The 56255-nt window shown below is 71.1% G+C and carries 55 protein-coding genes and 1 pseudogene (1 of these 56 cut by a window edge); 22 read left to right on the top strand and 34 right to left on the bottom strand.

Annotated elements, in window-relative coordinates; genetic code table 11:
* From aroB to AC1MEY_RS07465, 9 genes and pseudogenes are all read right to left on the bottom strand, one after another.
* On the bottom strand, window positions 1-731 hold the 5' portion of the coding sequence (gene aroB / locus AC1MEY_RS07505; RefSeq protein ID WP_480230051.1) for a 3-dehydroquinate synthase. The gene continues 352 nt to the left of window position 1, outside the view; the window shows 731 of its 1083 coding nt (coding positions 1-731); the start codon lies at window positions 729-731; its stop codon lies off the left edge, out of view.
* Window positions 732-797: 66 nt separating this feature from the next.
* Window positions 798-1356, bottom strand: a pseudogene (locus AC1MEY_RS07500) (shikimate kinase).
* A complete protein-coding gene (gene aroC, locus AC1MEY_RS07495; RefSeq protein ID WP_480230050.1) occupies window positions 1356-2579 on the bottom strand; it encodes a chorismate synthase in 1224 nt (407 codons plus the stop codon). Before aroC ends, AC1MEY_RS07500 begins: the two are co-directional and overlap by 1 nt.
* A gap of 61 nt (window positions 2580-2640) precedes the next feature.
* Window positions 2641-3054, bottom strand: a complete 414-nt coding sequence (locus AC1MEY_RS07490) for an A24 family peptidase (protein ID WP_480230049.1) — start codon at window positions 3052-3054, stop codon at window positions 2641-2643.
* A 10-nt stretch (window positions 3055-3064) separates the two neighbouring features.
* Window positions 3065-3850: a shikimate dehydrogenase gene (locus tag AC1MEY_RS07485; RefSeq protein WP_480230048.1), complete on the bottom strand. Its 786-nt coding sequence runs from the start codon at window positions 3848-3850 to the stop codon at window positions 3065-3067.
* 9 nt (window positions 3851-3859) lie between these two features.
* Window positions 3860-5137 carry an endolytic transglycosylase MltG gene (locus tag AC1MEY_RS07480; RefSeq protein WP_480230047.1) on the bottom strand — a complete coding sequence of 426 codons (1278 nt, stop codon included), beginning with the start codon at window positions 5135-5137 and terminating at the stop codon, window positions 3860-3862.
* Window positions 5130-5648 carry a Holliday junction resolvase RuvX gene (ruvX, locus tag AC1MEY_RS07475; protein ID WP_480230046.1) on the bottom strand — a complete coding sequence of 173 codons (519 nt, stop codon included), beginning with the start codon at window positions 5646-5648 and terminating at the stop codon, window positions 5130-5132. The genes AC1MEY_RS07480 and ruvX overlap by 8 nt, the downstream gene beginning before the upstream one ends.
* Window positions 5649-5653: 5 nt before the next feature.
* Window positions 5654-8350 carry an alanine--tRNA ligase gene (gene alaS / locus AC1MEY_RS07470; RefSeq protein ID WP_480230045.1) on the bottom strand — a complete coding sequence of 899 codons (2697 nt, stop codon included), beginning with the start codon at window positions 8348-8350 and terminating at the stop codon, window positions 5654-5656.
* A gap of 152 nt (window positions 8351-8502) precedes the next feature.
* Complete coding sequence (locus AC1MEY_RS07465; protein ID WP_480230044.1) at window positions 8503-8904, bottom strand: secondary thiamine-phosphate synthase enzyme YjbQ; 402 nt, start codon at window positions 8902-8904, stop codon at window positions 8503-8505.
* A 102-nt stretch (window positions 8905-9006) separates the two neighbouring features.
* Between AC1MEY_RS07465 and AC1MEY_RS07460 the strand changes: the two genes are divergently transcribed.
* Window positions 9007-9297, top strand: a complete 291-nt coding sequence (locus AC1MEY_RS07460) for a GlsB/YeaQ/YmgE family stress response membrane protein (RefSeq protein WP_163798544.1) — start codon at window positions 9007-9009, stop codon at window positions 9295-9297.
* A 92-nt stretch (window positions 9298-9389) separates the two neighbouring features.
* Here the strand turns inward: AC1MEY_RS07460 and AC1MEY_RS07455 are convergent, their stop codons facing one another.
* The 8 genes from AC1MEY_RS07455 to AC1MEY_RS07420 all read right to left on the bottom strand — a co-directional run bounded on the left by AC1MEY_RS07455 (window position 9390) and on the right by AC1MEY_RS07420 (window position 21052).
* Window positions 9390-10712 carry a replication-associated recombination protein A gene (locus tag AC1MEY_RS07455; protein ID WP_480230043.1) on the bottom strand — a complete coding sequence of 441 codons (1323 nt, stop codon included), beginning with the start codon at window positions 10710-10712 and terminating at the stop codon, window positions 9390-9392.
* A 32-nt stretch (window positions 10713-10744) separates the two neighbouring features.
* The gene (locus AC1MEY_RS07450; RefSeq protein ID WP_480230042.1) at window positions 10745-11590 is read right to left on the bottom strand and encodes a DUF3097 domain-containing protein; all 846 of its coding nucleotides are present in this window, start codon (window positions 11588-11590) and stop codon (window positions 10745-10747) included.
* Between the two features lie 74 nt (window positions 11591-11664).
* On the bottom strand, window positions 11665-11979 hold the full coding sequence (locus AC1MEY_RS07445) for a DUF4333 domain-containing protein (protein ID WP_480230041.1): 315 nt from the start codon (window positions 11977-11979) through the stop codon (window positions 11665-11667).
* Between the two features lie 42 nt (window positions 11980-12021).
* Window positions 12022-13044 carry a zinc-binding metallopeptidase family protein gene (locus tag AC1MEY_RS07440; RefSeq protein WP_480230040.1) on the bottom strand — a complete coding sequence of 341 codons (1023 nt, stop codon included), beginning with the start codon at window positions 13042-13044 and terminating at the stop codon, window positions 12022-12024.
* Window positions 13037-13966 (bottom strand): transglutaminase family protein, encoded by a 930-nt coding sequence (locus AC1MEY_RS07435; RefSeq protein WP_480230039.1) that lies wholly within the window; start codon window positions 13964-13966, stop codon window positions 13037-13039. Before AC1MEY_RS07435 ends, AC1MEY_RS07440 begins: the two co-directional genes overlap by 8 nt.
* Before the next feature lie 34 nt (window positions 13967-14000).
* A complete protein-coding gene (locus tag AC1MEY_RS07430; RefSeq protein WP_480230038.1) occupies window positions 14001-16694 on the bottom strand; it encodes a circularly permuted type 2 ATP-grasp protein in 2694 nt (897 codons plus the stop codon).
* A complete protein-coding gene (locus tag AC1MEY_RS07425; RefSeq protein ID WP_480231352.1) occupies window positions 16694-20062 on the bottom strand; it encodes a transglutaminase family protein in 3369 nt (1122 codons plus the stop codon). The genes AC1MEY_RS07430 and AC1MEY_RS07425 overlap by 1 nt, the downstream gene beginning before the upstream one ends.
* Window positions 20063-20122: 60 nt before the next feature.
* On the bottom strand, window positions 20123-21052 hold the full coding sequence (locus AC1MEY_RS07420) for a DUF389 domain-containing protein (RefSeq protein WP_480230037.1): 930 nt from the start codon (window positions 21050-21052) through the stop codon (window positions 20123-20125).
* A 93-nt stretch (window positions 21053-21145) separates the two neighbouring features.
* Between AC1MEY_RS07420 and AC1MEY_RS07415 the strand changes: the two genes are divergently transcribed.
* Window positions 21146-21703, top strand: a complete 558-nt coding sequence (locus AC1MEY_RS07415; RefSeq protein WP_480230036.1) for a type 1 glutamine amidotransferase domain-containing protein — start codon at window positions 21146-21148, stop codon at window positions 21701-21703.
* Here the strand turns inward: AC1MEY_RS07415 and AC1MEY_RS07410 are convergent.
* Window positions 21666-22322 carry an SDR family NAD(P)-dependent oxidoreductase gene (locus tag AC1MEY_RS07410; RefSeq protein ID WP_480230035.1) on the bottom strand — a complete coding sequence of 219 codons (657 nt, stop codon included), beginning with the start codon at window positions 22320-22322 and terminating at the stop codon, window positions 21666-21668. The two genes, AC1MEY_RS07415 and AC1MEY_RS07410, sit on opposite strands and share 38 nt — an antisense overlap.
* The gene (locus AC1MEY_RS07405; protein ID WP_480230034.1) at window positions 22319-22660 is read right to left on the bottom strand and encodes an SDR family NAD(P)-dependent oxidoreductase; all 342 of its coding nucleotides are present in this window, start codon (window positions 22658-22660) and stop codon (window positions 22319-22321) included. Before AC1MEY_RS07405 ends, AC1MEY_RS07410 begins: the two co-directional genes overlap by 4 nt.
* Window positions 22661-22902: 242 nt before the next feature.
* On the opposite strand from AC1MEY_RS07405, the gene AC1MEY_RS07400 reads away from it, so the two are divergent.
* The 8 genes from AC1MEY_RS07400 (at window position 22903) to AC1MEY_RS07365 (ending at window position 31097) form a co-directional block, all read left to right on the top strand.
* Window positions 22903-23745, top strand: coding sequence for a DeoR/GlpR family DNA-binding transcription regulator (locus tag AC1MEY_RS07400; protein WP_480230033.1), 843 nt, complete (start codon window positions 22903-22905; stop codon window positions 23743-23745).
* Window positions 23742-25226 (top strand): FGGY-family carbohydrate kinase, encoded by a 1485-nt coding sequence (locus AC1MEY_RS07395; protein ID WP_480230032.1) that lies wholly within the window; start codon window positions 23742-23744, stop codon window positions 25224-25226. The genes AC1MEY_RS07400 and AC1MEY_RS07395 overlap by 4 nt, the downstream gene beginning before the upstream one ends.
* A 131-nt stretch (window positions 25227-25357) precedes the next feature.
* Window positions 25358-26596, top strand: coding sequence for an ABC transporter substrate-binding protein (locus AC1MEY_RS07390; RefSeq protein ID WP_480231351.1), 1239 nt, complete (start codon window positions 25358-25360; stop codon window positions 26594-26596).
* Window positions 26597-26648: 52 nt separating this feature from the next.
* Window positions 26649-27515 carry a carbohydrate ABC transporter permease gene (locus AC1MEY_RS07385; RefSeq protein ID WP_480230031.1) on the top strand — a complete coding sequence of 289 codons (867 nt, stop codon included), beginning with the start codon at window positions 26649-26651 and terminating at the stop codon, window positions 27513-27515.
* A gap of 23 nt (window positions 27516-27538) precedes the next feature.
* On the top strand, window positions 27539-28354 hold the full coding sequence (locus AC1MEY_RS07380) for a carbohydrate ABC transporter permease (protein WP_480231350.1): 816 nt from the start codon (window positions 27539-27541) through the stop codon (window positions 28352-28354).
* Window positions 28355-28374: 20 nt separating this feature from the next.
* Window positions 28375-29463 carry an ABC transporter ATP-binding protein gene (locus AC1MEY_RS07375; protein ID WP_480230030.1) on the top strand — a complete coding sequence of 363 codons (1089 nt, stop codon included), beginning with the start codon at window positions 28375-28377 and terminating at the stop codon, window positions 29461-29463.
* Window positions 29460-30233 (top strand): SDR family NAD(P)-dependent oxidoreductase, encoded by a 774-nt coding sequence (locus tag AC1MEY_RS07370; protein ID WP_480230029.1) that lies wholly within the window; start codon window positions 29460-29462, stop codon window positions 30231-30233. The genes AC1MEY_RS07375 and AC1MEY_RS07370 overlap by 4 nt, the downstream gene beginning before the upstream one ends.
* 42 nt (window positions 30234-30275) lie before the next feature.
* Entirely contained in the window at window positions 30276-31097 is an 822-nt protein-coding gene (locus AC1MEY_RS07365; RefSeq protein ID WP_480230028.1) for a BtpA family protein, read from the top strand.
* A 1-nt stretch (window position 31098) separates the two neighbouring features.
* On the opposite strand, the gene AC1MEY_RS07360 is transcribed toward AC1MEY_RS07365, so the two are convergent.
* Window positions 31099-31578 (bottom strand): winged helix-turn-helix transcriptional regulator, encoded by a 480-nt coding sequence (locus AC1MEY_RS07360; protein WP_480230027.1) that lies wholly within the window; start codon window positions 31576-31578, stop codon window positions 31099-31101.
* A 99-nt stretch (window positions 31579-31677) separates the two neighbouring features.
* Between AC1MEY_RS07360 and AC1MEY_RS07355 the strand changes: the two genes are divergently transcribed.
* A complete protein-coding gene (locus AC1MEY_RS07355) occupies window positions 31678-32865 on the top strand; it encodes a thiolase family protein (protein ID WP_480230026.1) in 1188 nt (395 codons plus the stop codon).
* A 61-nt stretch (window positions 32866-32926) separates the two neighbouring features.
* Here the strand turns inward: AC1MEY_RS07355 and AC1MEY_RS07350 are convergent, their stop codons facing one another.
* From AC1MEY_RS07350 to aspS, 3 genes are all read right to left on the bottom strand, one after another.
* Window positions 32927-33292 carry a hypothetical protein gene (locus AC1MEY_RS07350; RefSeq protein WP_480230025.1) on the bottom strand — a complete coding sequence of 122 codons (366 nt, stop codon included), beginning with the start codon at window positions 33290-33292 and terminating at the stop codon, window positions 32927-32929.
* A 147-nt stretch (window positions 33293-33439) separates the two neighbouring features.
* Window positions 33440-33892 carry a nitroreductase family deazaflavin-dependent oxidoreductase gene (locus tag AC1MEY_RS07345; RefSeq protein ID WP_480230024.1) on the bottom strand — a complete coding sequence of 151 codons (453 nt, stop codon included), beginning with the start codon at window positions 33890-33892 and terminating at the stop codon, window positions 33440-33442.
* Between the two features lie 37 nt (window positions 33893-33929).
* On the bottom strand, window positions 33930-35705 hold the full coding sequence (gene aspS / locus AC1MEY_RS07340) for an aspartate--tRNA ligase (protein ID WP_480230023.1): 1776 nt from the start codon (window positions 35703-35705) through the stop codon (window positions 33930-33932).
* An 84-nt stretch (window positions 35706-35789) separates the two neighbouring features.
* Between aspS and AC1MEY_RS07335 the strand changes: the two genes are divergently transcribed.
* Window positions 35790-36704, top strand: coding sequence for an oxidoreductase (locus AC1MEY_RS07335; protein ID WP_480230022.1), 915 nt, complete (start codon window positions 35790-35792; stop codon window positions 36702-36704).
* A 9-nt stretch (window positions 36705-36713) separates the two neighbouring features.
* On the opposite strand, the gene AC1MEY_RS07330 is transcribed toward AC1MEY_RS07335, so the two are convergent.
* Window positions 36714-38210 (bottom strand): carboxylesterase/lipase family protein, encoded by a 1497-nt coding sequence (locus AC1MEY_RS07330; RefSeq protein WP_480230021.1) that lies wholly within the window; start codon window positions 38208-38210, stop codon window positions 36714-36716.
* Between the two features lie 95 nt (window positions 38211-38305).
* Between AC1MEY_RS07330 and ypfJ the strand changes: the two genes are divergently transcribed.
* From ypfJ to AC1MEY_RS07305, 5 genes are read left to right on the top strand one after another with little or no spacing between them, the layout of a single operon-like run.
* On the top strand, window positions 38306-39214 hold the full coding sequence (ypfJ, locus tag AC1MEY_RS07325) for a KPN_02809 family neutral zinc metallopeptidase (RefSeq protein WP_480230020.1): 909 nt from the start codon (window positions 38306-38308) through the stop codon (window positions 39212-39214).
* The gene (locus AC1MEY_RS07320) at window positions 39211-39759 is read left to right on the top strand and encodes a DinB family protein (RefSeq protein ID WP_480230019.1); all 549 of its coding nucleotides are present in this window, start codon (window positions 39211-39213) and stop codon (window positions 39757-39759) included. The genes ypfJ and AC1MEY_RS07320 overlap by 4 nt, the downstream gene beginning before the upstream one ends.
* 32 nt (window positions 39760-39791) lie before the next feature.
* Window positions 39792-40391 (top strand): TetR/AcrR family transcriptional regulator, encoded by a 600-nt coding sequence (locus tag AC1MEY_RS07315; protein ID WP_480230018.1) that lies wholly within the window; start codon window positions 39792-39794, stop codon window positions 40389-40391.
* Window positions 40384-41961, top strand: coding sequence for a flavin-containing monooxygenase (locus AC1MEY_RS07310; RefSeq protein WP_480230017.1), 1578 nt, complete (start codon window positions 40384-40386; stop codon window positions 41959-41961). Before AC1MEY_RS07315 ends, AC1MEY_RS07310 begins: the two co-directional genes overlap by 8 nt.
* A complete protein-coding gene (locus tag AC1MEY_RS07305; protein ID WP_480230016.1) occupies window positions 41958-42779 on the top strand; it encodes a mycofactocin-coupled SDR family oxidoreductase in 822 nt (273 codons plus the stop codon). Before AC1MEY_RS07310 ends, AC1MEY_RS07305 begins: the two co-directional genes overlap by 4 nt.
* Here AC1MEY_RS07305 and AC1MEY_RS07300 read toward each other — a convergent pair.
* Window positions 42764-43456, bottom strand: a complete 693-nt coding sequence (locus AC1MEY_RS07300) for a DUF427 domain-containing protein (protein ID WP_480230015.1) — start codon at window positions 43454-43456, stop codon at window positions 42764-42766. The genes AC1MEY_RS07305 and AC1MEY_RS07300 overlap by 16 nt on opposite strands.
* 5 nt (window positions 43457-43461) lie before the next feature.
* Window positions 43462-44388: an acyl-CoA thioesterase gene (locus AC1MEY_RS07295; protein WP_480230014.1), complete on the bottom strand. Its 927-nt coding sequence runs from the start codon at window positions 44386-44388 to the stop codon at window positions 43462-43464.
* A 101-nt stretch (window positions 44389-44489) separates the two neighbouring features.
* On the opposite strand from AC1MEY_RS07295, the gene AC1MEY_RS07290 reads away from it, so the two are divergent.
* The 3 genes from AC1MEY_RS07290 (at window position 44490) to AC1MEY_RS07280 (ending at window position 47628) form a co-directional block, all read left to right on the top strand.
* A complete protein-coding gene (locus tag AC1MEY_RS07290) occupies window positions 44490-45122 on the top strand; it encodes a TetR/AcrR family transcriptional regulator (RefSeq protein ID WP_480230013.1) in 633 nt (210 codons plus the stop codon).
* 104 nt (window positions 45123-45226) lie between these two features.
* Entirely contained in the window at window positions 45227-46372 is a 1146-nt protein-coding gene (locus tag AC1MEY_RS07285) for an acyl-CoA dehydrogenase family protein (protein ID WP_480230012.1), read from the top strand.
* A complete protein-coding gene (locus tag AC1MEY_RS07280) occupies window positions 46369-47628 on the top strand; it encodes an acyl-CoA dehydrogenase family protein (protein WP_480230011.1) in 1260 nt (419 codons plus the stop codon). The genes AC1MEY_RS07285 and AC1MEY_RS07280 overlap by 4 nt, the downstream gene beginning before the upstream one ends.
* Here the strand turns inward: AC1MEY_RS07280 and AC1MEY_RS07275 are convergent.
* From AC1MEY_RS07275 to AC1MEY_RS07260, 4 genes are all read right to left on the bottom strand, one after another.
* Window positions 47625-48527, bottom strand: coding sequence for an alpha/beta fold hydrolase (locus AC1MEY_RS07275; RefSeq protein WP_480230010.1), 903 nt, complete (start codon window positions 48525-48527; stop codon window positions 47625-47627). The two genes, AC1MEY_RS07280 and AC1MEY_RS07275, sit on opposite strands and share 4 nt — an antisense overlap.
* Window positions 48524-49879, bottom strand: a complete 1356-nt coding sequence (locus AC1MEY_RS07270; protein WP_480230009.1) for a cytochrome P450 — start codon at window positions 49877-49879, stop codon at window positions 48524-48526. Before AC1MEY_RS07270 ends, AC1MEY_RS07275 begins: the two co-directional genes overlap by 4 nt.
* Before the next feature lie 84 nt (window positions 49880-49963).
* Entirely contained in the window at window positions 49964-50725 is a 762-nt protein-coding gene (locus AC1MEY_RS07265; RefSeq protein WP_480230008.1) for an alpha/beta fold hydrolase, read from the bottom strand.
* Between the two features lie 60 nt (window positions 50726-50785).
* Window positions 50786-51508 (bottom strand): SDR family oxidoreductase, encoded by a 723-nt coding sequence (locus tag AC1MEY_RS07260; protein ID WP_480230007.1) that lies wholly within the window; start codon window positions 51506-51508, stop codon window positions 50786-50788.
* Between the two features lie 136 nt (window positions 51509-51644).
* Between AC1MEY_RS07260 and AC1MEY_RS07255 the strand changes: the two genes are divergently transcribed.
* Window positions 51645-52487, top strand: coding sequence for a helix-turn-helix transcriptional regulator (locus AC1MEY_RS07255; protein WP_480230006.1), 843 nt, complete (start codon window positions 51645-51647; stop codon window positions 52485-52487).
* Here AC1MEY_RS07255 and AC1MEY_RS07250 read toward each other — a convergent pair.
* Together AC1MEY_RS07250 and AC1MEY_RS07245 are read right to left on the bottom strand one after the other, a co-directional pair.
* The gene (locus AC1MEY_RS07250) at window positions 52467-53492 is read right to left on the bottom strand and encodes an Rv2578c family radical SAM protein (protein ID WP_480230005.1); all 1026 of its coding nucleotides are present in this window, start codon (window positions 53490-53492) and stop codon (window positions 52467-52469) included. The genes AC1MEY_RS07255 and AC1MEY_RS07250 overlap by 21 nt on opposite strands.
* 31 nt (window positions 53493-53523) lie before the next feature.
* Window positions 53524-54102 carry a TetR/AcrR family transcriptional regulator gene (locus AC1MEY_RS07245; RefSeq protein ID WP_480230004.1) on the bottom strand — a complete coding sequence of 193 codons (579 nt, stop codon included), beginning with the start codon at window positions 54100-54102 and terminating at the stop codon, window positions 53524-53526.
* A 42-nt stretch (window positions 54103-54144) separates the two neighbouring features.
* Between AC1MEY_RS07245 and AC1MEY_RS07240 the strand changes: the two genes are divergently transcribed.
* Window positions 54145-55299, top strand: coding sequence for an MFS transporter (locus AC1MEY_RS07240; RefSeq protein WP_480230003.1), 1155 nt, complete (start codon window positions 54145-54147; stop codon window positions 55297-55299).
* 4 nt (window positions 55300-55303) lie between these two features.
* Here the strand turns inward: AC1MEY_RS07240 and AC1MEY_RS07235 are convergent, their stop codons facing one another.
* The gene (locus AC1MEY_RS07235; RefSeq protein ID WP_480230002.1) at window positions 55304-55735 is read right to left on the bottom strand and encodes a hypothetical protein; all 432 of its coding nucleotides are present in this window, start codon (window positions 55733-55735) and stop codon (window positions 55304-55306) included.
* 69 nt (window positions 55736-55804) lie between these two features.
* On the bottom strand, window positions 55805-56236 hold the full coding sequence (gene dtd / locus AC1MEY_RS07230; RefSeq protein WP_480230001.1) for a D-aminoacyl-tRNA deacylase: 432 nt from the start codon (window positions 56234-56236) through the stop codon (window positions 55805-55807).
* Between the last annotated feature and the right edge of the window lie 19 nt (window positions 56237-56255).

Below are 56255 nucleotides of genomic sequence, written 5' to 3'. Positions count from 1 at the left end.
TAGTTCAGGATCTCGCGCAGCGCCGACTCCTTCTCGTCGGCCGCGACCACCTCCGCCTTGACCGCGATCGCGCGCCGGATCAGTTCCGGCAGCACGGTTCCGGTCGGATCGAGCGCGGCCTCGGGGTCGGTTTCGATCAAATCGAGGATCACGGGGTCGGCGATGAAGCCGGCCTTCACGACCTCGGCCATGCCCGCGATGATCTCGTTGCGCGGCAACGTCTCCAGCGTCGTCAGGTCCACCAGCACGGCCAGCGGCTGATGGAACGCGCCGACCAGGTTCTTGCCCGCGTCGGTGTTGATGCCGGTCTTGCCGCCGACCGCGGCGTCGACCATGCCGAGCAGCGTCGTGGGCACGTGCACCACGTCGACGCCGCGCAGCCAGGTGGCGGCGGCGAAGCCCGCGACGTCGGTGGCCGCGCCCCCGCCGAGGCTGACCACGGCGTCCTTGCGGCCGATCCCGATGCGGCCCAGCACTTCCCAGATGAAGCCCAGGACGGGCAGCTCCTTGCCCTCCTCGGCGTCCGGGATCTCGACGCGGTGGGCGTCGACCCCGTTCTCGGCGAGCGCGCTGCGGACTGCCTCGGCGGTCGCGGCGAGCGTCGGCTGGTGCAGGATCGCCACCTTGTGCCTGCCGTCGAGGATGCGCACCAGGTCGCCGAGCAGTCCGGTGCCGATGATCACGGGGTACGGCCGATCGACGAGGACGTCGACGGTCACGGGTTCAGTCATTGCGCGCTTCCGCTCGACGAGCCAACGCCGCAGGGCTGGGCGGAGACTCGGTGGTTGGGGCCGGGGTCAGGACGGTGGGGAGACGACGCCAGGCGGACCGGCGACGGCGGCGCTGCACGGAGTCGGCGCAGTCGAGCCGGTGCACGATGTGCCGCACGACCGCGCCGGGGTTGCGGCGGTTGGTGTTCACCCGCATGGTCGCCACCTTGCGGAACAGCGGCACCCGCTCCGACATGAGAGCCCGGTACTTCGCGTCGGGATCGTCGCCCGCGAGCAGCGGCCTGCCGCCCCCGGAGGTCCGCCGGACCCCCTCGGACACGTTGATCTCCAGGTAGACCACGGTGTGTCCGGCGAGCGCCTCGCGGACGTCGGGCGAGGTCACCGCGCCGCCGCCGAGGGACACGACGCCGTCGTGCTCGGCGAGCGCCGCCCGCACCACGTCGGCCTCGATGCGGCGGAACTCCGGTTCGCCGTCGACGAAGATCTCCGCGATGCTGCGCCCGGTGGTCTCGACGATCTTGGCGTCGGTATCGAGCAGCGGCACCCCGAGCGCCTTCGCCAGACGACGGCCGATCGTGGACTTGCCCGATCCGGGCATGCCCACGAGTACGGCCCGGGGCGCCATCAGCCCAGTGCCGCCGCGGTATCGGTGTGCCGGCCGGCGGTGCGCGCCGCGACCGCGGCCAGGTAGCCCTCGACGTTGCGGCGCGTCTCGGTGAGCGAGTCGCCGCCGAACTTCTCCAGCGTGGCCCGCGCCAGCACCAGCGCCACCATGGTCTCGACGACCACGCCGGCGGCGGGCACCGCGCACACGTCGGAGCGCTGGTGGATCGCGACGGCCTCCTCGCCGGTGGCCATGTCGACGGTCGCCAGCGCGCGCGGCACCGTCGAGATCGGCTTCATGGCGGCCCGCACGCGGACGGCCTGCCCGTTGGTCATGCCGCCCTCGAGACCGCCCGCGCGGTTCGTGGAGCGCAGCACGCCGTCGGGCCCGGGGTAGATCTCGTCGTGGGCGACGCTGCCGCGGCGGCGCGCGGTCTCGAACCCGTCGCCGATCTCGACGCCCTTGATGGCCTGGATGCCCATGACGGCCGCGGCGAGCTGGCTGTCCAGCCGGCTGTCACCGCTGGTGAACGAGCCCAGCCCGATCGGCAGTCCGTCGGCGACCACCTCGACGACGCCGCCGAGCGTGTCGCCGTCCTTCTTGGCGGCCTCGATCTCGACGATCATCGCCTCCTCGGCGGCCTTGTCGAAGGCGCGCACCGGGCTGTCGTCGATCGCGGCGAGGTCCTCCGGCCGCGGCGGCGGGCCGTCGTAGGGCGCGGACGCGCCGATCGACACGACGTGCGAGAGGACCTCCACGCCGAGCGCCTGGCGCAGGAAGGCGCGTGCCAGGGTGCCTGCGGCCACACGGGCCGCGGTCTCGCGCGCACTGGCCCGCTCGAGCACCGGGCGGGCGTCGTCGAAGCCGTACTTGAGCATGCCCGCGTAGTCGGCGTGACCGGGCCGGGGGCGCGTCAGCGGCGCATTGCGCGCGGCGCCCGTCTCGGCCAGCACGTCGGCGTCCACCGGATCCGACGCCATCACCGTCTCCCACTTGGGCCACTCGGTGTTGCCGATCTGGATGGCGATCGGTCCGCCGAGCGTGACGCCGTGCCGGACACCGGCCAGGATGGTCACCTCGTCGGCCTCGAACTTCATCCGCGCACCCCGGCCGTAGCCGAGTCGGCGCCGCTTCAGCTCGCTCGCGATGTCGTCGGACGTGATCCGGACACCCGCGACCATGCCCTCGATCACGGCCACCAGCGCACGACCGTGTGATTCACCCGCAGTAGTCCATCGCAACACGCGTCCCAGTCTCCCACGCGGGGCCGGGCCCAGCGAAAACGACGCCTCGGACGAGGGTGCGTCAGAGCACCAGCGCGACCGCGGCGGCCGTCGCCGCACACATCGACGGTCCGTGTGGCAGGGCGCGGCGGCGGACCAGGAGTGCCGCGGCGGCGGTGAGGACGGGTGCGGCGAGCGCGGCCAGCAGCCACACCTCCGGGCCGAACGCACCGCTGAGCGCGCCCACGCCGAGCGCGAGCTTGACGTCACCGGCGCCCATGCCCGCCGGCGAGGCGAGGTGCACGACCAGGTACGTGGCGGCCAGTGCGACGGCACCGACCAGCGCGGCGGTCCCCCGGCCGTTCGCCGCCGCCAGCACCAGCACGACGGCCGCACCGGGCAGCGTCAGAAGGTTCGGCAGCCGCCGGGTACGGACGTCGTGCACGCTGAGCGCGGCCAGCCACACCGCCCCCGCGATCACCCCGGCGATCCCCACCGTATGAAGGCTAGGGCCGCGGGAGTGCGGCTCTCATCACCTCTTTGGGCGCGGGCAGCCCGGTGAACTGCTCCACCTGGGCGAAGGCCTGGTTCAGCAGCATCTCCAGCCCGCCGACCACCCGGCCGCCCGCCGCCTCGACCGCGACGGCCAGCGGGGTGGGCCACGGGTCGTAGATGGCGTCGAGCAGCAGCGGCACCCCGGCGATCGATTCGGCGTACCGGGCGGCCACGTCGGCGGGGATGGTGCTGACCACCGCGCCGAGGTCGCGCAGCGGGGTGCCGAGTTCCGCCCACTCGACGGCGACGCCGAGCCGGCGGCCCATCGACAGGATCGGCACCGCCTTGTCGCGGTCGCGGGAGACGATCACCACGTCGGTCACGCCGAGGCCCGCGAGCGCGGCGACGGCGGCGGGCGCGGTGCCGCCCGAGCCGACGACGGCCGCCGCGCCGGCCACCGGCCCCAGTGCTCCCGCGACGCCGTCGACGTCGGTATTGTCGGCCCGCCACCCGGCGGCGGTGCGCACCAAAGTGTTGGCGGAGCCGACGAGTTCGGCGCGCTCGGTGCGTTCGTCGGCGACGGCGAGGGCGGCGAACTTGCCGGGCATCGTCACCGAGACGCCGACCCACTCCGGGCCGAGGCCGCCGACCAGACCCGGCAGTTCGTGGGCCGCGCACTCGATGCGCTCATAGGTCCAGTCGGCCAGCCCGAGTGCCCGGTACGCCGCGAGGTGCAGCTGCGGTGACCGCGAGTGGGCGATCGGGGAACCCAGGACCGCGGCCCTGCGAGCGGACATTCGGACCGACTACCGGGCGCTGTCCAGCACGCCGTTGCGCCGCGCCACCTCGATGTTGGCGAGGTGCTGCGGGTAGTCGCGGGTGAACAGCGTGGTGCCCTGCATGTCGATGGTCACGAAGAACAGCCAATCCCCCGGCTCCGGGTTCTCGGCGGCGGCCAGCGCCGGTTGGCCCGGTGAGCAGATCGGCGTCGCGGGCAGTCCCTCGCTGGCGTAGGTGTTCCACGGCGTCACCCGGCCGCGGTCCACGTCGGTGGTGGCGATCTCCTGGCGGTCGAGCGCGTAGTTCACCGTGGAGTCGAACTCGAGCCTGCGGTAGACGGGATCGTTGAGCCGGTTGTAGATGACGCGTGCGACCTTCGCGAAGTCGGCGGGCAGCGATTCCTTCTGCACCAGTGAGGCGACGATCAGGATCTCGTAGGGCGACAGGTTGCCCGCGGCACCGGCGTCGAGCAGCCCGCCCGCCTCGTACATCGCCACGCTCGAGGCGATCAGCGTCGAGAGGATCTCGGGCGCCGTGGCCGACGGGTTGACGTTCCACGTCCCCGGGGCGATCAGGCCCTCGATGCGGCGGTGGTCGGCGCCGAGCGCGACGATCGGCTGCATCGCCCACTGCGGGATCGACAGTTCCGCGGGAGTGGCGGCGCCCGCGGCCTTCTCGAGGTCGTCGGCCGACACGCACTTCTGGCCGCCGTCGAGGTCCACGCAGGTGGCCTGGGAGATCAGCGTGAAGATGCCCTCGGTGACGGCGTTGGTCTTCACGTCGGCGATGTCGTCGAGTTGCCTGCCCTCGGGGATCACCAGCCGGCCCACCCGGTTGGCGGGATCGGCGAGCCGCTTGACCGCGTCGGCGGCGGGGATCTCGGTGCGCACCTTGTAGAAGCCGGGCTGGATGGCGCCGATCGCGGAGTTGCCCGAGGCGGCGGACACGAAGGTCGCCGCGTTGGCGACGACGGTGGCGTCGGCGAGCGTCTGCCCGATCGCGGTGGTCGAGTCGCCGTTGTTGACCTCGATGACCACGTCCTGGACGCCGCCGCCCTCGAAGTCGTCGCTGGTGCCGAAGATGCCGTGCCACAGCTGCGAGCCGAGGAACACCGCACCCACCACGACCACGACCAGCGCCATGACGGCCAGGGCGGTGACGTTGCGGCGCCGGCGCTTGTTGCGGACCGCACGGGCGCGCTCGGTGCGGCTCATCGTCCGCCGCGGACGTCCCACCGCGGTGGGCTGCGGACGCTCGTGCGGCCAGTCCTCGACCTGCTCGCGGTATCCGTCGTCGTCAGTCATCGGCCGCTCCGCCGTGCGGGGCCAGCAGGTGGCGTCGTTGATCCAGCCAGTTCTGCAGGATGCCTACGGCGGCAACTTGGTCGATCATCGCCCTCTGTCCCTTCGCCCGCACCCCTGCGTCACGCAGTGAGCGCTGTGCGGTCACGGTCGTCAATCGTTCATCGGTCAGCCGCACCGGCGTGGGTGCGATGCGCGCGGCGAGCGCATCCGCCACGGCGATGGCATCCAGGGCCGACGAGCCGGCCCGATCGGCCAGGGTGCGCGGGAGGCCGACGACGACCTCCACCGCACCGAGTTCGTCGGCTATCCGTGCGATCCGCCGAATGTGCTTGTCGCCCTTGTCGCGCCGGACCGTTTCCACGGGTGTGGCGAGGATGCCGTCGGGGTCGCTCGTCGCCACGCCGATGCGGACGGTACCGACGTCGACGCCCAGCCGTCGCCCGCGTCCGGGGTCCGAGGCCCCGGGTCGATCGGGCTGGCGATCGGCCGGGTACCCGTCGGCGTCGGTCACCGGAGCTAGCTCCGGCTCAACTCGGCACGCACGGCCGCGAGCGCCGCGTCGATGCCCGAGGCGCCGGTGCCGGATCCCTGTGCCAGGTCGGGCTTGCCGCCACCGCGGCCGTTGAGCGGCCCGCCGAGCACCTTGACGAGATCGTTGGCGCTGAGCCCGAGATCCCGGGCCGCCTGGTTGATCGCGACGACGTAGGGCACGGAGTCGTTCTCGCCCTCGGCGAGCAGCGCGACGACCGCCGGGTCGGCGCCGAGCTTGCCGCGGACGTCGCCGACGAGGCTGCGGAGGTCGGCCGCGGAGACGCCGCCGGCCATGCGCTGTGCCACCAGACGGACCCTACCCACCGTCTCGGCTCCCGCGGCGGCGTTCCCGGCCGCGGCGCGGGCGTTCGCGAGCCGTGCGCGGTCGAGTTCCTTCTCGGCGGCGCGGAGCCGGTCGACGAGGTTCGCGACGCGGGCGGGCACCTCGTCGGACGACACCTTCAGCGAGGACGCGAGGCCGGCCATCAGCGCGCGTTCCTTGGCGAGGTACCTGAACGAGTCGAGACCCACGTAGGCCTCGACGCGGCGCACGCCGGAACCCACCGACGACTCGCCGAGGATGGTGACGGGACCGATCTGCGCGGAGTTGTGCACGTGGGTGCCGCCGCACAGTTCGATCGAGAACGGTCCGCCGATCTCGACGACGCGGACCTCGTCGGGGTAGTTCTCCCCGAACAGCGCCATCGCGCCCATGGCCTTCGCGGTGTCGAGTTCGGTGTTGAACGTGTTCACCGCGAAGTCCGCCTCGACGGCCTCGTTGGTGACCTCTTCTATCTGGGTCTTCTGCTCGTCGGACAGCGCGCCCTGCCAGTTGAAGTCGAAGCGCAGGTAGCCGGGCCGGTTCAGCGAGCCGGCCTGAACGGCGTTGGGCCCCAGCACCTGCCGCAGTGCGGCGTGCACCATGTGGGTGCCGGAGTGGCCCTGCGTGGCACCGTGGCGCCACTTGGCGTCGACGGCGGCGGTGACGGTGTCGCCCTCGACGAACTCGCCGGACTCGACGGTCACCCGGTGCACCCAGATGGTCTTGGCGATCTTCTGCACGTCGGCCACCGCGGCGCGCGCCGCCCCGCTCGCACCGGTGCCGGAGATGGTGCCGGTGTCGGCGATCTGGCCGCCCGACTCGGCGTACAGCGGGGTGCGGTCGAGCACCAGCTCGATGCGGTCGGCGGCCTGCGCCTCGGCGCCATGGGCCACCACGGGCACCCGGCGACCGTCGACGAAGATGCCGAGAATGCGGGCTTCGGAGGTCAACTCGTCGAAACCGGTGAACTCGGTCGGTCCCGCGTCGACCAGTTCGCGGTAGGCGCTCAGGTCGGCGTGGGCGTGCTTGCGCGCGGCGGCGTCGGCCTTGGCGCGCTGACGCTGCTCGGCCATCAGGCCGCGGAAGCCCTCCTCGTCGACGGAGAGCCCCGACTCGGCGGCCATCTCGAGGGTGAGTTCGATCGGGAAGCCGTAGGTGTCGTGCAGCGTGAAGGCGTCGGTGCCCGACAGCACCGACGATCCCGAGGTGGTGGTGGCGCTCGCCGCGTCGGAGAACAGCTTCGACCCCGAGGTGAGCGTGCGGTTGAACGCGGTCTCCTCGGCGACGGCGATGCGCTGGATGCGGTCGAAGTCGGTGACCAGTTCCGGGTAGGACGGTCCCATGGCGTCGCGGACGCAGGCCATCAGATCGCCGATTATCGGGGTGTCGATGCCGAGCAGCTTCGCCGACCGGATCACGCGGCGCAGCAGGCGGCGCAGGACGTACCCGCGGCCGTCGTTGCCGGGGCTGATGCCGTCGCCGATGATGATGGCGGCGGTGCGGACGTGGTCGGCGATGACGCGGTACCGCACGTCGTCGTCGTGGTTGCCCGCCCCGTAGCCGCGGGGCGCGATCGCCGCGACGAGGTCGATCACGGGACGGACGAGGTCGGTCTCGTAGACGTTGTCGACGCCCTGCAGCAGGCACGCGACCCGCTCGACGCCCATGCCGGTGTCGATGTTCTTGCGCGGCAGCGGGCCGAGGATCTCGAAGTCCTCCTTCGAGGTGCCCTCCCCCCGCTCGTTCTGCATGAACACGAGATTCCAGATCTCGATGTAGCGGTCCTCGTTGGCCTCCGGACCGCCGTCGACGCCGTACTCGGGGCCGCGGTCGATGTAGATCTCCGAGGACGGGCCGCACGGGCCGGGGATGCCCATCGACCAGTAGTTGTCGGCCTTGCCGCGCCGCTGGATGCGCTCGAGCGGCAGCCCGGCGACCTCCTGCCACAATCCGATGGCCTCGTCGTCGTCGAGATAGACCGTCGCCCAGATCTTCTCGGGGTCGAAGCCGTAGCCGCCCTGGTCCTGCGGGTTGGTGAGCAGGGTCCAGGCGAACTCGATGGCGCCCTTCTTGAAGTAGTCGCCGAACGAGAAGTTGCCGGCCATCTGGAAGAAGGTGTTGTGCCGGGTGGTGATGCCCACCTCGTCGATGTCGGGGGTGCGGATGCACTTCTGCACGCTGACCGCCCGGTTCCACGGCGGCGTCCTGGCGCCGAGGAAGAACGGGACGAACTGCACCATGCCCGCGTTGACGAACAGCAGGTTCGGGTCGTCGAGGATGACCGATGCGCTGGGCACCTCGGCATGTCCCGCCGTCACGAAGTGATCGAGGAAGCGCTTCCTGATCTCGTGTGTCTGCACTGCTGCTGTCCTTAGCTGTTCCGTGGCCCCTCGGGGATGAGCGTGCCGATCCCGCGATCTGCGCCGATGCTTCTCGACCGCATCACAGTACCGGTCGTCCCGGGTGCGCTCCGGGAGCGTCCGCGAGCCCGCGTGGTGACGGGCCGACCACGTCAGCCGGCGACGAAGCTGAGCCGAACCGAACGATTCGGATTGTCGCGGTTGAGGTCGACGAGGACGACGCTCTGCCACGTGCCCAGCAGCGGTTCACCTGCGGATACCGGGACCGTGACCGACGGCGCCACGAGCGCGGGCAGGACGTGGTCGGCGCCGTGACCGGGGGAACCGTGCGAGTGCCGGTAGCGCTCGTCGCGCGGCAGCAGTCGCTCCAGGGCGTCCACCAGGTCGTCGTCGGACCCGGCGCCCGTCTCGAGGATGGCCACGCCCGCGGTCGCGTGGGGTACGAACACGTTGCACAGGCCGTCGCCTCGCCCGGTGCAGAACGACCGCACCTCGTCGGTGAGGTCGACCGTCCGCCGGCGCCTGGTGTCTACGTCGAGTACCTCGCTGTGCACCCTTGCGAGCCTACGTCCGACACGCGGTTTGACGCCGCCGTTTATTTTCGCCTCGCGGGGGTACTTCTCTCCCACTCAATTCCCGAGCGAAAGCGAAGACCAATGACTCCCACAGGCATCATCATCACGATTCTCATCGGCGTCGTGGTAGGCGTTCTGGGCCGTCTCGTCGTCCCCGGCAGACAGCCCATCGGCTTCTTGGTCACGATCCTCGTCGGCATCGTCGCGGCGTTCATCGGCGCGTGGTTGGCCCCGAAGCTCGGGATCCCCACGGGGACGAGCGGACCCATCGACTGGATTCTGCTTCTGGTTCAGGTCGTCATCGCGGCCATCGGCGTCGCGATCGCGGCCGCGGTGATGGGCCGGCGCAGGACCGGTACGTTGCGCCGCTAGTCCCACCGCACCCGTCGAGACTGCGGGGAGATCGTCGATCCGGCCGGGATCGTGATCTCCCCGCAGTTTCGGCGTGTCCGCGTCCGGGGGTCTCAGCCCCGCCGGCGGCGGATGATCGCCCGCAGCTTGTCGAGCCGGCCACCGATCTCGCGCTCGGCGCCGTGCGTGGTCGGCCGGTAGTAGTCGACGCCCACCAGTTCACTCGGCGGGTACTGCTGCGCGACGACGCCGTCGGGATCGTCGTGCGGGTACGAGTAGCCCTGCGCGTTGCCGAGTTTCGCGGCTCCCGAGTAGTGCCCGTCGCGCAGGTGGGGCGGCACCAGCCCGGCCTTGCCCGCCCGGATGTCGCCCATCGCCGCCGCCAGCGCGGTGGTGACGGCGTTCGACTTCGGCGCGGTCGCCAGGTGCACGGTGGCGTGCGCGAGCGTCAGCTGCGCCTCCGGCAGACCGATCAGCTGCACCGTCTGCGCGGCCGCCACGGCGGTGGGCAGCGCCGTGGGGTCGGCCATGCCGACGTCCTCGCTGGCGAGGATCATCAGCCGGCGCGCGATGAACCGGGGATCCTCTCCCGCGGTGAGCATCCGGGCCAGATAGTGCAGCGCCGCGTCGACGTCGGACCCGCGGATCGACTTGATGAACGCGCTGACGACGTCGTAGTGCTGGTCGCCGTCGCGGTCGTAGCGCACGGCCGCCTTGTCCAGCGACTGCTCGATGACCTCCACCGTGACGTGCTCACCGGCCTCGGCGGCCACCTCCAGCGCGGTGAGGGCCCGGCGCGCGTCGCCCGCGGCCAGCGACACCAGCAGTTCGACGGCGTCCTCGTCGACGGTCACCCGGCCGCCGAGCCCCCGCGGATCGTCGATCGCCCGCCGCACCACCGCCCGCACCGCGTCGGCGCCCAGCGGTTGCAGCTGCAGGATCAGCGACCGCGACAGCAGCGGCGCGACGACCGAGAACGACGGGTTCTCCGTCGTCGCCGCCACCAGCAGGACGATCCGGTTCTCGACGGCGGCGAGCAGTGCGTCCTGCTGGGTCTTGGAGAACCGGTGCACCTCGTCGATGAACAGCACCGTCTGCTGACCGCGCAGCAGTGCCACCCGCGCCTGCTCGACGACCGCGCGGACCTCCTTGACGCCCGCGGTGAGCGCGGACAGCGCCTCGAAGCGACGGCCCGTCGCACCCGAGATCAGGGATGCCAGTGTGGTCTTGCCCGTGCCGGGCGGGCCGTAGAGGATCACCGACGCCGCGCCGGAACCCTCGACGAGCCGACGCAGCGGCGACCCCTGCTTGAGCAGGTGGTCCTGACCGACCACCTCGTCGAGGGCGGCGGGCCGCATCTTGACCGCCAGCGGGCTGGAGGCGGTGATGCCCGGGCCCGGCTCGGGGCCCGGGTCGTCGAACAGTCCGTCGGACACGAGTTCTGCTTACCACGCCGCCCGGTCGGAGATCACCCGGCGGGTTGGGTGACGAAGTCGATGAGTTCCTCGACGCGGCCGATCAGTTCGGGCTCGAGATCGGTCCAGTCGCGGACGCTTCCACGGATCCGCTGCCAGGCCCGCGCGATGTCGGCCTGGTCGCCGTGCGGCCAGCCGAACGCGTCGCAGACCCCGTGCTTCCACTCGGTGCCGCGCGGGATCACCGGCCACTCGGTCTTCCCGATCCGGGCCGGCTTGACCGCCTGCCAGATGTCGATGAACGGGTGCCCGACCACCAGTGTGTGCGCCCCGCCGGGACCCTTGGCGACGGCGTCGGCGATCCTCGCCTCCTTGGATCCGGTGACGAGGTGGTCGACGAGCACGCCGAGCCGGCGGCCGGGCCCGGGCCGGAACTCCGCGACGACGCCCACCAGATCGTCGACGCCGCCCAGGTACTCGACCACCACGCCCTCGATGCGGAGGTCGTCGCCCCAGACCTGTTCGACGAGTTCGGCGTCGTGCCTGCCCTCCACGTAGATGCGGCTGGCGAGCGCGGTGCGTGCACGGGTTCCGGCGACGGCCACCGATCCCGATGCCGTCCGGGTGGGCGCGGCCGGTGCCCGGCGGCGCATCGGCGGGTTGAGGATGACGGGCTTGCCGTCGACCAGGTAACCCGGTCCGAGTGGGAAGTTCCTGCGCCGGCCGTGCCGGTCCTCCAGCGTCACCGCGTTGTACTCGACGCCCACGACGGCGCCCACCCATCCGGTCTGGACGTCCTCGACCACCAGCCCGGTCTCGGCGGCGAACTCCTTGGACTTCGGCCGCCGTGCGGCATGCGGGTCGCTGGCGAGGATGTCGGAGCCGTATCGATCGTTCACGCGAGCGATCCTAGGAAGCCGGGCCTCCGAAACCCGGCAACGCCACGGCAGCGAGACCAATCCGCGACGAAGGGTCAGGGCGTGGGCTCGGTGTTGATGTCGAACGTCACGTTCTCGCCGTCGACCTGGACGATCTTCATGTGCGCGGTGTACGGAGTGTTCTCCGGACCCGTGAAGCCGCAGTCGAATTCGCCGCCGACCTCGGCCTTGACGCCCTCGGGGCACGTCACGTCGGTGGGCGTGAACTTCGTCTGCTTCGACACCAGGTCGACGATCGACTTCGCGGCACCGTCGGGCGTGATGGTCGCGTCGCCGCAGGCCGCCAGGGTCACCGCGACCGCACCGGCCAGCAGACCGAGGCCGACGCGTGCGCCGAGGGTACGAGTCATGGTGCGGAATCGTGCTCTACGGCGTGCGCGAGGTCAAACCGGTCAGGACAGCGCGTCGATCACGGCGTGGATGAAGCGCATCTTCTCCAGCACGGCGGCCGGCAGGACGAAGGGGTACAGGTCGTCGCGGCCCATCGAGCGGTTCACCATGTTCAGCGCCCACGACAGTGGTAGCCACATCTCGATGATGGTGTCGAAACCGCTGGGGCCCAGCACGCGTCGGTCGAACGTCGCACCCGCGGGCGCGAATCCGAACGACGCCGAGGTGTCCAGCGTGTCGCGGATGTGGAGGTAGTGCGCGAACGTCTCCGCCCAGTCCTCCGCCGGATGCATGGTGGCGTAGGACGACACGTAGTCCTTCGGCCATCCGGGGGGCGCACCTTCGCTGTAGTGCCGGTCCAGCGCATCCTGGTAGTCGAGGTCGGGATCGCCGAACAGCTCGCGGAACGTCGCGGAGTAGTCGGCCGACGGACTGACCAGGCGGTAGAAGTAGTAGTGGCCGATCTCGTGGCGGAAGTGCCCGAGCAGGGTGCGGTACGGCTCGGCCATGGCGATGCGCAACTGCTCGCGGTGCACGTCGTCACCCTCGGCGAGGTCGAGGGTGACCACGCCGTTGTGGTGGCCGGTGAACACCTTCTCGGTCTCACTGGACAGCAGGTCGAACGCCAGACCGAAGTCGGGATCCTCGTCGCGGCCGATGATCGGCAGCTTCAGCTCGGTGAGTTCGAAGATCATCCGGCGCTTGGCCCGCTCGGCGTTGCCGAACGCCGCCATCGCCTTGGGGTCGTTGTCGTTGGGCCGGGTGCGGGTCAGCGCGCACGACTCGCAGAGCTTGGCGACGGGACCCTTCGGCACCAGCCAGTTGCACTTGGCCGCATGGAGGTTGGCGCACAGCCGGTACTCGCTGGAGTCGACGGCGCCGGCGTGGTCGCTCTCCTCGCCCGGCGCGATGACGAGCAGTGCCCGGTCGGCCAGGGAGAAGCCCAGTGCGCTGCCGCAGTTGAGGCACACCGAATTCTCGAACGCCAACCGCTGGCCGCAGTTGGGGCAGTTGAAGTCACGCATGGAGCAGCCCACCCTCGAATGGCGCGACGTCCACCGACACGTCGATCTTGCTGCTGGTGGAGTCGGTGTAGATGATGCCCCGCAGGGGCGGTACGTCGGCGTAGTCGCGGCCGTAGCCGACGACGACGTAGCGCTCGTCGACCATCTGGTCGTTGGTCGGATCCAGTCCGAGCCAATGGTTCTGCGGTGTCCACACCGCGGCCCACGCGTGTGTGGCGTCGACGCCGACCATGCGTTCCCTTCCAGGAGGAGGGTCGGTCGCGAGGTATCCGGAGACGTAACTGGCGGCCAGACCGTTGGAGCGGAGACAGGCGATGGCCAGCCGCGCGAAGTCCTGACATACCCCTTCGCGGGCCTGCAAAACCTCGGCGACCCGCGTGGACACCGTCGTCGACCCCGACCGGTAGGTGAAGTCGGTGTGGATCCTGGCGTTCAATTCGCGCAGCACGTCGATCAACGGCCGGCCCGGCTCGAAACTCGGGGCGGCGTAGGCCCGCAACTCGTCGGTGATCTCCGGCTCCCGCAGATCGAGGGTGAACTCGGTGGCGAGCGCGCCGTCCGGGCCGACCGGCCGGGCGATCTCCCAGGGCGCCCGCGCGGATCCTCCCCCGTACTCGTCGGGCGGCGGGGCGTCCACCTCGACCACCGAGTGGCTGGTCACCGACAGGCGCCGGTGCCGCTCGGTGACGTGGAAGTACGAGTACACGTTGCCGTAACCGTCTCGGCTGGTGGAGCTGTCACTCGCTTCTGGGTCGATCAGGAGTTCGTGGGAGATGCACCGCTGCCGCCGCGAGTCACGGGGCGTCAGGAAGCCCTTGCCGTAGGAACTGGTGACGTCGTCGGAGTAGTCGTAGGTGGTGCGGTGCGTGATCTCGTACGAGCGACCAGGGTTCGGCGTCGGACCGTCGTCGAACGTACTCACGAGCGCTCCCGCTCCGCTTCTCGCTGGAAGGGTCTCACGGCATGACCCGCCTCTCGTCGGGTCCCCACAGCGGCTGCATGTCGCCGGGCAGCGACAGATGCGTCGCGGTGATGAGCCGCGACAGCTCGCGCAGGTTCGCCACGAGGCCGGTGAGCAGGTCGGCCAGTTCCCCTCGCCGGCCGTCGGCGGTGACGTCCTCCAGATCGGCGGGGTCTGTGCGGCGCAACCGCCCGGCGATCTCGTCGATCAGCCGTTCGGGCCGGGTGGATCCCGACGACGACGGCAACGCCTTGAGGTCGGTGCGGATCCGCTCGAACTGGTAGGCCAGCGAGCGCGGGTTCTGCTCGTCGAACAGCACCAGGTCGGCGACGGCGGACACGCTCACCTTGCCCAACGTGCGTCGCCGGTAGCTGATCGACGACTCGCACGCCACCAGCGTCGACTCGGTGATGGTCTGTTCGGCGCCGGGGTTGCGCACGGTGACGAGGGTGGCGCCCAGCAGCGCGGCGAGCCACACGGCGCGCTCGATGCGCTTGCCGATGTCCATCACCGTCCACCCGACGTCCTGGACCATCGACTCGGCGGCCACACCCGAGAGCGCGAGCATGCCCGCGAGCGTCTGGCTGTGCGCCGCAGCGAGATAGGTCTCGCCCTCGGTCTGCGAGTCCGGCGGCCCGCCGGTGGGATTGAGCGTCGTCGGATTCAGCACGGCGCGCTCCACTGCGGCGAGCACCATCCACGTGTCGTTGGACATCTGGTCGCGGACGGCACGCGACACCAGGCCGAGCCGCTCGACGGACTGTGCGAGCGCGCCGGGCCGGTGCCGGTCCGCGGTCAGCGACCAGAGGGTGGTGGGCGCCGTCGCGACCATCTCGGCGTCGTCGCCGTCGGCGCCGGTGTCCGTCCCGGTGATCTCCCCGAGCGCGGTCAGCAGCACGGGAACGCACTCGCTGCCCGACATCTCGCGCCGGTAGCGGAACTCGTGATAGCGCTCGCGGGTCACGACGAGCAGACGCGCCGTGCTCTCCGCGCGTTCGGCGTAGCGGCCCAGCCAGAACAGATCGGACAGGACGCGCGGTGAACTGATCGCCCGCGTCGGGCTGGGCGTCATCGCCGGCAGGTCCGGCGTCGGCGTCCGCTCGGCCGTCACGCGGGACGGCGACCGCACCCAGACGTCCTTGGCCGCAACGGTGTTCACCAGGTGGCCGGCATGCCCGGGCGCGATGAGGTAGCCGAGGCCGCCGATCATCGGCGCGTAACCGCCGCGCTGGGCGACGGTGAACAGCCGCATGCCGACCTTGCCCGCCGACAGCCCGCCGGGCTGATCGGTGGGGGCCGAGGAGAACTCGGGCAGTTCCTGGCCCACCCACTGCCACGGCGCCGCGGCGATCCGGGCGGCGAGCGACTCCAGGCGTTCCGCCGACAGCGCAGGCCCGACGATGGGCTCGGCGCCGTCGACGCGCTTGAGGACGAGCGACGACAGGTGCGTCAGCAGGTGCGAGCGCTCGACGTCGATGCCGCCCCAGTAGGTCTGGGCGCTGCGCAGCGCGGGCGTCTCCCCCAGCAGCAACTCGGCCAGCTCGGGCAGGAACCGTAGCACCGCAGGGCTTTCCAGGATCCCGCTGCCGAGGGTGTTGACCACGGTCACCGCGCCGCGGCGCAGCACCTCGACCAACCCGACGACGCCGAGCCGCGAATCGGCCCGCAGGTCCAGCGGGTCGACGAAGTCCGCGTCGACGCGGCGCAGCACGACGTCGACGCGCTTCAGCGTGCCCAGCGAGCGCATCCACAGCTTGCCGTCGCGGACGACGAGGTCGGCGCTCTCGACCAGGGGGAACCCGAGCACGCTCGCGAGGTAGGCCTGGTCGAAGGCGGTCTCGGAGTGGATGCCCGGGCTGAGCACCACGACGACCGGTTCCTCCGCCGACTCCGGCGCGGCGTCGATCAGCGCCAGCCGCAGCGCCTGCGCCCACGGCGACGCCGGTCGCGGTCCGACGCGCTCGTACAGATCGGGCACCGCGTGCGCCACGACGCGCCGGTCGGCGAGCGCGTAGCCGGCGCCCGACGGCGCCTGGGTCCAGTCGGCATTGACCGCGAATTCGCCACCGGCGGTTCGGCTCACGTCACAGCCGTGCAGGAACAGCGGGTGACGGCCCGGCACCTCGATGCCGCGCGCCGCCCGGACGTATCCGGGGTGCGCGAACACCAGCTGGGCGGGCAGCACGCCGCTGGTGATCGACCGGCGCGCTCCGTACAGGTCGGTGAGCACGGCGTCGAGCAGCCGGGAACGCTGCACCAGACCCGATTCGAGGGTGTCCCAGTCATCCGCCGACACGATCAGCGGAAGCGCGTCGAGGTGCCACGGCCCCGACGCAGGCGGATCCTCGCCGGGCGTGGCCGCGTTGCCCAGGACCGCACCGTCGCGGTCCACCTGGACGTAGGTGATGCCATCGTTGTCGACCAGCCGCCGGACCGTCGACCGCAGCCGCTCCAGGCCGCCGGGACCGCGCTCCACGACGCAGTCGGCGAGGTCGCGCCACGCCGGCCGCACGTCGCCCGCCTCGTCGACGAACTCGTCGTAGCGGCTCACCGAACCGTTGCGGACGTCGAAGAGCCCGCGCTGGGCGCGCACCTCGCGATACCGCGCCATGACCTCGTCGGCCTCGACGGGCAGCACCCCGCCGGCAGCGGACATCGGCTCTGGTGGGCCGCTTGCTCGAAGCACCATCACCGCAGAACGGTACGCACCCGACGCATGTCGAGGATGCCGGGCGCGCCGACGTCGGTCGACTGCCGGGCCTGCTTCTCGCGCAGATCGGCCATGTCGACGCGGCCGGGCGTGAAACCGGTTGCCTCGAAACGCCTGCCCCGGCGCGACTCGGCCTCGACCGCGTTGACCGGTGGTCCCTCGTACGAGCGACCGCCGGGGTGCGACACGTGATAGGTGCAGCCGCCGCGGGAGACGCCGGTCGCGGTGTCGACCAACTCGAACCGCAGCGGTCCGTCGACGGTGATGCTGGGGTGCAGTGCGCTCGGCGGCTGCCATGCCCGGTAGCGGACCCCGCCCACCTGGACGTCGGCGTTGTCGGTGGCCAGCAGCGGGATCGGGTGGCCGTTGCACGTCACGACGTAGCGGTGCCGGTCGGCGCCGATCAGCCGCACCTGCAGGCGTTCGATCGACGAGTCGACGTAGCGTGCGGTGCCGCCCGCCGTCGACTCCTCGCCGAGCACGCTCCACGGTTCGATCGCGCCCCGCAGCTCGATCTCGACGCCGTCGAACACCGCCGTGCCGATGCGCGGGAAGCGGAACTCGGTGAACGGGTCGAGCCAGCTGGTGTCGAAGTCGATGCCGTGCGCGCGAAGGTCGGCCGCGACGTCGGCGATGTCCTGGATCAGGAAGTGCGGCAGCAGGTATCGGCCGTGCAGGTTTGCGCCGTGACGGATCAGCGGGGCGCGCAGCGGCTGGTCCCAGAACCACGCCACCAGCGACCGCACCAGCAGCGACTGGACCATCGCCATCTGGTAGTGCGGCGGCATCTCGAACCCGCGCAGTTCCAGCAGGCCCAGCCGGCCGCGCGCACTGTCGGGGCTGTAGAGCTTGTCGATGCAGAACTCGGCGCGGTGGGTGTTGCCGGTGATGTCGGTGAGCAGGTGCCGCAGGGCGCGGTCGGTGATCCACGGGCCCGACGCCCGGTCCGCGTCGGCGTCCTCACCGGCATCGGGGTCGACCGCCGGCGCCTCCTCGGTCTGACGGGCGATCTCGGCGAACGCGATCTCGAGTTCGTAGAGCGCCTCCGTCCGACCCTCGTCGACGCGCGGCGCCTGCGAGGTGGTGCCGACGAACCGTCCGGCGAACAAGTACGAGAGTGCCGGGTGCCGTTGCCAATACGTCAGCATCGACACCAGGAGGTCCGGCCTGCGCAACATCGGAGAGTCGGCGGGCGTGACCCCGCCGAGCGTGATGTGGTTGCCGCCGCCCGTACCGCCGTGGGTGCCGTCCACCTCGAACGACTCGGTGGACAGCCGCGCCAGACGGGCCTGTGCGTACAGGGCCTCCAGCTGGCTGCGCTGCTCGGCGAAGCTGCTGCTGGGCGCCACGTTGACCTCGATCACACCGGGGTCGGGGGTGACGCTCATCGACACCAGACGCGGGTCCGGCGGCGGGCCGTACCCCTCGATGACCACTGGGCATTCGATGGCCGAGGCCGCCTTCTCGATCCGGCCGATCAGGTCGACGAACTGCTCGAGTTCCTCGGTGGGAGGCAGGAATACGTACAGCACGCCGTCGCGCACCTCGGCGACCATCGCCGTGGTCGGCAGCCCCTCGGCCTCCTCCACGGTGGCGTCGTCGTCGGCGTCGTCGTCATCGGGCAGCGCACCGCGCGCGGCCAGCGGGTCGCCCTCCGGCGTGACCGGCGGCGGCTCCCAGCTGATCGACTTCAGCGGCAGGCGCAGGCCCGCGGGTGAATCCCCCTCGAGCAGCACGATCCGGCCGCGGCGCAACCGCCAGTCGGCGCTCGCCCATCCGGTGCCGTCCTCGCGGCGGTGCAGCGGCAGGACGTAGGCGGCCGGTCCGGTGACCGACGCGTCCAGCGCCTCCACCAGGTCGGCGCGGGCGCGGGCGCCGTCGGCATCGGGACCGAGGTCGTCGGCTCCGGAGACGGGCTCGCCCTCGGGCCTGCGGACCTGCGCCGCCAGCTCGGCGAGCGCGTCCTCGAACGCGGGCCGCACCTGGCTGTCGGGCAGCCCGAGCCCACCGGCGATGCCGTCCAGCAGCCGGCCGGCGGCGTCCACGGGCGTGGCCGCGGTGGACGCCTCGGCGCTCCACGGGTCGGCCAGCAGCGACGCATCGGTCCACAGCGGCTGACCGTCGGCCCGCCACATGAGCCCGATCTGCCAGCGCGGCAACGGTTCTCCCGGGTACCACTTGCCCTGGTTGCGCTGCACCAGGCCGTGCGGCGCCCACTGCTCCTTCAGCAGCTTCGCCAGCACCGAGGCACGCTCGCGCTTGTGCGGACCGTCGGCGTCGGTGGTCCACTCCGGGTCCACCTGGTTGTCGACCGACACGAACGTCGGCTCGCCGCCGACGGTCAGCCGCACGTCGCCGTCGGCGAGGCGCTCGTCGATGCGGGTGCCGAGCGACTGGATCGCCTCCCACGCGGTGGGCGTGTACGGCAGGGTGACGCGCGGGTCCTCGTGCACCCGGGTGACGACGTTGGCGAAGTCGAGCGTGGTCTGGGCGGGCTCGGTGGCGCCGGTGATCGGCGCGGACGACGCGGGCTGCGGGGTGGCCGAGAGCGGGATGTGACCCTCGCCGGCGAACAGACCCGACGTCGGGTCGAGCCCGATCCAGCCGGCACCGGGGATGTACACCTCGGTCCAGGCGTGCAGGTCGGTGAAGTCGGCGGCGGGGCCGGACGGTCCGTCGAGCGCGGCGACGTCGGAGGTCAGCTGGACCAGGTAGCCGGAGACGAACCGTGCCGCCAGCCCCATCTGCCGCAGGATCGACACCAGCAGCCAGGCCGAGTCGCGGCACGATCCGATCCCGCTGCGCAGCGTGAAGTCGGGCGTCTGCACCCCCGCCTCCATGCGGACGCTGTACCCGACGTCGGCGTTGATCGCGTGGTTGAGCGCCACCAGGAAGTCGATGGTCCTGGTGCCGGTCGCGACGTGGAAGTCCTTGACCCACTCGGTGGCGAGGTCGCCGGGGCCGGAGCCCTCGTCGTTCTCGTCGACGGGTCGCAGATAGGGCTTGAGGTCCTCGGCGAGGTCACGCGGGTAGGTGAACCCGACGTGCTCGGCGTAGTCCTCGATGAAGAAGTCGAACGGGTTGATCACCTTGAGGTCGGCGATCAGCCCCACGGTGATGGTGAGGCTGCGAGTACGGGTCGGGAACACCAGGCGCGCCATGAAGTTGCCGAACGCGTCCTGCTGCCAGTTGACGAAGTGATCCGCCGGCTCGACCTGCAGGGAGTACGCCTCGATGGGCGTACGCGAGTGAGGAGCGGGGCGCAGCCGCACGATGTGAGGGAACACCTCGACCAGTCGATCGAACGAGTAACTGGTGCGGTGCTCAAGCGCCACCTTGATGCCCATAGCGACTGATCCCACCACACCGGCACCCCGGACGCAGAACCGCGATGGCCGCCGCCGCCGTCACGAGGTGGCGGAATGCGGTACCCATCGGCCCCGCGGACGCAGCACGAGGACCAGCACGCCGGCCACCACGATGCCGACGAGGTTTACCAGTAGCTGCAGCGCCGACTTGGCCGCGACGTCCCACTGACCCACCGTGGCGGCCACCACGGCGAATCCGGCTGCCGTCACCGTGTATACGGAGATGAAGACCCCGACCAGACCGGTGGCCCTCGACGACACCAGCGACAGCATGCCCGCCGCGCCCGCCAGCAGCGCGACCACGAAGGACAGCGGTCCCACCTGGAAGATGAAGTCCACCTCGTGCACGTTCTCGACGCGTTCCGGGGTCAACCAGCCGACCGCCTCGGCGCCCGCCGTGGCCAGCGCCGTGATGCCCATCGCGATCGGGAAGCCCACCAGCAGCGCCACCGCCGCACGGCGGGCGAGGTTGAGCCGGCGCTGCACGAGCGCCACCGACAGCGCGGCCAGCGGCCCGAATTCGGGGCCGAGCACCATCGCGCCCACGACGGTGACCGTCGAGTCGGTCACCACGCCGATCGCGGTGAGCAGACACGCCAGGGTGAGGAACAGGACGAAGGTCACGCTCAGCGTCGCCTCCTCCCGGGTGCGGCCGATCAGCTCGTCCCAGACCACGGCGTCCGCGGGGTCACCCTCCGCCCGGTCCTCGGCGCGGTGTGCGCGGGTGGACAGCACGGTGTCGAGGATCTCGAGCGTGATGGCGCCGCGATGCTGGATGTCGAGGTCCTTGAGGCGGCGGATCAGGTCGTTGGCGCACTCGCGGGCGATGTCGGCGGTGATCTCGTCGCCCTCGGGTTCCAGGGCCGCCCCGGGGTGCAGCAGCAGGTTGGCGACGCCGACCTCCGCCCGCAGGACGTCGAGCACGTCGTCACGCAGGTCGGCCGGGGTGATGACGCGCAGATGCAGCACGCGTCGACGCTATCGGGCCGGGGACGGTGATTCGACCGGGTTCGGCCGGGTAGCCGTGCCCCGACCATCAGCACCACCGACGAGGAGGACCACATGTCAGGAGAATTGAACGGACGCAGGATCGCCTTCCTGGCCGCCGACGGCGTCGAGAAGGTCGAGTTGGAACGCCCCCGTGCGGCCGTCGAGGACGCCGGCGGCAGCATCGAACTGCTGTCGCTGGACTCGGGTGAGATCGCCGCGCGCGACCACGACCTCGAGCCCGCGGGCACGTTCCCGGTCGACCGGAAGGTGTCCGACGCGACGGTCGACGAGTTCGACGCCCTCGTGCTGCCGGGCGGGACCGTGAACCCCGACAAGCTCAGGATGGACGAATCGGCCGTGGCGTTCGTCCGCGACTTCGTCCGCTCCGGCAAGCCCGTCGCGGCGATCTGCCACGGTCCCTGGACGCTGGTCGAGGCCGACGTCGTGCGAGGCCGCACACTCACGTCCTACCCGAGCATCCGGACCGATCTGCGCAATGCCGGCGCCACCGTCGTCGACCAGCAGGTGTGCATCGACGGCAACCTCGTGACCAGCCGGTCACCGGAGGATCTCGACGCGTTCTGCCAGGCCATCACCGACCAGTTCGCGACCACCCCAGCCCATACCTGACCGAGAGGGCGCCCGCCGCCGCCGCGGCGGTGCCGGCTACCGCACCGACGGCGAGGCGCCGCCCCGGGGCACGCAACCCACCGTCCACGACGGCGGCGTCCGCGGGGTACTCGAAGAGGTTGCCCGCGCTGGTCGGGACCCGCTCGGCCCGCTCGAAGTACGACGCCATGAAGCGGGCCAGCGCACGCCCGGTCAGCGTCGGGCTCATCGCGTGCGCCACGCGGGTCAGGACTGCCGCGGCGCCCACCGAGGTGGTGGGGCGGGGCCGGTCGGCGACCCGCACGATGGCGGCGGCGACCCGGCGCGCGTCGAGGACCGGCGGCGGCGCCGACAGCCTGCGCCCCACGTAGTTGGCGCCATGGCGGATGCCCGGCGTGTCCACGAAACCGGGATAGACGTCGCACACGTGGATGCGGGGATGGTCGGCGAGTTCGGCGCGCAGTGACTCCGTGAAGCCGCGGAGGCCGAACTTGCTCGCGCTGTAGGCGGCGGCGAACGGCGCCGCGGCGAATCCGCCCAGGGAGATCATGTTCACGAAGACACCGCTGCCCTGATCGAGGAAGACCGGCAGCGCCGCGTGCGCGTCGTTCATGTGGCCGATCAGGTTGGTGCGGATCACGCGGTCGTCGCCTCCATGGGGGTGTCGACGTAGCGGCCGACCGCGCCGACGCCCACGTTGCTCACCCACACGTCGATCCCGCCGTACTGCGCCACGGCCCGATCGGCCAGCGCACGAACGGAATTCACGTCGGTCACGTCCGTGCCGACGGCCACGGCCTCACCGCCGGCGGCCCGGCAGCGTGCCGCGACCTCCTCGAGTGCGTCGACGTTGCGGGCCGCCAGCACCACCCGGGCGCCGCGTCCGGCGAAGAGTTCTGCGGTCGCCTGGCCGATGCCGCTCGACGCGCCGGTGACGACGACTCGGATCGGCGAGGTGGTGGTATCGCGGTGGGCCATCGGGGGTTCCGTTCGCGTCGTTGGGTCGTGGATGCCGACCGCGGGCTACCCGGGGATCCGCGACGCATGCGCGGCGTCTGACGGACGACTCGAGAATCAATCTCCGACATCTGTGGGCATTGCACACGTCTGTGTTATAGATTCACACCACTGGATCGGAAAGCGCGTGTTTCGTGCATGTTTCCTCCCCGTTCCTGTGAAATTCTCACACCACGCAGTCGGACGAAGGGTCGGTGAGGTCGATGGACGGCAAGTCCCGCAGAGATCGCATCGCCCAGCGCGTCCGCGCCGACCACGAGGTCGGCTACGCCGAACTGGCCGCCGAGTTCGACGTCTCCGAGATGACGATCCGCCGCGACGTCGAGGCCCTCGAGTCGACGGGCGTCGTCCGCCGCGTGGTGGGTGGCGCGATCGCCGTGGCCCGCAAGGACTCCGAACCGTCCTTCGCGACGCGCGTGGCCGAGGCCGCCGAGGAGAAGCGGCACATCGCCGACGCCGTCGCCGACCTCATCGGACCGGCCGAGACGCTGATCCTCGACTCCGGCAGCACCGCGCTCGCCGTCGCACGATCGCTCAAGGGCCGTGGGCTGGGTCTGACAATCGTGACGCCGAGCGTGCTCGCGGCACTCGAACTGGTCGGCGAGCCGGACACCACGGTGGTGCTGACCGGCGGCGAACTGCGTTCGGGCGAACTGAGTCTCATCGGGCCGGACGCCGAGGACACCCTCGGCAACTACAACTGCGACACGTACGTCATGGGCGTCGCGGGCATCGACGGCGACCGCGGCATCTCCGACTACCACCAGGCGGAGAGCCGGGTGAAGCGGGCGGCGAGCAGGCGGGCCGACCGGGTGGTGGTCGCCGCGGACACCAGCAAGCTGGGCCGGGTCACCTTCGTGAGCATCGCGGCGCTGTCCGACGTCGACGTGATCATCACCGACGGCCCGAGCGAGCACCCCGCGCTGGTGGCGGCGAGGAGCGCGGGCGTCGAGGTCATCACCGTGGCGAGCCATGAGTCAGGCACCGTGGCGAGCCACGAATCGAGCACCGTGGCGAGCCACGCCGAACTCGGCGAGGCACGATGACGACGCACACGATCGGCGTCGACGTGGGCACCACCGGTACCAAGACGGTGCTGCTGGACACCGCGACGGGCATCGTCGCGCAGGCGGGTCGCGAGTCGGCGCTGCACTCCCCCATCCCCGGCAGCGCGGAGGCCGACACCGAGCAGTGGCATCGCAACGTCGTCGAGTCGATCCGGGAGGTGCTGCAGACCAGCGGCGTCGATCCGGCCGCCGTGGGCGCCGTCGCCGTGTCGGGCATGGTGCCCGCGGTGATCCCGGTCGACGAGCACGGCCGGCCGCTGCGCCGGGCCATCCTGCAGAACGACGCGCGGGCCACCGACGAGGTGCGGGCGCTCGCCGGTGCACTCACCGGGGTCGACCTGGTGACGATGACGGGGTCGGCCCTGACGCAGCAGTCGGTGGCGCCGACGGTGGTGTGGCTGCGCGAGCACGAACCGCAGACCTACGACCGCACCGCGCACTACCTGGGTTCCTACGACTGGGTGCTGACGGCGCTCGGCGCGGACGTGCACGTCGAACAGAACTGGGCGCTCGAGTCCGGGTTGTTCACCATCGACGGCGCCGTCGCCGCGCCCGTGGTGACCGCCGCGGGGATCGACACCGCGACGCTGCCACCCGTCCACCGGCCGGGCACCCGGGTCGGCGAGGTCAGCCGGGCCGCCGCGGAACTCACCGGGCTGCGTCCCGGCACCGCACTGGTGGTCGGCGGCGCCGACCACGTGCTGTCGGCCTTCGCCGCGGGAGTCAACGGACCCGGCGACGCACTGGTGAAACTCGGTGGGGCGGGCGACATCCTGGTGGCCAGCGACACCCAGATCGTCGACGAGCGGCTCTACCTCGATGCACACCCGGTACCGGGACACTGGCTGCCCAACGGCTGCATGGCGACCAGCGGCAGCCTGATCCGGTGGTTCCAGGCGCTGATCGGCGGCGCGGACCTCGCCGCCCTCGACGACGAGGCCGCCGTCGCCGCGCCCGCCGAGGTGCTGTGCCTGCCGTACTTCCTGGGCGAGAAGAGCCCCCTGCACGACCCGGATCTGCGCGGCACCTTCGCGGGCATGCACCTCGGACACGGCCGCGCCGACATGTACCGGTCGGTGCTCGAGGCCATCGCGTTCGGCTTTCGCCACCACGTCGACGTGTTCACCGACATCGGCATCGGTCCGAGACGGGTGATGATCACCAACGGCGGATCCTCGTCGACGCTGTGGAAGCAGATCCACGCCGACGTGCTGGGCCTCGAGATGCTGCCCGTGCGAGGGCACCCCGGGGCATCGCTGGGTGCCGCGGTGATCGCCGCGATCGGCATCGGCGCGCTCGACGACTGGTCCGACGCCGCCCGCTTCGTCGCGCTCGACCCGCCCGTCGTACCGGACCCCTCGCGCCGGGCCGTGTACGACGACGCCTACCGGACGTGGCGCCGCCTCGGCGACGCCGTGGCGCCGATCTCGCACACCCTGGCACGACGCACGACCCAGTGATCGACAACCACGGAAATGAAGGGAGCAGTGCCGCAGTGACTCACACCACCCGAACCACCACGACACACCGGCGGAGATTCTTCGGCACCGTCCGCCTCACCGTCCTCGCCCTGCTGGCGGTGCTCGCGCTGATGCTCAGCGCGTGCGCGGGCAGCGGCGGACCGGAGCAGGCGGAGGCGACCGGCACCGGTGAGGTCGGCAAGGACGTCTCCGGCACCGTGCGCATCCTGATGGAGAACGTGCCCGACACCGACATCGTGAAGTCGATGGTCGCGGACTTCAACGCCGACTACCCCGACGTCACCATCGACGTCGAGACGCTGACCTACGACCAGATGCGCGACAAGCTGGTGTCGAGCTTCCAGTCCTCGGCCCCGACGTACGACCTGATCGTCGTCGACAACCCGTGGATGGTCGACTTCGCGAACGCGAAGTTCCTGCAGCCGTTGGACAGTCGCATCGACAGCACCCCGGACTACGACGCGGCGGACTTCTTCCCGTCGCTGACCGACATCACCACCGTCGACGGGGTCCGCTACGCGGTGCCGTTCTACAACTACGCGCTCGGCTACATCTACGACACCGACGACCTGGCCCAGGCCAACCAGCAGGTGCCGACGAGCCTCGACCAACTGGTGAGCACCTCGAAGGCGCTGAAGACCGGTGACCGCGCCGGCATCGCGATGCAGCCGCAGCGCGGGTACAAGATCTTCGAGGAGTGGGGCAACTGGCTGTTCGCGGCCGGCGGCTCCATCTACGGCGACGACGGCAAGGTCACGCTGAACACGCCGGAGGCCAAGCGTGCACTCGAGGCCTACGTCGACACGTACCGGACGGCCGCTCCCCCGAACAGCTTGAACTGGAGCATGGACGAGGCGCAGCGCTCGGTGTCGGCCGGCCAGGCCGCCTCGATGATCAACTACAACTGGCAGCTGCCCGCCCTCAACGAGCCCGGATCCGGGCCCGCCGCAGGCAAGTTCAAGCTCGCCACGATCCCCGGCGGCAAGCAGGTGCTCGGTTCGTGGAGCTGGGCCATCCCGGCCAACTCCGGGGCGTCGGACGCCGCGTGGGCGTTCACGTCGTGGCTGACGTCGAAGACCCATGACGTCGCCCGCACCGAGAAGGGTGGCGCCGCGATCCGGCAGAGCACGCTGAAGGATCCGGCCGTGCTGAACAGTCCGCTGGGCGCCGACTACTACCGGACCGTCGAGGCACTGCTCGCCGACGCCGCACCGCTCACCCAGGGGCCCAGCGGCGAGGAGATGATCCAGGCCGTCGGCACCGAACTCAACGAGGCGGTGGCAGGCACCAAGAGCGTCGACGACGCGCTGGCGGCAGCACAGGCCGCCGCGGAGAAGATCCAGGGCTGACCGGCCCCCGGCCCGCACGACACCGACCACCCCGACGAAAGGAGCGACGACCATGAAGTTTCACCACGGCATGGTCGGTCCCCTCATCGCACTCTTCGTCGGGGTGGTCGGCTTCCCTCTGGTGTACGCGTTCTACCTCAGCGTCACCGACTACAAGCTGACCGATCGCGGCACGCCCGCGATCGTCGGCGCCGACAACTACGTCGCCACCCTGTCCAATTCGTCGTTCTGGCATGCGTTCGGCACCACCGCGCTCTACGTGTGCGTCGCCGTCGGACTGGAACTCGCGATCGGGCTGGCGTTGGCGCTGGCGCTCCAGAAGCAGCGCTGGGCACGGGATCTCACGCGGTCGATGTTGCTGGCGCCGATGTTCATCACCCCCATCGCCGTCGGACTGGTCTTCCGCTTCCTGCTCAACGACCAGCTCGGCGCCATCCCGCACCTGCTGCAGTCCGTGGGCCTGGACTACGACTTCTTCGGTCCGGGTCGCGCGTTGTTCACCCTGGCGTTCATCGACGTCTGGCAGTGGACCCCGTTCATGGTGCTGCTCCTGCTCGCCGGCCTGCAGTCCATCCCCGGTGAACCGCTCGAGGCGGCCCGGGTGGATGGCGCGAGCGGGTTCTACGTTCTGCGCCGGATCACCCTGCCGCTGCTCGCACCGGTGATGGTGGTGGCAATCCTGCTGCGCAGCCTGGACGCGATGAAGGTGTTCGAGTACGTCTTCGCGACCACCCGCGGCGGCCCGGGCACCGAGACCGAGACGCTGCAGTACTTCGTGTACCAGACGGGAATCCAGTTCTTCCGGCTCGGCTCGGCGTCATCGATGGCCTTCGTCGTCCTGCTGGTGGTGCTGACGATCATCGTGATCGCGTTCCGCCGCATGGACAGGGCCCGCACCGTCGAGGACGGCCGGTCGTGACTCGGGCTCCGCAGACGTCGACGATGCGCGACTCGACCGTGCTGACGGTCTGCCGCATCGCGCTGCTGTGGGCGGCCGTCATCACGGTGCTGTTCCCGGTGGTGTGGATCGCCGTGGCGAGCGTCAAGACGCCGCAGCAGCTCAACGATCCCTTCCTGCTGTGGTTCTCGCCGTCGATGGACGCCTGGCGCAACGTGCTGTCCTCCGACATCCTCGCCGCGGCGGGACGAAGCGCGATCGTCGCCCTGGTGACCGTCGGCATCAGCGTGGTGGTCGGAAGCATGGGCGCCTACGCGATCGCCCGCTACCGCGCCGGTGGCACCGCCACGCGGTTCGGCATGCTCGCCGCCCAGGTCCTGCCGCCGGCCGTGCTGGTGTTCCCGTTCCTGACGATGGCGTACGCGCTGCGACTCAACGACACCCTGGTGCCGGTGATCTTCGCGCACCTGAGCTTCGTCCTGCCCGTGGTCACCTGGTTCCTGATCGGCTTCTTCGAGGCGGTGCCGCGCTCGCTCGAGGAGCAGGCGCAGGTCGACGGGTTCACCCGGTGGCAGGCCTTCCGCCTGGTGGTCCTCCCCCAGGTGTTGCCGGGCATCGGCGCGGCAGGCATCTTCGGCTTCACCCTGTCCTGGAACGACCTGTTCTACGGACTGATCCTCGCGCCCGGCAAGGCGGCGATCCTGCCCGTCGCCATCGCCGGGTTCAACACGTTCCGCGGGGTGCAGATCGGCTCGATGAGCGCCGCCATCCTGGTCGCGGTCGTCCCCGTCGTTATCGCGAGCTTCTTCATCCAGCGCAAGCTGGTGCAGGGCATCAGCGGTGGCGCGGTCAAGTTCTAGGCATTGGGGTCACACACGTCATGGCAACCGTCCGCTTCTCCGAGGTGACCAAGTCCTACGGCGACATCGCCGTGGTCAGCGATTTGAACCTCGAACTCCCCGACGGATCGTTCACGGTGTTCGTCGGACCGTCGGGATGCGGCAAGTCGACGTCGCTGCGCATGCTGGCGGGCCTGGAGACCGTCTCGTCGGGCACCATCACGATCGGTGATCGCGACGTCACGCACCTGCAGCCGCGGGACCGCGACATCGCCATGGTCTTCCAGAACTACGCGCTCTACCCGCATCTGACGGTGCGGGAGAACATCGCCTTCCCCCTGCGGGCGACCAAGACCAAGCGGGCGGAGGCGCTGTCGCGGGCCGACGCGGTCGCCGACTCACTGGGCCTGGGAAAGCTGTTGGGCCGCAAGCCCAAGGACCTCAGTGGCGGCCAGCAGCAGCGTGTCGCGATCGGGCGCGCCATCATCCGCGAGCCGTCGGTGTTCCTGTTCGACGAGCCGCTGAGCAACCTCGACGCCAAGCTGCGGGTGGAGACCCGCACCGAGCTGCTGCAGATCCAACGCCGGCTCGGCATCACCTCGCTGTACGTGACGCACGACCAGGAGGAGGCGATGACCCTCTCGGACCGCATGGTGGTGATGCGCGACGGCCGCGCGGTGCAGGTCGGCACGCCGCTGGAGGTGTTCAACCGGCCCGTCGACAGCTTCGTGGCGTCCTTCGTCGGCAGCCCCAAGATGAACCTGATCGACGGCGACCTCGCCGACGGTGCGCTGACGACCCCCGGCGGGTTGCGGCTCGACCTGGAACGCGTCGGCGCGACGGGGCCCGTCACGCTCGGCGTGCGCCCCGACGACCTGCTGCCGACGCCGCTGGACGGATCGGACGCCCGCGTGACGCTCATCGAGCTGCTCGGACCACGCGCGATCGTCACGATCGCCGCGCGCGGCATCGAGCTGACGAGTGTGGTGGAGGCGCAACGCCTCTCGGGCATCACCGAGGGTGCGACGGTGGCCCTCGCGGTGCGGCCCGGCGCCGCCCACCTCTTCGATGCGCAGACCGGCCGACGCCTCGTCGGCGACGACAACGATGGGAGTGACCTTCAGTCATGACGACGACAGTGGTGGTGACCGGCGCGGGTTCCGGTATCGGACGGGCGATCTCGCAGACCCTCGCGCAGCGCGGGTGGCAGGTGGTGGTGACCGACGTCGACGGCGACGCCGCACGCACCGTCGCCGCCGGCCTGCCCGCCGAGGCGGGGGTCGCCCACGAGTCCGCGGCGCTCGACGTGACCTCACCGGCCGCGGCCACGGCCGTCGCCGACGACGTCGCCGACCGGCTCGGGCTGCACGCGTGGGTGAGCAACGCCGGCATCTCGTTCATGCACCGCTTCCTCGACGCACCCGTCGAGCACTACGACAAGACCATGGACGTCAACCTGAAGGGCGTCTTCGTCTGCGGCCAGGCTGCCGCCCGGGCGATGGTCCGTACCGGCACGCCGGGCGCGATCGTCAACACCGCGTCCATGGCGGGCAAGCAGGGTCGCGTGCCGTTCCTGGCCGACTACGTGGCGTCGAAGTTCGGCGTCGTCGGGCTGACCCAGGCCATGGCGTTCGAACTCGGCGAGCACGACCTGCGGGTGAACTGCGTCTGCCCCGGTTACGTCGACACCCCCATGCAGTCACGGGAACTCGAGTGGGAGGCCGAACTGCGCGGCACCACGGTCGACGGCGTGCGCCGGATGATGCTCGACGACACCCCGCTGCGACGCCTCGAGCAGCCCGAGGACGTCGCACTGGCCGTCGCGTTCCTACTGTCCCCCGACGCACGGTTCATCACCGGCGAGGCGCTGGCCGTGAACGGCGGCGCCTACATGGATTAGCCTGCGCCACTCCATCATTCTTCTGCAGAGAAAGGCACGACCTTGACCAAGACCTGGCTCGACGAGGTCTTCATCGTTCGCAAACCCGTCATCGCGATGCTCCATCTCGCCGCACTGCCGGGCGACCCCGGGTACGACGGGAAGGCCGGGATCGCCGCCGTCGTGGCGCGTGCCCGCGAGGAACTCGACGCACTGCAGTCCGGCGGCGTCGACGGCGTGATGATCTCCAACGAGTTCAGCCTGCCGTACCTGACGCAGACCGAGCCGATCACCGCGATCACGATGGCGCGCATCATCGGCGAACTGCTGCCCGACATCGCAGTGCCGTTCGGCGTGAACGTGCTGTGGGACGGCCGGGCGTCGATCGACCTCGCCGTCGCGACCGGTGCCCGTTTCGTGCGCGAGATCTTCACCGGCGTGTACGCCAGCGACTTCGGGCTGTGGAACACCAACGTCGGCGAGACGGCACGCCATCGCGCGCGGGTCGGCGGCGCAGACGTCAAGCTGTTCTTCAACATCGTGCCGGAGTCGGCCACCTACCTGGCCCACCGCGACCTCGCCGCGATCACGCGGACGACGGTGTTCGCCACGCTGCCCGACGCGATCTGCGTCTCCGGCGCGACGGCGGGCGCCCCCACCGACACCGAGGCGCTGCGCGTGGTGAAGTCCGCCGCGGGCACGGTGCCCGTGTTCGTCAACACCGGTGTGCGCGCGGAGAACGTCGGCACCCAGTTGGAGGTCGCGGACGGCGCGATCGTCGGCACCTACTTCAAGGAGGGCGGCGTGTTCGAGAACCGGGCACAGCGCTCCCGCGTCGAGGAACTGATGTCCGGGGCGCGGGAGTTCCGCAAGCAGCTGGTCTGACTCACGCCGGCGTGCGGCCGCGGAGCCGCACGCCGAGTTCCTCGGGAGCCACGTCGTGGCCGTTGGCACACCGGATCTGGACGCGGGCATCCGCGCCGCACTCGAGGTGGGTCAGCCGCAGGCGCGAGTCCTCGACGGCGTGCTTGCGTCCCCATTCGAACATGGCGAGCACCACCGGCATGAAGTCGGTGCCCTCCTCGGTGAGCACGTACTCGTCCCGGCTGCGCTGCCCCGGCTCGCGGTAGGGCCGCTTCTCGAGCAGGCCGATCTCGACGAGTTCGGCGAGCCTGGCGGACATCGCGGCCTTGGTCACGCCGACCCGCTTGGCGAAGTCGTCGAAGCGCGTCGTCCCGTAGTAGGCCTCGCGCATCACGAGCATCGCCGACTTGGTGCCGACGAGCGCCATGGTCTTCTCCACCGGGCAGCGGCCGACGGCCGACCAGGAGTCACGGTCGAGCAGTGGACCCTGCAGCACGTTCACGGAATCTTCCCTCCCTCTGAGTTGTTCTAACTATACCCAGGTGATACACATCTAGGTACATCTGAGAATACTCAGCGACGCGGATTTCAGGAGGACATCATGGCCGGATCGTTTTCGGATCGGGACGCAGTCATCGTCGGAGCGGTGCGAACGCCCGTCGGCAAGGGCAAGGCGAACGGTGCGCTGCACGACGTCCTGCCCGTCGACCTGCTGGCCCACAGCCTGCGCGAGGTGGTCGAGCGCACCGGCGTCGACCCGGCCCTCGTCGACGACGTGATCGCGGGCGCGGTCACCCAGGTCGGCGACCAGTCGGTGAACATCGCGCGCAACGCGCTGCTCGGCGCCGGCTTCCCCGAGAGCGTGCCCGGCACCACCGTGGACCGCCAGTGCGGCAGCAGTCAGCAGGCCATCTCCTTCGCCGCGCAGGGCGTGATCGCCGGCGCCTACGACGTCGTGATCGCATCGGGCGTCGAGTCGATGTCGCGGGTGATCATGGGCTCCAGCGTGCTGCCCGGCAGCGACCCGTTCGGCGCCGGCATGGCGGCCCGCTACCCCGACGGCCTGGTGCCCCAGGGCATCAGCGCCGAACTGATCGCGGCGAAGTGGGGGTTCTCGCGCACCGAACTCGACGAGTTCTCCGCGAACAGCCACGAGAAGGCCGCCCGCGCCACCAAGGAGGGCCTGTTCGACGCCGAACTCGCCCCGATCGCCGGCCTGTCGACCGACGAGATCATCCGTCCCGGAACCACCGTCGAGACGCTCGCCGGACTGCGCCCGGCGTTCTTCAGCGAGGGCTACGCGGCACGCTTCCCCCAGATCACCTGGGAGATCACGCCCGGCAACTCCTCGCCGCTGTCCGACGGCAGCGCCGCGATCATGATCACCAGCGGCGCCGCGGCCCGCAGGCTCGGACTGCAGCCGCTCGCCCGGATCCACACGACGACCGTGGTCGGGTCGGACCCGCTGTACATGCTCACCGGCGTCATCCCCGCCACCGAGAAGGTGCTGGCCCGCTCAGGTCTGTCGCTGTCCGACATCGACCTGTTCGAGGTCAACGAGGCGTTCGCGCCCGTCGTGCTCGCCTGGGCCAAGGACACCGGCGCCGACCTGGCGAAGACCAACGTCCACGGCGGCGCCATCGCCATCGGCCACCCGCTCGGCGCGTCCGGTGCCCGCATCATGACCACGATGGTCAACGCGCTGCACCAGACCGGCGGACGCTACGCGCTGCAGACCATGTGCGAGGGCGGCGGAATGGCCAACGCGACCATCATCGAAAGGCTGTAGCCGCGTTACGGATATATGACGTGGCAGGTAGAGCGCGTTTGTCGAATGTCGGTGGCGGCTATCAAGCGGCCATGAAGTTCACGTACAACACGAGGGGCGCCGCCGTTTTGGCCGCGTCGGCCGCGATCGCATCCGCCGCACTGCTGGCCGGTTGCAGCAGCGACGAGAGCACCGACGCCCCCACCGACACGTCATCCGTCTCCACCGCACCCGCCACGTCGTCCGCGGTCGCACCGCCCTCGACGTCGGCCCCGGCCAACCCGTCGCCGAACCCGACGGCACCGTCGCCCACCGGCGGCTCCGGTGGCGCGGGTGGCGGCGGCGGCACTACCTCGGGTGGCGGCAGTACGGGCGGAACCGGCTCGGCGAACCCGAGTTCCACGATCAGCGCTGGACCCTCGGCCACGCCGCCGTCGGTCGAGAGCACCCCGTCACCCCCGACGGGCAAGAACCTGCCCGGCTCGAACGCCGGCCCGCAGGGCACCCCGGGAGCGCCCGGCCGCAACTGATCCGAAGACTGTGCTGAGGGCCGTGATCCACACCGGATCACGGCCCTCATCGCATTCTCGACGCGCTACGAGGCGCGGACCAGTTCGAACAGCGGGATGCTGCGCGTGGTGTTGGCCTGATACTCGGCGAACACGGGCGCCCGCTCGATGACCTTCGGGTAGGTCGCGTCGCGCTCGTCGTCGGGCAGCTCGCGTGCCGTCACGTCGTAGGCGTCGGTACCCACCTCGATGCGGGCACTCGGATTCACGCGCAGGTTGTGCACCCACGCCGGATCCTTCGGGGCGCCGGCATACGAGCCGATGATCATCAGCTTGCCGTCGATCTCCATGTACGCCAGCGGCGACAGCCGTGGCGCTCCGGACTTCGCGCCGGTGGTGTGCAGGAGCAGCAGCGTGCCGCCCTCGAACGGGCCGCCCACCTTGCCGCCGTTGGCGCGGAACTCCGCGACGACGTTGCGGTTGAAGTCGTCGAGCGCCTTGGTATCCGAGACGAGTTTCCCCTTGTCGATCTCTGTCATGTGTGACTCAGCTCTCGGTCGTGGGTGCGTATTCCCGCTAGGCCGGGGTGTCGGCCTTCGGCTTGCCGTCGATGCCCGACTCCTTGCGCTGCTGCGGCGTGATCGGCGCGGGCGCGTCGGTCAGCGGGTCGACGCCGCCGCCCGACTTCGGGAAGGCGATGACGTCGCGGATCGAGTCGACGCCGCTGAGCAGCGCGACGATGCGGTCCCAGCCGAACGCGATGCCGCCGTGCGGCGGGGCGCCGAAGGTGAACGCGTCGAGCAGGAAGCCGAACTTGTCCTGCGCCTCGTCGTGGTCGATGCCCATCATCGCGAACACGCGTTCCTGGACGTCGCGACGGTGGATGCGCAGCGACCCGCCGCCGATCTCGTTGCCGTTGCACACGATGTCGTAGGCGTTGGCCAGCGCGGTGCCGGGGTCGGTGTCGAAGGTGGCCTCGGACTCGGGCTTGGGCGAGGTGAACGCGTGGTGCACCGCCGTCCAGGCGCCCGACCCGACGGCGACGTCACCCGATGCCGTCGCGTCGTCGGCCGCCTCGAACAGCGGCCAGTCGACGATCCAGACGAACTCCCACGCGTCCGGGTCGATCATGTCGAGGCGCTTGGCGATCTCGATGCGGGTCGCGCCGAGCAGCGCGCGCGCCGACTTGGTCGGGCCGGCGGCGAAGAAGATGCAGTCGCCGGGTGCGGCGCCGACGTGGCCCGCCAGTCCGTCGCGTTCGGCGTCGGTGAGGTTCTTGGCCACCGGTCCGCCCAGCGACCCGTCCTCGGCGACGAGCACGTAGGCCAGCCCCTTGTGCCCGCGCTGCTTGGCGAACTCCTGCCAGCCGTCCAGCGTGCGCCGCGGCTGCGACGCCCCGCCCGGCATGACGACGGCACCGACGTGCGGCGCCTGGAACACGCGGAACGTGGTGTCGGAGAAGAACTCCGTGCAGTCGACCAGCTCGACGCCGAAGCGCAGATCCGGCTTGTCCGAACCGAACCGGCGCATCGCCTCGTCGTAGGTCATCCGCGGGATGGGCAGCGGCAGGTCGTAGCCGATCAGCGCCCACAGCGCCTTGAGCACCTCCTCCGACACGGCCATCACGTCGTCGGCGTCGACGAAGCTCATCTCGACGTCGAGCTGGGTGAACTCCGGTTGCCTGTCGGCGCGGAAGTCCTCGTCGCGGTAGCAGCGGGCGATCTGGTAGTACCGCTCCATGCCCGCGACCATCAGCAGCTGCTTGAACAGCTGCGGGCTCTGCGGCAGCGCGTAGAACGATCCGGGCTGCAGCCGCGCCGGCACCAGGAAGTCACGGGCGCCCTCGGGCGTCGACCGCGTCAGCGTGGGCGTCTCGATCTCGACGAAGTCGTGGCCGGCGAGCACGCCGCGCGCCGCGGCGTTCACCTTCGAGCGCAACCGGATCGCCGCACCGGGGCCCTCGCGGCGCAGGTCGAGGTAGCGGTACTTGAGGCGCGCCTCCTCGCCGGGGGTCTCGTCGAGCTGGAACGGCAGCGGCGCACTCTCCCCCAGCACGGTCAGCGTCGTCGCGTTGACCTCGATGTCGCCGGTGGCGATGTCGGAGTTGGCGTTCCCCTCGGGCCGGGCCTCGACGACACCGGTGACGGAGACGCAGAACTCGGCGCGCAGCCGGTGCGCCTGCTCGAGGACGCCGGCGTCGCGGAACACCACCTGGGATACCCCCGAGGCGTCGCGCAGATCAATGAAGATGACCCCGCCGTGGTCGCGCCGGCGCGCCACCCAGCCGGCGAGCGTCACCGTCTGCCCGGCATCGGTGGACCGCAACGATCCGGCGGCGTGACTGCGCAACACGAAGACTCCTCGTCCTGGGGGGTGGTACTGGGAACGAACCGACTGATGAGTCTAGTGCGGGCGGTGCCGGGGTATTTTCGGCCCGTGGACCAGCACCCTCGCGGAGAAGCCGACGTCACCAGGATCGCCGTGGTCGGGCCCGGCGCCATCGGCACCACCGTCGCGGCGCTCCTGCACGAGGCCGGGCACGACGTCCTGGTCTGCGGGCGCACGCCGCGCGCCACCTCGGAGCTGCGCCCCGACGACGGCGACCCCGTCGTCGTGCCGCACCCGGTGCGCACCGATCCCGCGGACGTCGACGGTCCGGTCGACGTGGTGCTGCTGGCGGTCAAGGACACCCAGACCGAGGCCGCAGCCGGGTGGCTGCGTGCGCTGTGCGGCCCGGACACCGTGGTGTGCGCGTTGCAGAACGGCGTCGAGCAGGTCGAGCGGGTCGGGCGGTACTGCCCAGGCTCGACGGTGGTGCCGTGCGTGGTGTGGTTCTCGGCCGAGACGCAGCCCGACGGGTGGGTGCGGCTGCGCACCCCGGTGCGGCTCGTCCTGCCCGACGATCCCGCGGGGCGCGGCCTGGTCGAGTCGCTGGCGGGCCCACGGATGTCGGTCGAGGCCGACCCGGACTTCGTCAGCGCCGCGTGGCACAAGCTGCTCGTCAACGCCGTCGGTGCGCTGATGGTGCTGTCGGGCCGCACGTCGGGGACCTTCCGCCGCGACGACGTGGCCACCCTCGCTAAGGCCTACCTCGCCGAATGCCTCGCGGTGGCACGCGCGGAGGGGGCGCACCTGGACGACGAGGTGATCGACCAGACGGTGGCGCTGTTCGCGCAGCTGCCCGAGGACCTGACGACGTCGATCCTCACCGACCGCCAGCACGGCAGGCCGCTGGAGTGGGACGTGCGCAACGCGGTGGTGGTGCGCAGGGCCGCCGGTCACGGGCTGCCGACACCGATCGGCGACGTGCTGGTGCCGCTGCTGGCGGCCGCGAGCGACGGACCCGGGTAGACGACCGATTCAGTACAGCCCCTCCCACGCCGACCGCCTGACCCGGTCCGGGTCGGCGACGGTCTCGTCGCGGGTGGACCGGATCACCCGGGTGCGACGGTCGCGGTCGTCGTAGAGCGGCCACTCGCCGCCCTCCTGCACGCCGAGCCTGCCCTTGGCGAAGTCGAGCCACGTGCGCTGCATCCGCCGGCCGACCGCCGGGAGCACCCGACGGCCCAGCGGGTGCAGCTTGCGGCCCAGATACGACGAGTAGCTGTGCTGGATGTGGACGATCTCGCTGCCGTGCGTCGCCCCGAGGCCCAGGGCCCGCAGCGTCCAGGTGGTGTGGTCGAAGCGGTACACGTGCGTGGGGGCGCGGCCGCTGTAGGCGTCGGCGAACGCCCACGTCGGCGCGCCGAACATCGCGTCGGCGCCGATCGCCACCAGCGCGCTGCGCCGCGGGAAGGCGGGATACGCCGCGAGCACCCCGGGCTTGGCGTCGGGTGCGGTGCGTGCGAAGTAGGCGTCGATGCCGTCCAGCGTGGTCGGCAGCATGGGCGGCTTGCCCCACGCGAACATCGACGCCTCGTGGGTGTTGGTGCCGACGATCAGCGGCACGTCGGACACGGCGCCCATCCGCGCGGCCTCGACCGGGTGGTGCGGTAGCAGGTCCACCCCGTGGGTCAGCCCGTAGGCGAGCACCGGGCTGTCGGCGACGCTCTCGGCCTGCAACTGGCCCGCCGCGCGGCGCAATCGGCGCTGCGGCAGCGCCTTGACCTCGTCGACGCCGACGCCGAGCCGCCCGAGGAACTCGTGGGCCCGACGGGCCCGGGTCTCGCGGTCGGCGATCAGCGGCAGCGCGGGGCTCTGCGCGATCGCGCGGGTGAACAGGCCGCGAGCCGCGGGGCTGGCGAGCAACGCCAGAACGGATGTGGCACCGGCGGATTCGCCAAAGACCGTGACGCGGTCCGGGTCGCCACCGAACGCGGCGATGTCGTCCCGCACCCAGGCCAGGGCGGCCAACTGGTCACGCAGACAGAGGTTGTCGTCGAAGCCCTCGCCCAGGTCGCCGAGGTCGAACCCGCCGAACACACCCAGTCGGTAGGTGACGTTGACGACCACGACGTCGCCGTTGGCGGCCAACCGCGACCCGTTGTACAGCTGCAGCTGGCCCGCGCCGTAGACGAACGCGCCACCGGGGATCCACACCATCACGGGCAGGTTCCCGCGCGGGTCCGGTGACCACACCGTCAGCGTCAGGCACGCCTCGTCGCGGATCTTCGGATCGTCTCGGCCGCCGCCCACGAACGACCGGCCCTGCGGGGGCAGCGGTCCGTGCTCGATCGCGTCGCGCACGCCCGACCACGGTCGTGGCGGGGCCGGCGCCGCGAACCGGCGGGACCCGAGTGGCTGCTCGGCGTAGGGGATGCCGCGCCACACGGTGACGCCGCCCTCGACGGTCCCCCGCAGCGCCCCGTACCCGGTGTGCGCCACGGTCGGGTCCGTCGATTCACGCTGTGCGGCCACGGCTGAATCGTAGTGTGGGAAGCTGAACGCGGCTGGCGCCCAGCCTCCCCGGCGACAGGCCGGTGAACGACCGGTGAACTGGGACGGAGCGAGAAGTGACCTTCAACGAGGGCATCCAGATCGACACCAGCACGTCCAGGTCGAGTGGAGGTGGCGGCGGAGGCGGCGGCCGCGGCATCGCGATCGGCGGTGGCGTCGGCGGCCTCATCATCATGGTCGTGGCGCTCTTCCTCGGCGTCGACCCGGGCACCGTCGGGCTGCCGCAGGGCGGCACCGGCGAATACGACTCGCAGGGCGTGCAGACCCCCGGCTTCGACCTGAGCCAGTGCAAGACCGCCGAGGACGCCAACAACATCGACCAGTGCCTCGTGGTGGCCACCGGCAACTCCGTCGACGCGGTCTGGGCCCAGCAGATGCCCGGCTACACCCGGCCATCGGTCGAGTTGTTCTCGGGCAGCGTGAACACGGGGTGCGGGCCGGCCACCACCGAGGTCGGGCCGTTCTACTGCCCTCCCGACCAGACCGCCTACTTCGACACGACGTTCTTCGAGGAGTTGACCACCCAGTTCGGCGCCAGCGGCGGACCGCTCGCCAAGGAGTACGTCGTGGCCCACGAGTTCGGCCACCACGTCCAGGAACTCAAGGGCGATCTCGGCCGGGCCCAGGAGGACCCCACCGGTCCCGAGGGCGGCGGCGTGCGCACCGAACTGCAGGCGGACTGCTACGCCGGCGTCTGGGCCCACTACGCCGCCATCACCAAGCAGGAGAGCACCGGCGAGCCGTTCCTGGAGCCGCTGACCGACACGGACATCGCCGACGCCCTCTCGGCTGCGGCCTCGGTGGGCGACGACCGCATCCAGGAGGCCGCCACCGGCCGGGTCAGCCCGGAGTCGTGGACGCACGGATCGGCGGCGGGCCGCCAGTACTGGTTCACCGAGGGGTACCGCACGGGACAGCCGAACGCGTGCGACACCTTCAGCGCGCAGGACCTGCACCAGGGATGACGACGGGCCGCGGCGACGACGCGATCCAGCCCGACACCAAGGACTGGACCTGGGTCCTCGAACGTCCCTGTCCGGACTGCGGTTTCGACTCCTCGACGGTGAGCTATGCCGACGTGGCCGACATCGTCCGCCGTGACGCCGCCGACTGGAGCCGTCGGTTGACGGCCCCGGAGGCGACCGTGCGACCCCGGCCGTCGACCTGGTCGGTGCTGGAGTACGGCTGCCACGTCCGCGACGTCCACCGGATCTTCGAGCAGCGGGTCACCCTGATGCTCGCCGAGGACGACCCCGTCTTCCCCAACTGGGATCAGGACGCGACCGCGCTGGCCGACGACTACGCGTCGCAGGATCCGGCGGAGGTGGCCAGGGACCTCGTCGTGGCCGCGCACCGCGTGGCGGACGTCTACTCCGCGGTGCGGGACGGTCTGTGGTCCCGACGGGGGTTGCGCAGCAACGGAAGTGAGTTCACGGTGGCCACCATCGCGGTCTACCACGTGCACGACGTGGTGCATCACGCGTGGGACGTGCGGCCCCGCATCCATTGACCTCGTTGAACACATCTCGCTAATGTGTTCACATGCGCGATGCGGCGTCGGGACGGGCGGTCTCCCCTGCGTTGCTCGCCGCCACCGCGGACACGCTGCGCCGGCTGGGTCCGCGCCAGTTCACCCTCACCGCCGTGGCCGACGCCGCCCAGGTGTCCCGCGGCACGGTGCACAACGCGTTCGGTAGCCGCGACCACGCGATCAAGGTCGCGCTGGACCACCTCGCGTCGGTGTTCGTCGACGCCATGGCCGACGAGATGGCGGACGCCGACACCCTCACCGAGCAGATCGCGGCGGCCGCCCTGCTGGTGTGCGCTCACCGCCAGCGGTCGGGCCACCTGCAGGCCGGCGGCATCAACGAGAGCATCCTGGTGCTGCTGCTGCGCAACGTCGGTGACGACGTGGCCAATCGCGCCGTCCAGCTGTGGAAGTCGCGCGTCAAGGCCGCGCAGTCGAGCGGCGAGGTGGCGCCGGGCATCGACCCCGGCCGCGCAGCCGAGTGGATCGTGCGCATCCTGTTCAGCTTCGAGCTGCTCCCCCCGATGGGCGTGAACCTCGACAGTCCACGCGCCGTCACCCGCTTCGTGACCGAGTTCGCGGTCACCGGACTGACCGGAGGTCACCATGCCTGAGCCCGACCACGAGGTGGCCATCATCGGCGCCGGCCCGGGCGGCATCGCCGCGGCGCACCTGTTGAGCCGCAAGGGCATCGACGACGTCGTCATCATCGAGCGGGATGACGACTTCGGCGGGACCTGGCGCGACAACCACTACCCCGGCCTCGCGGTCGACATCCCGACCCTCTGGTACCAGCTGTCGTTCGCACCGAATCCCGACTGGACCCGACTGTTCGCACCGGGCCCGGAGATCCACCGCTACCTGCGCGACACCGCGGCCGCGCTCGACCTGTACCCCAAGCTCCTGCCGGACACCGAGGTGGTCCGCCAGCGCTGGGACGACGCCGCCGGCCTGTGGCGGCTCGACGTCGCCGACGGTCGCACGATCTCCGCACGGTTCCTGATCAGCTCGGTCGGCGGTTACGTCAATGCGAAGGACACCGTCGACGTCGAGGGGCTGGCCGACTTCACCGGAAGAGTGCTGCGCCCCAACGCCTGGGACGACTCCTACGACCCGCGCGGGAAGCGGATCGCGGTGATCGGCACCGGATCGAGCGGCGTGCAGATCAGCGCCGCGCTCTCCGGTCAGGCGAGCAGCCTCCGGGTGTACCAGCGCACGCCGGCGTGGGTGCTGCCGAAGGTGGACTTCGACATCCCGCCGCTGATGCGCCGCGTGCTGCGCCTGCCGGGCGTGGTGGCCGGGGTCAACGCCGCCGGGCGGCTGCTGATGGACGCGGCGATGATCGCGCCGATCGTGCATGTGTTCTCCCGGCTGCCCACCCGGCTGCTGCTGCGGGTGATGCCCTGGTACGACGCCTACTGCCGCACGCTGTACCGCCTGCTGCTGCGGGCCGTGGTGAAGGACCCGGCCACGCGGGCGGCGCTGGTGCCGCGCTACGGGATCATGGCGAAGCGGCCGGTGATCTCGAGCGCCTTCCTGACCGCGCTGAACCACCCGACCACCGACCTCGTCACGACGCCGATCGAGCGGATCACCCGCGACGGCATCCGCACCGTGGACGGACGCGACCACCCCGTCGACCTGATCGTGCTCGCAACCGGTTACGAGCTGTGGACCGACCCCGAGACCCACCGCACCGGCACCGTGCTCGGCAGCGACGGATTCGACCTCGCCGCGTACTACCGCGCCCACGGGCTGCAGAGCTACGCCGGCACCGCACATCCGCGGCTGCCCAACCGGTGGGAGATCGTCGGCCCCAACGGCTTCGTCGGCTTCGCGTGGCCGGACTTCGTCGAGACCATCGCCGCGCACGCGGTACGCGTCATCGACGAGACCCGACGGCGCGGCGCCCACGTTGCCGCCGTCGCTCCAGACGCCTTCAACCGGTGGAACGCCCTGATGGCGCGTCGCGGCCGCACCGCCCACCTGTACTTCACCGAGTGCAATCCCGGGCTCAACACCTACTTCGTGAACTCCCGGCGGGAGACGGTCTACCACCGGCCCCAGACCATCACGGGCTCACGGCGTTTCGCGCGGCGGTCACCGCTCGGCGACTACCAGTTCGCCCGGCGCCAGGCCACCGTCCGGCCGGCCGCGGGCATCCCGAGGGAGCGGACCGCATGACCGACACCCCGCTCGAGGGCCGGGTCGCCTACGTCACCGGCGCGGCACGGGGGCAGGGCCGCTCGCACTGCGTCCGCCTCGCGCGCGCCGGCGCCGACGTGATCGCGGTCGACGCGTGCGGACCGGTCGCCCGGCACAACGGGTACGCACCGGCGTCGTCGGAGGACCTCGCCGAGACCGTCCGGCTCGTCGAGGGCGAGGGCCGGAAGGTCGTCGCGCGCGAACTCGACGTCCGCGATCTCGAGGGCCAGCAGCGACTGGTCGCCGACGCCGTCGAACGGTTCGGCCGCCTCGACGTCGTGGTGGCCAACGCCGGCGTGCTCAATTGGGGCCGCCTGTGGGAGATCTCGGCGGAGCAGTGGCAGGACACCATCGACACCAACCTCACCGGGGTGTGGAACACGATCAGGGCGACGGTGCCCGCGATGATCGAGGCCGGCCATGGCGGATCGATCGTGACCGTCAGTTCGGCGGCGGGCGTCAAGGCCGTTCCCGGCTGCGGGCACTACTGCGCCTCGAAGTTCGGCGTCGTCGGCCTGACCAATTCGCTCGCGGTCGAACTGGGCGGCTACGGCATCCGGGTGAACTCGGTGCACCCGTACGGCACCGACACCCCGATGGGGAACGACGTGTCGATGTACCAGATGTTCGCCGACCACCCGACGTTCATCCACAGCTTCTCCCCCGGCGCGCTGCCCACCGACTCGCTGGCCGCCCCGGACCTGGTGTCCGACATCGTGGTCTGGTTGGCCGGCGACTCGTCGTCACTGATCACCGCCGCCCAGATCCCCGCCGAGAAGGGCTATCTCAAGATCTGACCGGGATCGGGCAGATCGGCCGTGACGTCGACCCCGGGACCCTCGAAGCTCAGGAACCCACGGATCGGGGCGGTCTCCGGCGGCGGGTCGGGGTAGCTCCACGCGACGTCGGCCACCACGTGGTCGCCGACCGCCGCGGCCCAGTACGTCGCCGCACCCTTGTAGTTGCAGTAGCTCGACGTGTCGGTGGTGCGCAGCAGATCGGTGCGCACGTGCCGCGGATCGACGTAGAGGCGTGGCGCGAGCGAGGTCTCGAACACGATGACGGTGTCGTCGGTGTCGACGAGCGTGACGCAGGCGACGGACACCGTCAGCCGCCGCCGCGTCGGTCTGCAGTCCACCCGGTGGTAGGGGTTGGGCGGATAGTGGACGAGGAGCCGCCCCTCCTCGAGCCAGGCGTCCACCGCCGACCACGGCACCTCGACGTACCCGGGCGCCTCCGGAACGGGCTCGGCCACGACGCCGTTCACCGCGTCGGCGGGAAAGGCGTAGCTCAGCGGTCGGCCCTCGCGGTGGACGAGCAGTGCGCGCTCGGTGTCGATGAGCGGCGCTCCGCCGCGGAGGCCCTGGACCCGGCGCGGATGCGGTTCGACGAACGTCATCGGACCCTCGACCGGAGGGGTGAACCACCCGGCGCGGCGTGAACTGAGCGGGCCGTTGCCCGCGACCAGGCTCACGTGCCCTAGAGCCGCGCGGCGGCGTCGATCGAGGTGTCGGTGGTGCGCAGCGGACGGATCATCGCGTCCTGGGTGAACGACGCGAGCAGGTCGCCGTCCTCGGTGTGCACCGTGCCGCGGACGTAGGACATGCCGGCGCCGACCTGCGTGCTCTCGTGGGTGTAGAGCAACCAGTCCGACCAGGTGAACGGTTCGTGGAAGCTGACGCCGATGGTCATCGGCGCCGTGGACACCGTGAGGTGCGCCTGGCTGGTGCCGATGCCCGCGTGGGCGCGCATCGTCGTCGAGATGCCGAGGTGGCCGGTGAAGTAGGCGATCAGCGCCTTGGCGAGGTCGTCGCGCGTCGGCACCGGATCGTAGTGCAGCCACGCATGCAGTTCGGGCGGCCCGACCTCGTCGGGGCTGTTGACGTCGACGACGTCGACCAGCCGGATCTGCCTGCCCCCCATGGGCATCGCGGCGTCGTTCGCCTCGGCCGGGGCGCTGACCGTGGGGCGCGGCGCCTGGTGCCGGATCACGTCGCCCGAGGGGACGTCGGTGAACACCGTGGCCGTGATCGCGCGCTTGCCGTTCTGACTGGCCGACACGACGGCCGTCGCGGTGGTGCGGCCCTCCGCGATCACGTCGATCGCGAGTTCCACCGGCGGTCCGACGAGGACGGCACGGGAGAACACCGCCGACACCGATCGGACCGACTTGCCGGGGAACCGCTTCGCAACGGCCACGATCGCCTGCGCGAGCACCTGCGTGCCCTCGACGACCTGACGCTCGTCGGCGCCGACGATGCCGGTCCGGCCGACGAACCGGTCGGTACCGTCGGCTTCCACGTCGAAGAGGTCGAGCAGATTCGCGAGCGTCCACGGCGTGGTCTCGGCCGGCGCGGTCTCGGATGACGTGGTCCCGGACGGTGTGGTCTCGGACTGAGCGGTCATGGTGTGGGCACCCTTTCCGTGCGCAGGGGGTTCCGGTCGCGGACGCGACGCGCGTGGCGCAAGCACACCACAGACTCCCGCGAAACGGTAACGTCGTTCTCGTGGTGAAGTCGACGGGACGCTCCCCCGCCGGGTCCGCATCGGCGGGCACGGTCGAGGAGGAGTCGCGCGCCACGCGGTTCATGCGGTCGGCGCTGGCGATCCTCGGCGAGACCGGTCGGGCCGACTTCACCGTGCTCGAGGTGGTGGAGCGCTCGAAGACGTCCCTGCGGTCGTTCTACCAGCACTTCTCCAGCAAGGACGAGCTGCTCCTGGCCCTGATCGAGAAGATCATGGCCGAGTCGACGCTGCGGTGGCGCACCGAGACCGACGCGCTCGCGCCGCCCGAGGCACTGCGGGCGCTGATCGACCGGATCTGCGCCCCGGCGTCCTCCACCACGCAGGACAGCATCAACCGCGGCCTGACCTTCTACAACGATCACCTGGCCGAGACGGTGCCCGCCGAGTACGCGCGCGTGCTGTCCCCGGTGAAGGTGCTGATCGGCGACATCATCGATCGCGGGGTCGCGGACGGCGTGTTCTCGGCGGATCTCGACGTCGACTCCGCCGCCACGCTGATCATGCAGTCGACGATGGGTTCCATGCGGCTGCGCGTGCTGGGGGCGGAGCTGAACGGCACTCCGCTCGAGGGCCGGCACATCTACGACTTCTGCATCCGCGCGCTGTCCGCCTGACCGTCGCACCCCCGCATGACCGCTCCACGAACCGGCTGCCCTCCGCGCGCTCCGAGTGGTAACGTCATTACCGCCAGCGATAACGTGACTTCCAGGAGACGGAAATGCCCGTGCGGACCACCAATCCCGAGCAGGTCCTCTTCGCGTCCACGGCGCAGGCGTTCCTCGACAAGGAGGCGTCGCTCACCCGCGTCCGCGAACTCCATTCGGCGGGAACGTCCTTCGAGGCCGACTGGTGGCAGCGCGCCGCGGAACTGGGATGGGCGAGCCTGCTGGTGCCGGAGGAACTCGGTGGCGGCAGCGTCTCCGGTGACGGGGTCGCCGACCTCGCACTGGTGGCCGAGCTGATCGGCCACAGCGTGGCACCCGGACCCCTGCATCCCGTCAGCACCGTCCTGGCGGGCCTGGTCGACGCGGAGAACGCCGCCTCGCACTCGTCGACCATCGACGCCCTGGTCGCCGGCGAACTCGTCGCCACCTGGGCGGTGTACGAGCCCGGGCGCGGGTGGGCGCCGGGCCGGACGACGGTCACGGCCATCCCGACCGACACCGGCTACCGCGTCAACGGCGTCAAGGACCGGGTCGAGGCGGGCCCCGACAGTGGCGTCTTCCTCGTCACCGTCACCGTCGACGGCGAACTCCGCCAGGTGCTGGTGCCCGCGGACGCCGACGGCGTGACGGTCGAGCCGCAGCGTTCGCTCGACCTGGTGAAGCGGTACGGGCGCGTCACGTTCGACGGCGTCGACATCGATGCCGGAGCCGTCGTCGGCTCGGCCGCGCAGACCCCGGCGCTGATCGCACGGCAGGCCCAGATCGCCCAGGTGCTGCAGTGCGCCGAAGTCGTCGGCATCCTGAACACGGTGCTGGACTTCAGCATCCAGTGGGCTCAGGACCGGCACTCGTTCGGCCGGCCGCTGGCGTCCTACCAGGCCCTCAAACACCGCTACGCCGACATGAAGATCTGGTTCGAGGCCTGCCGGGCCACCACCCGCGCGGCCGTCGCCGCCGTCGGCGCACGCTCCCCCGACGCCGACCTCCTCGTCGGCGTCGCCAAGTCCTACGTCGGCGAGCACGCGCCCGACATGATGCAGCACTGCGTGCAGATGCACGGCGGCATCGGCGTCACGTGGGAGCACGACCTGCATCTGTTCCTGCGCCGGGTCACGCTCAACCGTTCGATGCTCGGCACCCCCGACGAACACAACCTGCGCGTCTACGCGCTCACCGAGAAGGTGGAGGCCGCGTCGTGACCAGTGAGACCGTGGCGGCACCCGCCCAGACGACCGAGTCGGTGGCCGAGTTCGCCGAGCGCGCGCGGACGTGGCTCGCGGAGCACATGCCCCGCGTCGATCCCGCCAACCCGCCCGACGCCGACCGCGGCGCCGACGCACCCTGGCAGCGCGCCCGCGAACTCCAGAAGATGCTGTACGCAGGCGGATTCGCCGGCATCTGCTTCCCCGTGGAGTACGGCGGTCTCGGTCTGCCGATCGCCTACCAGCGCGCCTTCGACGAGGTGTCGCGCGGCTACGAACTGCCCCTGATCCTGAACACGCCGACGTTCACCATCTGCGCGGCGACCATCCTGGACACCGGCAGCGAGCAGCAGAAGCGCGACCGCATCTCCGCCGCCATCCGCGGTGACGAGATCCTGGTGCAGCTGCTCAGCGAGCCCAGTGGCGGGTCGGATCTCGCCGGCGTGATCACCCGCGCCGAACGCCGTGGCGACACGTGGATCGTCAACGGCGCCAAGACGTGGAGCACCAGCGCGTTCGCGGCGGACTACGGCCTGCTGCTGGCACGCACCGACTGGGACGTGCCCAAGCACGAGGGACTGACCATGTTCCTGGTCCCGATCGACAGCCCGGGCATCACGATGCGGCGGATCAAGCAGGTCGACGGCGGCAACGAGTTCTGCGAGGAGTTCTTCGACGACCTCGAACTGCCCCTCGACGCGGTGGTCGGCGAGGTCGACGGCGGCTGGGCCGTCGCCTCCCGGCAGATGTTCCACGAGCGGCGTGCGGTGGGCGGCGGATCGGAGTTCTCGAGCGGCATCGGCGCCGAGGGCGAGACCGACCAGCCGGTCGACTACGTCGCGCTGCTCGAGGCCACCGGCCAGTCCGCCAGCGAGCGGATCCGCGAGATGGCCGGACGTGCCCTCGTCCGCCGCATGGTGCAGGAGCAACTGGTGGACCACGTCTACCACGGGGTTCTCGACCAATCCCTGCCGCCCGCAGCGGGTTCCATCATCCGGATCACCCACGCCGAGACCATCCAGTTCGAGATCGACACGGCGCTCGCGATCGCCGGCAGCAGCGCCGTCGTCGACGACGGTCGCGGCCTGTTCCGCTACGGCGAGCGGTACCCGTCGCGGCAGACCGCCTCGCTCGGCGGCGGCACCACCGAGATCGCTCGCAACATCATCGGCGAGCGCATCCTCGAGTTCCCCCGCGAACCGGCAGCCGACCGCGGCGTCCCGTTCAATCAGGTGAAGCGCAACAAGAACTAGCGCGCCGGCTCGGCGACGTGCTCGCCGACGAGGTCGAGCAGCCGGGCCCACGCCCCGGTCGGGAGGTCGTGGCCCATCCCGACGATCGTCTCGAGCCGGGCGCCGGGAATGGCCCGCGCGGTCGCGGCGCCACCGGTCGGGTGCACCATGCGGTCGCGGTCGCCGTGGATCACGAGCGTCGGCACGTCGATGGCCGCGAGTTCCGCGGTGCGGTTGCCGGAGGCGAAGATGGCCGCGAGTTGCCGGTTGACGCCGTCGGAGGTCGGATCGCGGTCCCACGCCTCACCGGCCTTGTCGGCCACCCACTCGGCGTCGAACGGGAAGCCGTGCGAACCGATGTGGCGGAACGTCGCCAGGGCGCCATCCACGGCCTGCTGACGCGTGCGGGCAGGCTTCGACCTGGCCAGCAACCACCACGTCGACGGCGCGGGCCTGCCGATCCGCGGGGCGCCTGTGGTCGACATGATCGACGTCAGGGTCCGGACCCTGCCGGGATGTTGCGCGGCCACGGTCTGACCGATCATGCCGCCCATCGAGACGCCCACGAGATGCGCGTCGCTATGACCGAGCGCGTCCAGCAGCCCCACGGTGTCACGGGCCATGTCGCCCAGGTGGTACTGGCGCGGGTGGTTGCCGCCGCGCAGCGTCGCGACGGGCCCCGGCGCGGGGAAGTCCAGGTGCGTCGACCGCCCGACGTCGCGGTTGTCGAACCTGATGACTCGGTGTCCACGCTGGGCCAGCGCCGCGGCGAAACCCGCGGGCCAGGTGTGCTTCTGCTGGCCGAGGCCGGCGATCAGCACCACGGGCGGGTCACCGGGGTCGCCGAAACCGTCGTGGCACAGCGTGATTCCGCGGCCGACGTCGACCAGTTCCTCGGTGACCGTCTCGTCGGCGCTCATGCCGACACCCGGGCCCGATCGGCCGTCGTGACGTCGCGGGGCGTCCGGCGGCGGTAGACGATCGCACGTCCGCCCCGCCCCGGCGCACTCGCGACGCCACGGGAACGGACGGGTTCGGCGTCGGCGTAGGTGGTGCGGAACTCGAACTCGCGCAACAGGGTCTGCAACGTCACCATCATCTCCATGTTCGCGAACGCGGCGCCGATGCACCGCCGGACGCCGCCACCGAACGGGATCCAGGCGTGGTTCTCCGGCGGGTTGCCCACGAAGCGGTCGGGGTCGAACGCGTCGGCGTCGCGGAAGCTGCGCTCGGCGGCGTGGGCCAGCGAGATGCTCACCAGGATTACCTGCCGCTCGGGCAGCACGTACTCGCCCAACCGGATGCGCTGCTTGGTCACGCGCGCGAACCCGTTGATCACCGGCCGGACGCGCTGCACCTCGAAGACGGTGGCCTGCAGCAGGTCCGAATCGCCGCGCGCGGCCTCGTCGGCGAGGCGTGCGAGCAGGCGGGGATGGCGGGTGATCCGCTCGACCGCCCACGCCAGCGTGGTCGCTGTGGTCTCGTGGCCCGCGGCGAGCAGGGTGAGCAGTTCGTCGGCCACGTGGTCGTCGGTGATCGACGACCCGTCGTCGTAGCGCGCCGACAGCAGCATCGCGAGCACGTCGCCGCGGTCGGCGACGTCGGGATCCCGGCGGGCGTCGGCGATCAGTCGGGCGACCACCGCGTCGTACCGGCGGCGCATCGTCTCGACCCGGCCCCACGGACTCCGCGGGCCGTAGTCGCGCCGGAAGACCGGCGGCAGGACGGCCAGCCGGGACGCCTGGAGCACCATCGGCGGCAGCAGCTCGCGCAGCTCCTCGAGCTCCGCGCCGTCGGCGCCGAACACCGCGCGCAGGATCGCGTTGAGGGTGATCCGCATCATCGCGGGCAGCGTCTCGAACTCCTCACCGTCGGCCCAGCCCGCGCTCTCGCGGCGGACCTCCTCGGCGATGATGTGCTCGTAGCCCTGCATCCGCTTGCCGTGGAACGGCGGGACGAGCAGTTTCCGACGGGCGCGGTGTGCCTGACCGTCGAGGCTGAACGTCGACCCGGGGCCGAGTACCTCCCCGAGGGTTCCCGCCCGACCGATCAGGTCGGTGTTCATCGTGAACACCTCCTTGACCAGTGCCGGATCGCTCACCACCACCGTCGACCCGAAGATCGGCAGGTTGAGTACGAACTCCGAGCCGTGCCTGCGACCCAGCAGCGCCATGGCACGGTCGCGGGCGGTCAGGAAGCCGATCCCCTGCACCAGCTTCGGGATGCGCGGCGACGGGGGTAGCCGCACCGGTTCAGTCGTTGCCTCAGCCACGTCGCTCGACCTCCATCGATTCGGTACACGGCAGTACCGACTGACGGTACGGATCGGTACCGAGTAACGCAAGGTCACCCGCCGTCAGTCCTGGCGGTGGCCCTGCCAGAAGTCGACGAGCACGGCTGCGCCGGCCGCCGGGTCCTGCGTCATCCACCAGTGGCCGAGACCGTCGAGAACCTCCACCCGGGCGCCCGCTCGGGCGGCCGCGCGCCGCCTCTGCTCGTCGGTGCCCACGTAGTCGTCGTCGGTGGGCAGCAACGCCAGACCCGGTCGTGCCGCGGCCTTCTCGAGATCCCCGCCGGCCCGGGCCGCCCGGGGCTGGGCCGCCGAGCGGTAGAGCGTCAGGATCGAGCGGCCCATCGCCTCGTCGATCCCCGGCGCGACGCGTTCGGCGATCTCCGCCGCCATGCCCCCGGCCACCAGGAATCCCGCACGGTCGTCGACGGCCATCGCGGCGAGCCCCGCCACCACGCCCTCGCCCACCTCCGGGGTCTGCCACTGCTGCGCGAGGTCGTGCCACACGTACTCCTCGTCGAACACGCCGGGCACGTCGGAGACCCACGTCCGGATCAGGTCGGGGCGCGTCATCGCCACGTTCAGGACGTGTCCGCCACCCCAGTCGTGGCCGACGAGGTCGACGGGTCCGCCGATCGCCTCCAGTTCGCCGACCAGCCAGTCGCGGTAGCCGTGCATCGTGGCGTCGAACCCGTCCGGCACGTCGGCGCCGAACCCCGGCGGCGACAGCCGGCGGACGTCCGTCTCACCGCGCTCGGCGAGGTGCTCGACGAGCAGGTCCCACACGGCGGCGGTTTCGGGCACTCCGTGGACCAGGACGACGGGCATGGACTCTCCTCGGGATCGACGGCGGTGGCCCACGCAACATAACGCGTCACGCGGGCGCGCTCAGCGCTGTCGGGTGGGCCGCACGATCATCTCGCTGACGTCGACGCCCTCGGGCTGGCCGACGGCGTAGGCGACCGCGTCCGCGATCGCCTCCGGCGCGATGGCGTTGCGGCGGTAGTCGTCCATCACCGCCTGTGCGACCGGATCCGAGATGGTGCTCGCCAGCTCGGATTCGACGACGCCCGGGGAGATCGTGGTGACGCGGATGCCGGGGGCGGACTCCTGACGCAGCCCCTCGGTGATCGCCCACGCGGCGTACTTGGTGCCGCAGTACACCGCGGCCGTCGGGCTCACCTCGTGCGCCCCGATCGACGCCATGGTGACGACGTGGCCGCGGTCCTGCCGGGTGAAGTGCGGGAGCACCGCGGAGATCGAGTGCAGCAGCCCGCGGACGTTGACGTCGATCATCCGGTCCCACTCCTCGACCAGGCCCGCATCGAGGCGCGACAGCGGCATCACGCCCGCGTTGGCGACCAGCACGTCGATGCGGCCGTGGCGCGCGACGGCGTCGTCCACCACCGTGCGGACGGCGGCGGCGTCGGTGACGTCGAGGGTGACGGGCTCGATGCCGGGCCGGGTGGCCGCGAGGTCCGCCAGCAACTCTGCCCGTCGGGCGGCGGCCAGGACGTGGAATCCGTCGGCGGCGAGGCGGCGTGCCACCGCATGGCCGATGCCACTGCTGGCGCCGGTCACCAGGGCGATGGGGGTGTCGTGTTCGGTCATGTCGGGTGTCCTCTCGGGAGTCGGGTGTCGCGTCGGGATCCATGCTGACCTTGACGCGCGCCCGCCCACCAGGCCCCGTCGTACCTGGGTGCGACACACCCAGGCACGTCGGCGCGGTGCGTCGTAACGTGTTGCCATGACTGGCGAACTCGGCGACTTCCTGCGGGCCGGACGGTCCCGCGTCACCCCCGAGCAGGCCGGCCTGCGGGCGGCGGCGCGCGAGACCCGCCGCGTCCCCGGACTGCGACGCGAAGAGGTGGCGATGCTGGCCGGCCTCAGCATGGACTACTACACCCGGCTGGAGCAGGGCCGGGAACGACGGCCGTCGCCGCAGGTGCTCGAGGCGCTGGCCGCGGCGCTCCGGTTCGACCACGACGCCCGGGCGCACCTCTACCGGCTCGCCGAGGCGACGCCCGTCGCCCGCGAGCCCCGGACCGACGGGATCGGAGAGGACCTGACCGAGCTGATGGCGGCGTGGCCGAACAACCCGGCGGTCGTCTTCGACCGCGCCTACGACGTGGTGGCCGCCAATCCGATTGCCGACGCGCTCTTTTGCGGGTGGCGGCACTCGCGGAACCTGCTGCACGTCGTGTTCACGGACCCGGCTGCGCGCACCTTCTACCGCGACTGGCCGGAGGTCGCCGCGGACGCCGTCGCGGGTTTCCGGCTCGGCCACGGCCACGACCCGGGCAATCCGCGGGTGCGCGAGGTCCTGGCCGACATGCTGGAGGCCAGCCCGGAGTTCGCCAGACTGTGGTCCGAACACCGAGTGCGGGGAAAGTCGCTGCAGCGCAAGCACTTCGTGCATCCGGACGTCGGACCGGTTGAGCTGACCATGCAGGCCTTCGAGGTGCGCGCCAGCCCGGGCCGCGAACTCGTCGTCTATCACGCCGCGGCGGGGTCGCCCAGCGCCGAAGCCCTCGCCCTGCTCGGCTCGCTGGCCGCCTCCACCGAGACCTCAGAACAGCGTCGGCTGTAGCTCCGCCACCGCCGCCGGCGGGGGCGGCGGCGGCGCGCTGACGTAGCGGAACGGCCGGTCGCCACCGGTGAGGCGGTGGCGCCGCAGGAGCGGAGCCGCCTTCTCGCGCAACCCGTCCCGGTAGTCCTGCGGCAGGTACGCCCCCCGCCGGTAGAGGTCGCGGTAGCTCGGCACCAGGTCGGGTCGCGTCCGCTCGAGCCACGACATGAACCACCCGCGCGTCGACCCGCGCAGGTGCAGCCCGAACACCGTCGCCCCCGTCGCCCCGGCCGCGGCGACGTCCGCCAGCAGCGCGTCGAGCTGATCCGCGCCGTCGGTCAGGTGCGGCAGCACGGGGGCCACCATCACGTGACAGGGCAGGCCGGCGTCCCGGATGGCCCGGATCATCGCCAGTCGGGCACGCGGCGTGGGCGTGCCCGGCTCGAGGGCCAGGTGGAGTTCGGGGTCGCCGACGGCGAGGGACACCGCGATCCCGACCTCGACGTGCCGCGCGGCGTCGGCGATCAGCGGCAGATCGCGTTGCAGCAGTGTGCCCTTGGTCAGGATGGACATCGGCGTCCCGGAGTCGGCCAGCGCCGCGACGATGCCCGGCATCAGCGCGTAGCGGCCCTCGGCTCGCTGATAGGGGTCGGTGTTGGTGCCCAGCGCGACCGTCTCCCGCGTCCACGACGGACGGCGCAGCTCGCGTCGCAGCACCTCGGCGACGTTGGTCTTGACCACCAGCTGGGTGTCGAAGTCCTCGCCGGAGTCGAAGTCGAGGTACTCGTGGGTGGGCCGGGCGAAGCAGTACCGACACGCGTGGCTGCAGCCGCGGTAGCCGTTGACGGTGAACCGGAACGGGAGGTTCGTCGAGTCCGGCACCTTGTTCAGCGCCGACTTGCACAGCACCTCGTGGAAGGTGATCCCCTCGAACTGCGGCGTCCGCACCGACCGGACGAGGCCCAGCCGGGCCAGCCCGGGCAGCGCGCCGTCGTCGACCTCGATCCCCTGCCCGTCCCATCGCATGCGTCCATTCGAACGCACGTTCGATGCGATGTCAATGACCCCTGGCGGTCGCCGCGTCGACGAGTGCCGTCGCGATCCGCCGGCCCGTCGTGGACCGTCGGCGGCGCGGGTCCCGCAGCCGCATCGCGAGTTCACCGGACACCACCAGCAGGATCTCCTCGGCGAGGTCGTCGGGATCGTCGCAGGGCAGCGCCGCCGCGAGCCCCTCGAGCGTGCGCCGCATGTGTTCGGTGTCGCGGGCGAGGGCGTCGACGATCTCGGCGGGCGGGTCGGCGAGTTCCGCGGCCGTACCCAGGAACGCGCACCAGCGCGCGCCGTCGGGGCGGGCGGCGAATCCGTCGATGGCGTCGAAGACCGCCAGCAGCCGCCCGCGGCCGTCGGGCGCCCCGGCCACCGCGTCGTCCCAGACCTGCCGCCACCGGTCGTGGCGCCGCTCGAGCGCGGCGCCGATCAGGGCCTCCTTGCTGCGGAAGCCGCGGTAGAGCGTCGCCGCGGAGACGCCCGCGCGGGCGAGCACCGCGTCGACCGGCGTGGCCTCGATGCCCCGGGAGAAGACCAACTCGTCGACGGCGTCGAGCAGCTTGTCCTCCGAGGACTTGCGCAGTGGCATGGCGGACGCCCTAGACTCGTCGAAGTGAAACGATCGTTTTCGTTGGAGAGTCTACGCACGGCGGGCGTCATCGCGTCGGGGACGGCGTTCATCGCCGCCGCCTACGGCCTGGTGCGGCTGGCCTACGGGCTGTTCCTGCCCGACGTCCAGCGGGACCTGCCCCTCGACCCCACGATGGCCGGCGTGGTGTCGTCGGGGTCGTCACTGGCGTACTGCGTGGCGGCGGCGATCGGCTTCGTCCTCGGTCGCCGACTGCCGCGCACGCTCGTCCTGGCCGCGACCACCGCGGCCTGCCTCGGCGTGTGGGGAATGGCGGCCGCCGACGGCATCGCCGTGTTCGGCTGGAGTGCGGTGATCAGTTCCGCCGCAGCGGGTTTCGCCTCACCCGCCCTGGTGACCATCGTGGCGCGCAACGTCGGCGGGCGCCGGCTCGACAGCGCCCAGGCGATGGTCAACGGCGGCTCGGGACCGGGGCTGGTGGTCTCCGGGCTGCTCGCCCTGCTCCTGCTCCCCGACTGGCGGACGGCCTGGATCCTCATCGGCGTGCTGACCGCCGCCCTGGCCGCGGCCCTGCTGGTCGTGGACCGCGGACCGTCGTCGGCGCACGGCGACGCGCCCGCCCCGCCGTCCACGGCGTGGGTCCGCGCCCACGCGCTGCCGCTGGCGGCCGCCCTCGCGATGGGCGCCGGGTCGAGCGCCACGTGGATCTACGGTCGCAGCCTGCTCGTCGAGGCGGGCGCCGGATCGGAGCGCGCCACCGTCGTCGCGTGGATCGTCCTCGGCATCGGCGCCACCGCGGTGATCGCCACGGCCGGACCCGTGTCGACGCTGGCCCCGGCTCGCGCCTGGGTGCTCAGCTGCTCGCTGATGACCGGCGGCACCGCACTGCTCGCCGTCGCGCCGCAGGTTCGGGTCGTGACCCTGGTCGCCTGCCTCGCGTTCGGCTGGGGATTCACGGCGGGCACCTCGGCGCTGATCAGCTGGACGTCCGTCATCGACCCGACGAGGTCGGCGGCGGGCACCGCGATGCTGTTCGTGGCGCTCGTCCTCGGCCAGGCCGCAGGCGCCGGGTTCCTCGGGTTCCTGATCGAGGCGGCCGGATTCGGGACGGCGTTCGGCGTCGCGGCGGTGCTGTCGGCCGCGGCAGTCGGGATCGGCGTGGTCGGCGCCACCCGCGGCCGCGTGACCGCCGGCTAGCGGATCAGTTCCAGGACCGCAGCTGGCACTGCGTGGTGAACGGCCCGGTCTGGTCCACGACCACCTGGCCGTCGACGGCGATCTCGCAGCGCACGTTCGGGTCGGCCTGCCCCGCGTGGGCGGCACCACTGGCGGAGAGGAACGCCCACTGCGAGTCGGACAGGGTGGTCTGGAACACCCACGGCGTACCGGGTGCGAGATCGACCTTGTCGCTCTTCACGAACGCGTTCGGATCCGCGTGGTAGGCCTCGAGGCTGGGCGGGGCCGCGAACGCGTAGTAGAGGTTGAAGTCCCCGGGGCCCTGCGAGGTGAGCGTGTACGTGATCTGATGTGCCGGTTCGGCATTGGCGGTGGCCTGGCCGACGGCCAGGGAGCCGCCCGCCAGCATCGCGATCGAACCGCAGGCCGCCATGATCTTGGTAGTCGCTGTACGCATGTTCGTCACATCGGCGGACGTTAGCGGATCGTTACGGCCCGCACCACCGCTGGAACCGGGGTCGATCCGTCACAGTTCGAGCAGCAGCGTCACCGGTCCGTCGTTGACGAGTTCCACCTGCATGTCCGCGCCGAACCGCCCCGTCTGGACCTCGGCACCGAGCGCGCGGAGTTCCCCGACCAGTGCGTCGACCACGGGTTCGGCGATCGCACCGGGCGCCGCGGCGCTCCACGATGGCCTGCGTCCCTTGACCGTGTCGGCGTACAACGTGAACTGGCTCACCACCAGGATCGGTGCGTTCTCGTCGGCGGCGCTGCGCTCACCGTCGAGAATGCGCAGTCGCCAGAGCTTCTCGGCCATCTTCGCGGCGACCGCCGCGTCGTCGGCGTGCGTGACGCCGACCAGCGCGAGCAATCCCTGGCCCACGGGCGTGATCTCGCCCACCACCGCGTCGTCCACCCGCACCCGCGCCGACGTCACCCGCTGCACCAATACCCGCACGGCCGCGATGGTGCCACGA

The organism is Mycobacterium sp. PTI7 (genome assembly GCF_056679845.1).
The sequence above is the reverse complement of the archived record's forward strand: the minus strand, read 5'-3'. Positions and strand labels throughout refer to the sequence as shown.

Excerpts from the sequence above, each read along its gene's own strand:
- AC1MEY_RS07445 (WP_480230041.1), bottom strand. The coding sequence starts at position 11,979 with ATGACTCGTACCCTCGGCGCACGCGTCGGCCTCGGTCTGCTGGCCGGT.
- AC1MEY_RS07345 (WP_480230024.1), bottom strand. The coding sequence starts at position 33,892 with ATGACAGAGATCGACAAGGGGAAACTCGTCTCGGATACCAAGGCGCTC.
- AC1MEY_RS07415 (WP_480230036.1), top strand. The coding sequence starts at position 21,146 with ATGTCAGGAGAATTGAACGGACGCAGGATCGCCTTCCTGGCCGCCGAC.
- AC1MEY_RS07320 (WP_480230019.1), top strand. The coding sequence starts at position 39,211 with ATGACGACGGGCCGCGGCGACGACGCGATCCAGCCCGACACCAAGGAC.
- AC1MEY_RS07485 (WP_480230048.1), bottom strand. The coding sequence starts at position 3,850 with ATGTCCGCTCGCAGGGCCGCGGTCCTGGGTTCCCCGATCGCCCACTCG.
- AC1MEY_RS07355 (WP_480230026.1), top strand. The coding sequence starts at position 31,678 with ATGGCCGGATCGTTTTCGGATCGGGACGCAGTCATCGTCGGAGCGGTG.
- AC1MEY_RS07285 (WP_480230012.1), top strand. The coding sequence starts at position 45,227 with ATGCCCGTGCGGACCACCAATCCCGAGCAGGTCCTCTTCGCGTCCACG.
- AC1MEY_RS07375 (WP_480230030.1), top strand. The coding sequence starts at position 28,375 with ATGGCAACCGTCCGCTTCTCCGAGGTGACCAAGTCCTACGGCGACATC.
- AC1MEY_RS07400 (WP_480230033.1), top strand. The coding sequence starts at position 22,903 with ATGGACGGCAAGTCCCGCAGAGATCGCATCGCCCAGCGCGTCCGCGCC.
- AC1MEY_RS07395 (WP_480230032.1), top strand. The coding sequence starts at position 23,742 with ATGACGACGCACACGATCGGCGTCGACGTGGGCACCACCGGTACCAAG.
- AC1MEY_RS07390 (WP_480231351.1), top strand. The coding sequence starts at position 25,358 with ATGCTCAGCGCGTGCGCGGGCAGCGGCGGACCGGAGCAGGCGGAGGCG.
- AC1MEY_RS07460 (WP_163798544.1), top strand. The coding sequence starts at position 9,007 with ATGACTCCCACAGGCATCATCATCACGATTCTCATCGGCGTCGTGGTA.
- AC1MEY_RS07430 (WP_480230038.1), bottom strand. The coding sequence starts at position 16,694 with ATGGTGCTTCGAGCAAGCGGCCCACCAGAGCCGATGTCCGCTGCCGGC.
- AC1MEY_RS07305 (WP_480230016.1), top strand. The coding sequence starts at position 41,958 with ATGACCGACACCCCGCTCGAGGGCCGGGTCGCCTACGTCACCGGCGCG.
- AC1MEY_RS07295 (WP_480230014.1), bottom strand. The coding sequence starts at position 44,388 with ATGACCGCTCAGTCCGAGACCACACCGTCCGGGACCACGTCATCCGAG.
- AC1MEY_RS07275 (WP_480230010.1), bottom strand. The coding sequence starts at position 48,527 with ATGAGCGCCGACGAGACGGTCACCGAGGAACTGGTCGACGTCGGCCGC.
- AC1MEY_RS07405 (WP_480230034.1), bottom strand. The coding sequence starts at position 22,660 with ATGGCCCACCGCGATACCACCACCTCGCCGATCCGAGTCGTCGTCACC.
- AC1MEY_RS07245 (WP_480230004.1), bottom strand. The coding sequence starts at position 54,102 with ATGCCACTGCGCAAGTCCTCGGAGGACAAGCTGCTCGACGCCGTCGAC.
- AC1MEY_RS07440 (WP_480230040.1), bottom strand. The coding sequence starts at position 13,044 with ATGCGTGACTTCAACTGCCCCAACTGCGGCCAGCGGTTGGCGTTCGAG.
- AC1MEY_RS07385 (WP_480230031.1), top strand. The coding sequence starts at position 26,649 with ATGAAGTTTCACCACGGCATGGTCGGTCCCCTCATCGCACTCTTCGTC.
- AC1MEY_RS07310 (WP_480230017.1), top strand. The coding sequence starts at position 40,384 with ATGCCTGAGCCCGACCACGAGGTGGCCATCATCGGCGCCGGCCCGGGC.
- AC1MEY_RS07425 (WP_480231352.1), bottom strand. The coding sequence starts at position 20,062 with ATGGGCATCAAGGTGGCGCTTGAGCACCGCACCAGTTACTCGTTCGAT.
- AC1MEY_RS07260 (WP_480230007.1), bottom strand. The coding sequence starts at position 51,508 with ATGACCGAACACGACACCCCCATCGCCCTGGTGACCGGCGCCAGCAGT.
- AC1MEY_RS07250 (WP_480230005.1), bottom strand. The coding sequence starts at position 53,492 with ATGCGATGGGACGGGCAGGGGATCGAGGTCGACGACGGCGCGCTGCCC.
- AC1MEY_RS07265 (WP_480230008.1), bottom strand. The coding sequence starts at position 50,725 with ATGCCCGTCGTCCTGGTCCACGGAGTGCCCGAAACCGCCGCCGTGTGG.
- AC1MEY_RS07480 (WP_480230047.1), bottom strand. The coding sequence starts at position 5,137 with ATGACTGACGACGACGGATACCGCGAGCAGGTCGAGGACTGGCCGCAC.
- AC1MEY_RS07380 (WP_480231350.1), top strand. The coding sequence starts at position 27,539 with ATGCGCGACTCGACCGTGCTGACGGTCTGCCGCATCGCGCTGCTGTGG.
- AC1MEY_RS07235 (WP_480230002.1), bottom strand. The coding sequence starts at position 55,735 with ATGCGTACAGCGACTACCAAGATCATGGCGGCCTGCGGTTCGATCGCG.
- AC1MEY_RS07315 (WP_480230018.1), top strand. The coding sequence starts at position 39,792 with ATGCGCGATGCGGCGTCGGGACGGGCGGTCTCCCCTGCGTTGCTCGCC.
- AC1MEY_RS07370 (WP_480230029.1), top strand. The coding sequence starts at position 29,460 with ATGACGACGACAGTGGTGGTGACCGGCGCGGGTTCCGGTATCGGACGG.
- AC1MEY_RS07255 (WP_480230006.1), top strand. The coding sequence starts at position 51,645 with ATGACTGGCGAACTCGGCGACTTCCTGCGGGCCGGACGGTCCCGCGTC.